Annotated in this window: 51 protein-coding genes and 1 pseudogene (1 of these 52 running past the window's edge); 41 read left to right on the forward strand and 11 right to left on the reverse strand. The window is 72.3% G+C overall.

All coding sequences use genetic code 11. The annotated features are described in order from the left end of the window. Positions 1–369: the beginning of a serine protease gene (locus C9F11_RS24145; protein ID WP_138961226.1), read on the reverse strand. The gene continues 525 nt to the left of window position 1, outside the view; 369 of the gene's 894 nt are visible here — the first part of the coding sequence; it begins with the start codon at positions 367–369; its stop codon lies beyond the left edge, outside the window. A 589-nt stretch (positions 370–958) separates the two neighbouring features. Between C9F11_RS24145 and C9F11_RS24150 the strand changes: the two genes are divergently transcribed. The 16 genes and pseudogenes from C9F11_RS24150 (at position 959) to C9F11_RS24220 (ending at position 17,071) form a co-directional block, all read left to right on the forward strand. After that, positions 959–1,690, forward strand: coding sequence for a hypothetical protein (locus C9F11_RS24150; RefSeq protein WP_138961227.1), 732 nt, complete (start codon positions 959–961; stop codon positions 1,688–1,690). 19 nt (positions 1,691–1,709) lie between these two features. Beyond that, the gene (locus C9F11_RS24155; RefSeq protein WP_138961228.1) at positions 1,710–2,543 is read left to right on the forward strand and encodes a hypothetical protein; all 834 of its coding nucleotides are present in this window, start codon (positions 1,710–1,712) and stop codon (positions 2,541–2,543) included. Continuing rightward, entirely contained in the window at positions 2,540–3,847 is a 1,308-nt protein-coding gene (locus C9F11_RS24160; RefSeq protein WP_138961229.1) for an ATPase, T2SS/T4P/T4SS family, read from the forward strand. The genes C9F11_RS24155 and C9F11_RS24160 overlap by 4 nt, the downstream gene beginning before the upstream one ends. Positions 3,848–3,851: 4 nt before the next feature. Then, positions 3,852–4,847: a type II secretion system F family protein gene (locus tag C9F11_RS24165; protein ID WP_138961230.1), complete on the forward strand. Its 996-nt coding sequence runs from the start codon at positions 3,852–3,854 to the stop codon at positions 4,845–4,847. Then, entirely contained in the window at positions 4,844–5,773 is a 930-nt protein-coding gene (locus tag C9F11_RS24170) for a type II secretion system F family protein (RefSeq protein WP_138961231.1), read from the forward strand. The genes C9F11_RS24165 and C9F11_RS24170 overlap by 4 nt, the downstream gene beginning before the upstream one ends. 76 nt (positions 5,774–5,849) lie before the next feature. Further along, positions 5,850–6,101 carry a hypothetical protein gene (locus C9F11_RS24175; RefSeq protein WP_138961232.1) on the forward strand — a complete coding sequence of 84 codons (252 nt, stop codon included), beginning with the start codon at positions 5,850–5,852 and terminating at the stop codon, positions 6,099–6,101. Between the two features lie 68 nt (positions 6,102–6,169). After that, a complete protein-coding gene (locus C9F11_RS24180; RefSeq protein ID WP_171075828.1) occupies positions 6,170–6,604 on the forward strand; it encodes a TadE family protein in 435 nt (144 codons plus the stop codon). Next, positions 6,601–7,089 carry a TadE/TadG family type IV pilus assembly protein gene (locus C9F11_RS24185; protein ID WP_138961234.1) on the forward strand — a complete coding sequence of 163 codons (489 nt, stop codon included), beginning with the start codon at positions 6,601–6,603 and terminating at the stop codon, positions 7,087–7,089. Before C9F11_RS24180 ends, C9F11_RS24185 begins: the two co-directional genes overlap by 4 nt. Then, positions 7,086–7,565, forward strand: coding sequence for a pilus assembly protein TadG-related protein (locus tag C9F11_RS24190; protein WP_138961235.1), 480 nt, complete (start codon positions 7,086–7,088; stop codon positions 7,563–7,565). The genes C9F11_RS24185 and C9F11_RS24190 overlap by 4 nt, the downstream gene beginning before the upstream one ends. A gap of 283 nt (positions 7,566–7,848) precedes the next feature. After that, positions 7,849–10,917 carry a bacterial transcriptional activator domain-containing protein gene (locus C9F11_RS24195; protein ID WP_138961236.1) on the forward strand — a complete coding sequence of 1,023 codons (3,069 nt, stop codon included), beginning with the start codon at positions 7,849–7,851 and terminating at the stop codon, positions 10,915–10,917. After that, complete coding sequence (locus tag C9F11_RS24200) at positions 10,887–11,642, forward strand: A24 family peptidase (RefSeq protein WP_249401865.1); 756 nt, start codon at positions 10,887–10,889, stop codon at positions 11,640–11,642. Before C9F11_RS24195 ends, C9F11_RS24200 begins: the two co-directional genes overlap by 31 nt. A 95-nt stretch (positions 11,643–11,737) precedes the next feature. Then, on the forward strand, positions 11,738–12,952 hold the full coding sequence (gene mqnC, locus C9F11_RS24205) for a cyclic dehypoxanthinyl futalosine synthase (protein ID WP_138961237.1): 1,215 nt from the start codon (positions 11,738–11,740) through the stop codon (positions 12,950–12,952). Between the two features lie 17 nt (positions 12,953–12,969). Beyond that, complete coding sequence (locus tag C9F11_RS24210; RefSeq protein ID WP_138961238.1) at positions 12,970–13,509, forward strand: hypothetical protein; 540 nt, start codon at positions 12,970–12,972, stop codon at positions 13,507–13,509. 169 nt (positions 13,510–13,678) lie between these two features. Then, complete coding sequence (locus tag C9F11_RS24215) at positions 13,679–14,374, forward strand: demethylmenaquinone methyltransferase (RefSeq protein ID WP_138961239.1); 696 nt, start codon at positions 13,679–13,681, stop codon at positions 14,372–14,374. Between the two features lie 174 nt (positions 14,375–14,548). Continuing rightward, positions 14,549–14,616 (forward strand): annotated as a pseudogene (locus tag C9F11_RS49680) (zinc-ribbon domain-containing protein); the annotation flags it as partial. A 211-nt stretch (positions 14,617–14,827) separates the two neighbouring features. Next, complete coding sequence (locus C9F11_RS24220) at positions 14,828–17,071, forward strand: hypothetical protein (protein ID WP_249402291.1); 2,244 nt, start codon at positions 14,828–14,830, stop codon at positions 17,069–17,071. 61 nt (positions 17,072–17,132) lie between these two features. Here C9F11_RS24220 and C9F11_RS24225 read toward each other — a convergent pair whose 3' ends face one another. Further along, positions 17,133–17,486, reverse strand: coding sequence for a PASTA domain-containing protein (locus C9F11_RS24225; protein WP_138961241.1), 354 nt, complete (start codon positions 17,484–17,486; stop codon positions 17,133–17,135). Between the two features lie 88 nt (positions 17,487–17,574). Then, positions 17,575–18,120 (reverse strand): GNAT family N-acetyltransferase, encoded by a 546-nt coding sequence (locus C9F11_RS24230; protein ID WP_249401866.1) that lies wholly within the window; start codon positions 18,118–18,120, stop codon positions 17,575–17,577. 97 nt (positions 18,121–18,217) lie between these two features. On the opposite strand from C9F11_RS24230, the gene C9F11_RS24235 reads away from it, so the two are divergent. Next, positions 18,218–19,510: a geranylgeranyl reductase family protein gene (locus tag C9F11_RS24235; protein WP_138961242.1), complete on the forward strand. Its 1,293-nt coding sequence runs from the start codon at positions 18,218–18,220 to the stop codon at positions 19,508–19,510. Positions 19,511–19,583: 73 nt separating this feature from the next. Here C9F11_RS24235 and C9F11_RS24240 read toward each other — a convergent pair whose 3' ends face one another. After that, on the reverse strand, positions 19,584–20,444 hold the full coding sequence (locus C9F11_RS24240) for a C40 family peptidase (RefSeq protein ID WP_249401867.1): 861 nt from the start codon (positions 20,442–20,444) through the stop codon (positions 19,584–19,586). A gap of 973 nt (positions 20,445–21,417) precedes the next feature. Here C9F11_RS24240 and C9F11_RS24245 point away from each other — a divergent pair. The 14 genes from C9F11_RS24245 to nuoN all read left to right on the forward strand — a co-directional run bounded on the left by C9F11_RS24245 (position 21,418) and on the right by nuoN (position 37,586). After that, on the forward strand, positions 21,418–21,777 hold the full coding sequence (locus C9F11_RS24245) for an NADH-quinone oxidoreductase subunit A (RefSeq protein ID WP_138961244.1): 360 nt from the start codon (positions 21,418–21,420) through the stop codon (positions 21,775–21,777). A gap of 66 nt (positions 21,778–21,843) precedes the next feature. Next, complete coding sequence (locus C9F11_RS24250; protein ID WP_030678080.1) at positions 21,844–22,398, forward strand: NADH-quinone oxidoreductase subunit B; 555 nt, start codon at positions 21,844–21,846, stop codon at positions 22,396–22,398. Then, a complete protein-coding gene (locus C9F11_RS24255) occupies positions 22,395–23,144 on the forward strand; it encodes an NADH-quinone oxidoreductase subunit C (protein ID WP_138961245.1) in 750 nt (249 codons plus the stop codon). Before C9F11_RS24250 ends, C9F11_RS24255 begins: the two co-directional genes overlap by 4 nt. Then, the gene (locus tag C9F11_RS24260) at positions 23,144–24,481 is read left to right on the forward strand and encodes an NADH-quinone oxidoreductase subunit D (RefSeq protein ID WP_138961246.1); all 1,338 of its coding nucleotides are present in this window, start codon (positions 23,144–23,146) and stop codon (positions 24,479–24,481) included. Before C9F11_RS24255 ends, C9F11_RS24260 begins: the two co-directional genes overlap by 1 nt. A gap of 26 nt (positions 24,482–24,507) precedes the next feature. Next, positions 24,508–25,338 (forward strand): NADH-quinone oxidoreductase subunit NuoE, encoded by an 831-nt coding sequence (gene nuoE, locus C9F11_RS24265; RefSeq protein ID WP_138961247.1) that lies wholly within the window; start codon positions 24,508–24,510, stop codon positions 25,336–25,338. Next, positions 25,335–26,696 (forward strand): NADH-quinone oxidoreductase subunit NuoF, encoded by a 1,362-nt coding sequence (nuoF, locus tag C9F11_RS24270; RefSeq protein ID WP_171075829.1) that lies wholly within the window; start codon positions 25,335–25,337, stop codon positions 26,694–26,696. Before nuoE ends, nuoF begins: the two co-directional genes overlap by 4 nt. Beyond that, entirely contained in the window at positions 26,693–29,206 is a 2,514-nt protein-coding gene (locus tag C9F11_RS24275) for an NADH-quinone oxidoreductase subunit G (RefSeq protein WP_138961249.1), read from the forward strand. Before nuoF ends, C9F11_RS24275 begins: the two co-directional genes overlap by 4 nt. Before the next feature lie 5 nt (positions 29,207–29,211). Next, positions 29,212–30,570, forward strand: coding sequence for an NADH-quinone oxidoreductase subunit NuoH (gene nuoH / locus C9F11_RS24280; RefSeq protein ID WP_171076115.1), 1,359 nt, complete (start codon positions 29,212–29,214; stop codon positions 30,568–30,570). After that, positions 30,563–31,243: an NADH-quinone oxidoreductase subunit NuoI gene (gene nuoI, locus C9F11_RS24285; protein WP_249401868.1), complete on the forward strand. Its 681-nt coding sequence runs from the start codon at positions 30,563–30,565 to the stop codon at positions 31,241–31,243. The genes nuoH and nuoI overlap by 8 nt, the downstream gene beginning before the upstream one ends. Then, positions 31,240–32,106: an NADH-quinone oxidoreductase subunit J gene (locus C9F11_RS24290; protein ID WP_138961252.1), complete on the forward strand. Its 867-nt coding sequence runs from the start codon at positions 31,240–31,242 to the stop codon at positions 32,104–32,106. The genes nuoI and C9F11_RS24290 overlap by 4 nt, the downstream gene beginning before the upstream one ends. Beyond that, entirely contained in the window at positions 32,103–32,402 is a 300-nt protein-coding gene (gene nuoK / locus C9F11_RS24295; RefSeq protein WP_030678055.1) for an NADH-quinone oxidoreductase subunit NuoK, read from the forward strand. The genes C9F11_RS24290 and nuoK overlap by 4 nt, the downstream gene beginning before the upstream one ends. Positions 32,403–32,416: 14 nt before the next feature. Further along, positions 32,417–34,363, forward strand: coding sequence for an NADH-quinone oxidoreductase subunit L (gene nuoL / locus C9F11_RS24300; protein WP_138961253.1), 1,947 nt, complete (start codon positions 32,417–32,419; stop codon positions 34,361–34,363). A gap of 5 nt (positions 34,364–34,368) precedes the next feature. Beyond that, a complete protein-coding gene (locus C9F11_RS24305; protein ID WP_138961254.1) occupies positions 34,369–35,940 on the forward strand; it encodes an NADH-quinone oxidoreductase subunit M in 1,572 nt (523 codons plus the stop codon). Next, positions 35,937–37,586, forward strand: a complete 1,650-nt coding sequence (gene nuoN, locus C9F11_RS24310) for an NADH-quinone oxidoreductase subunit NuoN (protein ID WP_138961255.1) — start codon at positions 35,937–35,939, stop codon at positions 37,584–37,586. Before C9F11_RS24305 ends, nuoN begins: the two co-directional genes overlap by 4 nt. Positions 37,587–37,656: 70 nt before the next feature. Here the strand turns inward: nuoN and C9F11_RS24315 are convergent, their stop codons facing one another. Further along, the gene (locus C9F11_RS24315; protein ID WP_138961256.1) at positions 37,657–38,205 is read right to left on the reverse strand and encodes a hypothetical protein; all 549 of its coding nucleotides are present in this window, start codon (positions 38,203–38,205) and stop codon (positions 37,657–37,659) included. 258 nt (positions 38,206–38,463) lie between these two features. On the opposite strand from C9F11_RS24315, the gene recQ reads away from it, so the two are divergent. Next, entirely contained in the window at positions 38,464–40,320 is a 1,857-nt protein-coding gene (gene recQ, locus C9F11_RS24320) for a DNA helicase RecQ (protein WP_249401869.1), read from the forward strand. Positions 40,321–40,362: 42 nt separating this feature from the next. Here the strand turns inward: recQ and fahA are convergent, their stop codons facing one another. Continuing rightward, positions 40,363–41,682, reverse strand: a complete 1,320-nt coding sequence (gene fahA / locus C9F11_RS24325; protein ID WP_138961257.1) for a fumarylacetoacetase — start codon at positions 41,680–41,682, stop codon at positions 40,363–40,365. Positions 41,683–41,894: 212 nt separating this feature from the next. On the opposite strand from fahA, the gene C9F11_RS24330 reads away from it, so the two are divergent. Both C9F11_RS24330 and C9F11_RS24335 read left to right on the forward strand, forming a co-directional pair. Continuing rightward, positions 41,895–43,175 carry an ATP-grasp domain-containing protein gene (locus tag C9F11_RS24330; protein ID WP_138966943.1) on the forward strand — a complete coding sequence of 427 codons (1,281 nt, stop codon included), beginning with the start codon at positions 41,895–41,897 and terminating at the stop codon, positions 43,173–43,175. 201 nt (positions 43,176–43,376) lie between these two features. Beyond that, on the forward strand, positions 43,377–44,579 hold the full coding sequence (locus C9F11_RS24335; RefSeq protein ID WP_138961258.1) for an FAD-dependent oxidoreductase: 1,203 nt from the start codon (positions 43,377–43,379) through the stop codon (positions 44,577–44,579). Positions 44,580–44,673: 94 nt separating this feature from the next. Here the strand turns inward: C9F11_RS24335 and C9F11_RS24340 are convergent, their stop codons facing one another. Next, the gene (locus C9F11_RS24340) at positions 44,674–44,928 is read right to left on the reverse strand and encodes a hypothetical protein (protein ID WP_138961259.1); all 255 of its coding nucleotides are present in this window, start codon (positions 44,926–44,928) and stop codon (positions 44,674–44,676) included. Between the two features lie 496 nt (positions 44,929–45,424). Between C9F11_RS24340 and C9F11_RS24345 the strand changes: the two genes are divergently transcribed. The 6 genes from C9F11_RS24345 to C9F11_RS24370 all read left to right on the forward strand — a co-directional run bounded on the left by C9F11_RS24345 (position 45,425) and on the right by C9F11_RS24370 (position 52,410). After that, on the forward strand, positions 45,425–46,270 hold the full coding sequence (locus C9F11_RS24345) for an HAD family hydrolase (RefSeq protein WP_138961260.1): 846 nt from the start codon (positions 45,425–45,427) through the stop codon (positions 46,268–46,270). Positions 46,271–46,599: 329 nt separating this feature from the next. Next, positions 46,600–47,610: a polyprenyl synthetase family protein gene (locus C9F11_RS24350; protein WP_138961261.1), complete on the forward strand. Its 1,011-nt coding sequence runs from the start codon at positions 46,600–46,602 to the stop codon at positions 47,608–47,610. Between the two features lie 152 nt (positions 47,611–47,762). Next, the gene (locus C9F11_RS24355) at positions 47,763–48,722 is read left to right on the forward strand and encodes a CHRD domain-containing protein (protein WP_138961262.1); all 960 of its coding nucleotides are present in this window, start codon (positions 47,763–47,765) and stop codon (positions 48,720–48,722) included. Positions 48,723–49,067: 345 nt separating this feature from the next. Next, positions 49,068–50,276 (forward strand): sigma-E factor regulatory protein RseB domain-containing protein, encoded by a 1,209-nt coding sequence (locus tag C9F11_RS24360; protein WP_138961263.1) that lies wholly within the window; start codon positions 49,068–49,070, stop codon positions 50,274–50,276. A gap of 234 nt (positions 50,277–50,510) precedes the next feature. Continuing rightward, positions 50,511–51,473: an ABC transporter ATP-binding protein gene (locus C9F11_RS24365; RefSeq protein ID WP_138961264.1), complete on the forward strand. Its 963-nt coding sequence runs from the start codon at positions 50,511–50,513 to the stop codon at positions 51,471–51,473. Between the two features lie 19 nt (positions 51,474–51,492). After that, positions 51,493–52,410 carry an ABC transporter permease gene (locus tag C9F11_RS24370; protein WP_138961265.1) on the forward strand — a complete coding sequence of 306 codons (918 nt, stop codon included), beginning with the start codon at positions 51,493–51,495 and terminating at the stop codon, positions 52,408–52,410. 40 nt (positions 52,411–52,450) lie between these two features. On the opposite strand, the gene C9F11_RS24375 is transcribed toward C9F11_RS24370, so the two are convergent. The 4 genes from C9F11_RS24375 to C9F11_RS24390 all read right to left on the reverse strand — a co-directional run bounded on the left by C9F11_RS24375 (position 52,451) and on the right by C9F11_RS24390 (position 56,575). Then, complete coding sequence (locus tag C9F11_RS24375) at positions 52,451–53,047, reverse strand: NAD(P)H-dependent oxidoreductase (RefSeq protein ID WP_138961266.1); 597 nt, start codon at positions 53,045–53,047, stop codon at positions 52,451–52,453. A 114-nt stretch (positions 53,048–53,161) separates the two neighbouring features. Next, positions 53,162–54,115: a M28 family metallopeptidase gene (locus tag C9F11_RS24380; protein WP_138961267.1), complete on the reverse strand. Its 954-nt coding sequence runs from the start codon at positions 54,113–54,115 to the stop codon at positions 53,162–53,164. A 209-nt stretch (positions 54,116–54,324) separates the two neighbouring features. Then, positions 54,325–55,770: a hypothetical protein gene (locus C9F11_RS24385; protein WP_249401870.1), complete on the reverse strand. Its 1,446-nt coding sequence runs from the start codon at positions 55,768–55,770 to the stop codon at positions 54,325–54,327. 94 nt (positions 55,771–55,864) lie between these two features. Next, positions 55,865–56,575, reverse strand: a complete 711-nt coding sequence (locus C9F11_RS24390; protein ID WP_138961268.1) for a hemerythrin domain-containing protein — start codon at positions 56,573–56,575, stop codon at positions 55,865–55,867. A gap of 180 nt (positions 56,576–56,755) precedes the next feature. On the opposite strand from C9F11_RS24390, the gene C9F11_RS24395 reads away from it, so the two are divergent. Continuing rightward, positions 56,756–57,643, forward strand: a complete 888-nt coding sequence (locus C9F11_RS24395) for a TIGR03619 family F420-dependent LLM class oxidoreductase (protein ID WP_138961269.1) — start codon at positions 56,756–56,758, stop codon at positions 57,641–57,643. Positions 57,644–57,671: the final 28 nt, after the last annotated feature.

Below are 57,671 nucleotides of genomic sequence, written 5' to 3' on the forward strand. Positions count from 1 at the left end.
CACGTTGCGTATCTGGCCCTGCCGGGAGTTGGAGAGGACCGTGCGGCCGATGGCCGTCTGGATGCTCTTCGGCTTGACCGGCTTGCGGGAGTCGTCGACCAGGCAGTGCGCGGCCGTCATCACGGTGTCCGGCGCGATCAGGCTGCCGCCGCAGAACTGGCGGTCCTTGACGGGGCCGGGGCCCTTGTCGAGGACCGCGACCATGAACGGGTACGCGTCGTTGGAGACCTCGGTGCCGCCGACGATGGCGTGGGCGGCGGGGGCGCCGGTGGCGACCATCGCGAGGGCGGCGGCACCGGCGAGACCGGCGGCCGCGGCGCGCTTCGGGCGGGAGAGCCGGGCGGCGCGGGAGGGAAAGGAAAGTCTCATGGGGGTCGAATTTCTCTTTCGTTGAACTATGGAACCGTTGAACTATTGACGTGTTGAGCCGTGGAGCATCGGCGCACGGAAGCCGCGCGCCGATCTGTCAGATGACGTACGGCCACCCGGGGTTCACTCTCCGACCAGCGGCTTCTCGCTCAACACCCGCCCCAATACGGACACTTCTGACATCCCTGGCCCGGGGGAGCGGGATTCCCGTGCGCATCAGGGGAACCGCCGCCCTTGCGCGCCGCGTCCCCCGTGTGGCTGGCGGCGCATGGGGCGCCCCTGTCGCCCCGGTGTGAACTCCCGCCCCCATGGTGGGGTTTGGTTCGCATATGCACATTCAAGGGGTGTTGCAAGGTGTGGCCCCGAAAGGGGAACCGCGCACCTCGTATTGCGCGTGAATAACGGTGGATCGCATGGGCTTCGCGATTCAAAACGCGCCTTGAGGGGCTTATGTGCTGCTGATACGGTGCGGTGGCTTGACACTGCGCCTGTGGCTGACGGGCCAAGGGAACCCCGGCCGAGGTGGGGCCGAAGTGCCTCGATGGTGTCCAAATGACGGTTTTTTCTTGGGTGTACGGGGAGCGGTTGCGTGAAGATCCAAGAGCGTACGGGGGCGGGCGGAAACCGTACCGGCGTAGCGGCTCAGGCCGGGGTCGGCGAGCGACTTCCCACCGCACCTCGCGAGCGCAAACCGGCGCTGGCCGCGCTGGCGGTCCTGCTGATCCTCGTGGGCGCGCTCGGCGCCACCGTGCTCGTGCTGCGCGCCGGTGACCGGATCGAGGTCGTGAAGGTCACCAAGGAGATCCCCGCGGGGGAGTCCCCGAAGGAGGGCGTGAACATCTCGCCCGTCCTGGTCGCCGAGGACACCGGCATCAAGTACGTGAAGTGGTCGCAGCGCAAGACGCTCGAGGACTACAAGGCCAAGAGCACCATCCCGGCGGGCTCCGTCGCCGTGGGCCAGATGTTCGCCGTGGACGGCGGCGTGCCGTCGGGCAAGTCCACGGTCGGCCTCTCCCTCAAGGAGGGGCAGTACCCCTCGACCCTGAAGCAGGGCGACACCGTCGCCGCGTACCGCGTGACCGCCAATGGCTCCGGCGGCAAGGGCACGGAGCGCGGCGGCGCGGGCGGCAGCACGCCGATCGTCGCCGACGCGCGCGTGAACACGGTCGCCAGCAAGAACGACTCGACCATCAGCACCGGCAACCTCAGCGTCACCCTCCTCGTGGACGCCGACGACGCCGCGTCCCTCACCGCCGCCGCGTCCGCGGGCGAGGTCTCCCTGGTCGTCGTGCCCGGCCGCGCCGGCGCCTCCGAGAACTAGAAGGGCGAGAAGACCACCCATGGCTCTCATCGCCCTCGCCGCCGACAAGGGGTCGCCCGGCGTCACCACCGCGTCCGTCGCGCTCGCCGCCGTCTGGCCGCGGCGCGTGCTCGTCGCGGAGACCGACCCCGCGGGCGGCGACCTGGTCTACCGCAGCGCCGCCGCGCACGGCGGGCCCCTCAACCCGAACACCGGCATGCTGTCGATCGCCGCGACCGCGCGCCGCGGCCTCGTCCCCGACCAGCTGTGGGACCACACCCAGCCGCTCTCGGGCGGCCTCGACGTCCTCGTGGGCCTCGGCGTCTCCGAGCAGGCCGCCGGGCTCGCCGGGATCTGGCCGACGCTCGGCCGGGCCTTCGCCCAGCTCGCCGACTCGCCGCAGGCGCCCGCCGACGTCATCGCCGACTGCGGCCGGATCAGCGGCGACAGCCCGGTGGTCGAGATGTTCCCGCAGGCCGCGCTCGTGCTCCTGGTGGCGCGCGCGGAGCCGGAGTCGCTCGCCCGCGTGCGGGACCGCGCCGCCGCCCTGGCCGCCAGGCTGCACGGCGGGCCGCGCGGGGCCGCCCCGCTCGCGACGCCGCTCATCGGCGTCGTCCTCGTCGCCGACCCCGCGCACTCCGCCAAGCTCGTGCACCAGGTCAACGACATGCTGGTGGCGGCGCAGACCGGCGCCCGCGTCGTCGGCACGCTCGCCGACGACCCCGCGGGCGCCGCACAGCTGGCCGGACGCCGCCGCGGGCGGCTCGACAAGTCGATGCTCATCCGCTCCGCGCGCAAGGTGACCGCCGACCTCTACCAGAGCTACGGCGCCGCCTGGTCGGGCCCCGCCGCAGGGGCGGGGGCCGGGCGGTGAGCGCGGTCGACCACCAGCTGGTCAAGCGGTTCCGGCAGGACGCGGGCGACCGCATCGCCGAACAGCGCCGCCTCGACCAGGTCTCCGGCGTCACCCCGATGTCGAACGAGGACGAGCGGCACTACGCCCGCGCCGTCATCGCGCAGATACTGGAGGAGCACGCCCGCACGGAGATCAACGCCGGGCGCACCCCCCTGGACGCGGAGACCGAGGAGCAGTACGCGGCCGCCGTGCACGCCGCGCTCTTCGGCGTCGGCCGGCTCCAGCCGCTGCTCGACGACCCCGAGGTCGAGAACATCGACATCAACGGCTGCGACCAGGTCTTCGTCGGATACGCCGACGGGCGCGAGGTCACCGCGGAGCCGGTCGCCGAGACCGACGAGGAGCTGGTCGAGCTCATCCAGGTGCTCGGCGCCTACTCCGGCCTGTCGTCGCGCCCCTTCGACTCGGCCAATCCCCAGCTCGACCTGCGCCTGCCCGACGGGTCCCGGCTCTCGGCCGTCATGGACGTGGCCCGCCGGCCCGCCCTGTCCATCCGCCGCGCCCGCATGGGCAAGGTGTTCCTGTCCGACCTCGTCGGCAACGGCACGCTCACGCCCGACGTCGCGCACTTCCTGGCCTGTGCCGTGCGGGCGCGCAAGAACATCATGATCGCGGGCGCCACCAACGCAGGGAAGACCACGCTCCTGCGCGCCCTCGCCAACGAGATCCCGCCGCACGAGCGCCTCATCACCGTCGAACGCGCCCTGGAGCTCGGCCTCGACACCTTCGCCGATCTGCACCCGAACGTCGTGGCCTTCGAGGAGCGCCTGCCCAACTCCGAGGGCCAGGGCGCCATCGGCATGGCCGAGCTGGTGCGGCGCTCGCTGCGCATGAACCCCTCGCGCGTCATCGTCGGCGAGGTCCTCGGCGACGAGATCGTCACCATGCTCAACGCCATGTCGCAGGGCAACGACGGCTCGCTGTCCACGATCCACGCCAACAGCTCCAGCGAGGTCTTCAACAGGATCTCCACGTACGCGCTCCAGGCCACCGAGCGGCTGCCGATCGAGGCGAGCCAGATGCTCGTCGCGGGCGCGGTGAACTTCGTCGTCTTCATCCAGCGGCGCAACACCTACCAGACCGGCGGCAAGCTGCAGCGCGTGGTGACCTCCGTCCGCGAGGTCAACGGCGTCGACGGCCGGGTCCTGTCCAGCGAGGTGTTCGCCCGGGCCCCGGACGGGCGCGTCCTCGCCCACGCCCCGATCGCCTGCCTGGACGACCTCGTCGCGTACGGCTACCGGCCCGCGGGCCAATGGGGGTGAGCACATGAACGCGCTGGGATCCTCGGGCGGTCTGTTCTCGCTGAACGTGCTCTACGGCCTCGCCTGCGGCGTCGCCGTCGGCGGCGGGCTCGCCCTGCTGGCCGTCGCACTGCGCGGGCTGCCCGCCAAGCCGGAGCACGAGCGGCAGCGGGCCAGCCGGCGGATGAGCGAGCTCGTCCGGTTCGCCGGGCGGCGCGGCTCGCTCGCGGTCGGCGTCGGCCTCGTCGTGCTGCTGCTCACCCGGTGGGCGGTCGCGGGCATCGCCTCCGGTGTCCTCGTCTTCTTCTGGGACAAGCTGTTCGGCGGGGCCGCCGAGGAGCGGACGCAGATGAAGCGGGTCGAGGCGCTCGCCGCCTGGACCGAGTCGCTGCGCGACACCATCGCGGGCGCGGTCGGCCTGGAGCAGGCCATTCCGGCCTCCGCGCGGGCCGCGGCGCCGGTGCTCAGGCCGCATCTGGACGCGCTCGTGGACCGGTTGCGCGCGCGGACGCCGCTGCCGGACGCGCTCCAGGTGCTCGCCGACGAGATCGACGACGCCTCCGCCGACATCATCGTCGCCGCGCTGATCCTCAACGCCCGACTGCGCGGCCCCGGTCTGCGCCAGGTCCTCGGCGCGCTCGCCAAGTCGGCGCGCGAGGAGGTCGACATGCGCCAGCGCGTGATGGCGCAGCGCGCGTCCACGCGCCGCTCCGTACAGATCGTCGTCGCCGTCTCGATCGCCTTCGTCCTGGGCCTTTCGATCTTCAACCGCGAGTTCGTCTCGCCGTACGGCACGGCCGTCGGCCAGCTCGTCCTCGCCTGTGTCTGCGGCCTGTTCGCGCTCGGCTTCTGGTGGCTGCGCAAGCTGTCGACGGTCGAGACGCCGGACCGGTTCCTCGTCCGCGACGAGCCGGGCGTGCAGTTCGTACGCCCCCGGACGGCGGGCGGCGAGGGCACCCCGGGCCAGGCCCAGACCCTGCCGCCGCACACGAACACGCCCACCGAGGGGGTACGCCGATGAGCCTGACCTGGCCGATCCTCATCGGCGCCACGCTCGGCCTCGGCGTCTTCGCCCTGGTCCGGGCGCTGCTGCCGAGCAGACGCAGCGCCGTCGCCACGGTCGCCCGGATCGACGCGCTGCGGGCCCGCGGCGCCGCGTACGAGTCCGCGCACCGCACGGCGGACGCGGACGCCACGGGGCGCTTCGGCACGCTGCGCGCGCGGGTGGGCGCCCGGGTCGCGGAGTTCTACGTCCAGCAGGGCTGGGAACTGCGGTCCCTGCGGGCCGACCTCGCGGTGCTCGACCGCGGCTGGGAGAGGTTCCTCGCGACGAAGGTGCTGCTCGCGGTGGCGGGCGTGTTCTTCGGCCCCTTCCTCTTCGCCGTCGTGTGGACGCTCGGCTTCGGCCGCAGCCCGATCATCCCGGTCTGGCTGGCCCTGATGTTCGGGGTGCTGTTCTTCTTCCTGCCGGACCTGGAGGTGCGGCGGGACGCGCAGGAGAAGCGCCGCGACCTGCGCCGTGTGATCGGCGCCTATCTGGACCTGGTGGCCATGAGCCTGGCGGGCGGCCGCGGCCTGCCCGAGGCGCTCATGGCCGCCGCCGAGGTCTCCGACGGATGGGCGACCCAACGCATCAGGAACGCCCTGGCGGACGCCCGCATCACCGGCATCAGCCAGTGGCAGGCGCTCGGTTCGCTCGGCGAGGAACTGGGCGTCGAGGAGCTCAAGGACCTCTCCGCGTCCCTGGCGCTCGTGGCCGACGACGGCGCGAAGGTGCGCGAGTCGCTCGCCTCCCGCGCCGAGACGATGCGCCACCGCGAACTCGCCGAGATCGAGGGCAGCGCGGGCGAGAAGTCCCAGTCGATGCTGGTGGCCCAGCTGCTGCTGTGCGCGGGGTTCCTGGTCTTCCTCATCTTCCCGGCGGCGATGCGCGTGTTCCAGGTCTGAACCCCACCCTCCGCTCCCACTCCAAGGGCGGGCCCCTACGAGCCCCCCCATCCTGCTTCCTGAGAGGACCCTCACCATGAACGGACGGAACGTCAGCACCGGCATCCCGGCGGTCGACTTCCTCGTGACCTTCCTGCGGACCCGGGTGCGCCGCGCGCGCTCCGGCGAGCTGGACCGGGGCGCGTCGGCGGTCGAGTGGGTGATCATCTCGGCGGTCGTCGTGGCGATCGTCGGCGTGGTCGCCGCGATCATCAACAACGCCCTCAAGGGCGGTGCCGACAAGGTCGGCGACTGCATCGAGGGCGCCGACGCGGGCAAGACCTGCTGAGCGACGGAACACCGACGACCATGTGGGGCCACGGGGGCCGGGGCGCAGCCGCGCCGCACCGCGACCGGATGCCCGGATGCGTACGCCGACGCGTGGAGGCCGCCTCCACCCGCGGCGAGTCCGGCATGACCGCGATCGAGTTCGTGCTGCTCACCCCGGTGCTGTTCTTCATGATCTTCGCGACGGTGCAGTTCGCGCTGTACTTCTTCGCCGACCACGTCGCCCAGGCCGCGGCCCAGGCGGGCGCGCGCAAGGCCCGCGCCACGGCCGACGAGAACCCGGGCGGCTGGCGCGGCGAGGCGAACGACGTCGTCGAGGACTACATCAGCCAATTGGGGCCCGAGCTGGTGCTCGGCCCGCGAGTCAAGACGATCCAGCCCGAACAGAACACCGTCGGCGTGGAGATCACCGCCAACGTGCCGTCGGTGTTCCCGGGCCTCGACCTGACCGTGCACGCGCGGTCGGCGGGCCCGGTGGAGCGGTTCGTGGAGGAGGACGGATGAGACGGCCCGCACCAGGCCGTCGACTCCGGCGGCGCCCGCCGGGCACGGAGGGGCCCGCGGGCCAGGCCGGGCCACCGGCCGCGCACCGGTCCGGGGACGGCGGCCTGTCCACGGTCGAAGTCGTCATCCTCGCGCCCGTGATGATCCTGTTCATCCTCGTCCTGGTGGCCTTCGGGCAGCTCGTGGACGGGCGCGGCGCCGTCGACGGGGCCGCGCGGGACGCGGCCCGCGCGGGCTCCATCCAGAAGGACCTGGGCACGGCGATGACCGAGGCGCGCAGGGCCGCGGCGGCGAACCTGGAGGACGTCTGCTCCGGCCCCGTGAACGTCGTGCGGAAGAGCGCCGGGTTCCGGCCCGACTCCCTCTTCACGGTCGAGGTGAGCTGTCGGGTGCGGGGCCTCGGGATGCTCGGCCTCGACGTGCCGACCACGCTGAAGTCCACGTTCAGCTCGCCGCTCGATCCGCTGCGGAGGGCCGGGACATGAGGACGGGAGCGGCACGCGCGTACGCGGCACGGGCCCGGCCCTGGCTCGACGCCCGCCGCGCCCGCCTGGACGACCGGGGGTCGGGCGCGGGCGCGGTCATCGTCTTCGCGCTCGTCTTCCTGACCCTGGCCGCGTTCGTGATCGACGGCGGCATGTCCATCTCGAAGCGGGAACGCGCCGCGGACATCGCCGAGCAGGCGGCGCGCTACGCGGCACAGGACATCGACCGGGAGGGGCTGTACGCGGGCCAGGAGGCGCCCATCCGCTACGAGAACTGCGGTGCCCGCGTGCGGAAGTTCGCCCGGGAGCTGGGCCTGCGCGGCGCGGACGTGGCGGCCACCCACTGTGTGAGCGCCGACGCCCAACAGGTGGAGGTCGAGGTTCAGATGACGTACAGCCCGGTCTTCACCGGCCTCTTCTACGGCGGGGACGTCGTGGTGCACGGGCGGGCGAGGGCGGAGAACCAGGTGGGGTGAGGCGGGGTCGGCAGGGCGGGAGTTGTCCACAGGCCGGGAGTTGTCCACAGGGCGCTCCCGGCCGGAGACGCCTTCCGTACGATCGCGTTCATACGGCCAGCAGTACGTTCATCCGACACCGCAGGCATCTGACACCGCAGGCATCCGAACCGCAGGCACCCGACACCGCAGGCATCCGAACCGCAGGCATCCGGCCTCACCGGCATCCAGGCACCGCACCATCCAGACACCCCACCATCCGGACACCACAGGCATCTACAGGACCAGGACCAGGACACCCGCCATGGCCCGACGCAACACCCGCTCCTCGAACGGCTCGCCGGACGGCCCGGCCGCGCCGCGGAACAGGACGCCGCAGCCGCTGCCGGCGCGTCGGCGTTCGGCCGGGGACTTCGTCAAGGCGTTCCTCGCCTTCGTCGCCCTCGCCGTGCTGCTCGTCGGCGTTCCCGGCGCGCTCGCGTACTTCGTGGGCTGGCCGCTGCCGGACGGGGCGCCGTCCCTCGACTGGCTCCAGCAGGAGGTCACGGTCGGCACGTTCGTCAATGTGCTGACGGTGGTCGTGTGGCTGGCCTGGGCCCAGTTCACCGCCTGCGTGCTCGTCGAGGTGAAGGCCGCCCTCTCCGGGGTCGGGATGCCGGGGCGGGTGCCGGGCGCGGGTCCGAGCCAGGTGCTCGCGCGGCAGTTGGTCGCCGCGCTGCTGCTCATCGGCGCCACGGCGGCGGGCTTCGCGCCGGGGCTCTCGCAGTTCGGGCAGTCCCCCGAGGGGAACCAGCAGCCCGCCGCCGCGGCGGCCCAGCGGACGCCGGGGCTCTTCGCACCGGAGCAGCGGGGCGCGGCGGCCGCGGCGGACGCCGTCGCGGACCAGGCCGCGCGGGCCGCCGACCGCGCGGGCACCGCCAGGGACGGCGACACGAAGTTCTACCGCATCCAGCCGCCCGAGGGCCGCCACCACGACTCGCTGTGGGAGATAGCGGAGCGGCACCTGGGCGACGGCCGCAGGTACAAGGAGATCTACCAGCTCAACAAGGACCGCGAGCAGCCCGACGGCTCCCGCCTCTCCGAGGCCAGCCTGATCCGGCCCGGCTGGATCATGGAGATGCCCGCCGACGCCCACGGCGGCGAGCTCGTCGAGATGCCCGACGAGGCGCCCAAGGTGCCCGAGAAGGTCCGCGAGCAGATCTCCGACTACGCGAAGACCGGGGACGCGCACCGGGGCGGCGGCGCGCGGCAGGGCGGCGACCGCAAGAGCGACGACCGCAAGGGCGGCGGATCCGTCGACCGGGACACGGCGCACATCACGCTCCCCGAGCAGCGCCCGGGGAGCGGCGAGGAGCGGGACGGCGGCCGGGGCGACGGCCAGGGCCATGGCCGGGGAGACGGCCGGGGCAGCGGTGAACCGGCCGCGCCCGCCGCGCCCGAGAGGGGCACCGAGGCCGCGTCCGACGGCTTCTCCTTCGGCCTGCCCGAGGCGCTCGTCGGGGCGCCGCTGCTCGCCGCCGGGCTGCTCGGCGCGCTCGGCAGGCGCCGTCGGCACGCCCTGTGGCAGTCGGCGATGGGCGCTGTCGGCGGGCGCCGCTGCATGGAGCCGCCCACGCCGACCGGCACCGCGGCCGACGCGCAGGACGCGCTGCTCGTCGGCGCCGACCCCGAGGGCGTCCGGCTCCTGGACCGCGCCCTGCGCGGCCTGGCCGCCGCGCTCACCGCGGAGTCCCGCGCCCTGCCGACGGTGTACGCGGCCTGGCTGAGCAACGGCGATCTGCACCTCCAGCTCGCCCAGCCCGCGGGACGGCCGCCCGCGCCCTGGCAGTTGGGACAGGACCAGACGTTCTGGATGCTGACCCGCGCCGACGCCGAGGCGTACGAGGACGTGGACGCGGCGGCGCCCTACCCCGGCCTGGTCTGCCTCGGCACGATGGACGACTCGCGGCTGCTGCTCAACCTGGAAGCGGTGCCGGGCATCGTCTCGCTGAGCGGCGCCGCCGCCGACCGGGCCGCCGTGTTCGCCTCCGTCGCCGCCGAACTGGCCACCAACGGCTGGTCGGACCGCATGACGATCACGCTCGTCGGCTTCGGCCGCGACCTCACTCCGCTCGCGCCGAACAGGCTGCGGCACCTGGAGGACGTCGAAGCGCTCATCGAGACCATGACGGCCGAGACGCGGCAGCGGCGCGGCGCGCTCGGCGCCGCCGGACACGACTCGGTCCTCACCGGCCGCACCGGCCCCGCCCGGCACACCCGCTGGGCGCCGCACCTGGTGCTGCTCGCGGCCGGGCCCACCGCGGACGAGGCGGCCGATCTTGCCGAGCTCGCCGCCGACGCGAGCCGCCTCGGCATCGGCTATCTCGTCGGCACGGACTCCGGCGAACTGCCCGGTGCCGCCTGGGAGATGGAGATCACCGCCGACGGCAGGCTGCTGGCCCCGCTGCTCGGCCTCCAGCTGGCGGCGCAGCAGCTGCCGGACGCGCTCCAGCAGGCGGTGGTCGAGCTGTTCACCGCGGCCGACCCCGACGGCGGGGACGGCGATGACGACTCCACCGGCGGCGCGGCCGCGCCCCCCTTCCTCGTCGACGTCAGCGAGCAGGGCCGCCCCGCGGTGTACGCGCGCCTGGTCGGGACGTACGAGATCATCGGCCTGGAGACGCCCGACGGCGAGCGCAGCCCGCTGATGCACGAGGCGCTCGCGCTGCTGCTGCTCCACCGCGAAGGGGTGCACCCGCGCGTGCTCGCCTCCGCGCTGTGGCCGCGCGGCGTGACCGAGGACGTGCGGGACGCGCTCGTCGACCGGGTCCGCGCGTGGCTCGGCAGCGACCAGGACGGCACGCCCCGGCTGCGCGCCGACGCGTCGGGCCGGCTCACGCTCGCCCCGTCCGTGGTCTGTGACCTGGACGTGCTGCGCTCGCTGTACCACGAGGCGACGCAGGGGCGCGGGGCGGCCAACCGCGCGGTGCGCGGCCGCCTGCTCACGGACGCGCTCGTCCTGGTCCGCGGCCCGCTGCTCGCGGACCGCCCCCAGGGGCGCTACGGCTGGCTGACGCACGAGATCGTCGACGCGCGGCTGCCGCTGCTCGTGGCGGACATCGGGCTCGCCCTCAGCGAGTTCCACCTGGAGAAGGGCCGGGCCGAGCAGGCCATCGAGGCGCTGACCGCCGCCCGCGCCTCGGCCCCCGCCGACGAGCGCCTGTGGAACGAACTGCTGCGGGCCACGCACGCCACCGGCGACCAGGACCGGCTCCGGGCCCTGGCCGCCGACCTGGTCGCCCGCAGCGGCGCGCGCGGCCTGCCGCCGCGCACGGAGGCGCTGCTCGACGAGTTGCTCCCGGCGTGGCGCGACGGACTGACGGCGGTGGGGTGACCGTGGAGCTGCCGCTCGTGCTCGGCGGTGCCCTGTGGGGCGCCCTGGCAGGGCTCGCGCTGCCGCGCGCGGTGTACCGCTTCTCGGCCCCGGCCGGTGAGCCCTGGCGCGACCGCTGCCCGAGCGACGCGCACGGGGTGCGGGGCTGGCTGGGCCCGGGCCGCTGCCCCGACGGGGAGCGGTACGGCCCCGGCGCGGCCGCCCTCGCCGCCGTCGCCGCGGTGGTCTGCGCCCTGCTCGGCCTGGCGACGGGCCCGCGCCCCGAGCTCGTGGTGTGGCTGCTGTGCGTGCCGCCCGCCCTCGTCCTCGCCTGCGTCGACCGTGCCGTCATGCGCCTGCCGGACGTGCTGACGCTGCCGCTCGCGGCGGCCGCGCTCGGGCTCCTCGGCGTGGCGGCCGCGCTGCCCGGACACGGCGGCGACTGGACGCAGGCGGCCCTCGGCGCGCTCATGCTCAGCGGCGGCTATTTCGTACTGTTCCTGATCAATCCGAACGGGATGGCGTTCGGCGACGTGAAGCTCGCGCTCGCGCTCGGCGCGGTCCTGGGCTGGTACGGCTGGGGCGCGCTGGTGCTCGGCACGTTCACCGGGTTCGTGTGCGCCGCGCTGTACGGCGGGTGGCTCGTCGTGGTGCGCGGGGCGGGCCGCAGGACGGCGATAGCCTTCGGCCCGTTCCTGCTGGCCGGGGGGCTCGCGGGCGTCCTGCTCGGCGCGTACGCGGCCTGACGCCGGGGCGCGGCCCACCGGACGCCGGGGGCCCCGGAGCCCTGGCGTACGCTGAAGAGCGATCTGTCCAACCCCCTTACGGAAGGGACGCCCCGGTGACCGAGAAGGCCGACCTCACGTCCTCTGATGTCACAGCCGTCCTCGACCGTGCCGCGGCAGGCGGACGGATCAGCGCCGAAGAGGCGCTCGCCCTGTACCGGGACGCCCCGCTGCACGCGCTCGGCGCGGCCGCCGACGCCGTGCGCCGCCGCCGGTACGCGGGCACCGAGCACATCGCGACGTACATCATCGAGCGGAACATCAACTACACGAACGTCTGCGTGACGGCGTGCAAGTTCTGCGCGTTCTACGCCGCCCCGAAGGACACCAAGAAGGGCTGGACCCGGGACCTCGACGACATCCTGCGCCGCTGCGCGGAGACCGTGGAGCTCGGCGGCACGCAGATCATGTTCCAGGGCGGCCACCACCCGGACTTCGGCGTGGAGTACTACGAGAAGCACTTCGCGGCCATCAAGAAGGAGTTCCCGCAGCTCGTCATCCACAGCCTGGGGGCGAGCGAGGTCGAGCACATGGCCCGGATCTCGAAGGTCTCCGTCGAGGAGGCCATCCAGCGGATCAACGCCGCCGGGCTCGACTCCTTCGCGGGCGCGGGCGCCGAGCTGCTCCCGGAGCGGCCGCGCAAGGCCATCGCCCCGCTGAAGGAGTCCGGCGAGCGCTGGCTGGAGATCATGGAGGCCGCCCACAAGCTGGGCGTGGAGTCCACCTCCACGATGCTCATGGGCACCGGCGAGACGAACGCCGAGCGCATCGAGCACCTGCGCATGATCCGCGACGTACAGGACCGGACGGGCGGCTTCCGGGCCTTCATCCCGTACACGTACCAGCCGGAGAACAACCACCTCAAGGGCCGCACGCAGGCCTCGATCTTCGAGTACGTCCGCATGATCGCGATCGCGCGGATCTTCCTGGACAACGTGGCGCACATCCAGGGCTCCTGGCTGACCACCGGCAAGGAGGCCGGTCAGCTCACGCTGCACTACGGCGCGGACGACCTCGGCTCGGTGATGCTGGAGGAGAACGTGGTCTCCTCCGCGGGCGCCAAGCACCGCTCCAACCTGCGCGAGATGATCGACATGATCCGCTCCGCCGACCGCGTGCCCGCGCAGCGCGCCACGACGTACGAGCACCTGGTCGTGCACGACGACCCGGCGAACGACCCGGTCGACGAGCGCGTCGCCTCGCACATCTCCTCCACCGCCATCGAGGGCGGCACGGCCCACCCGGAGCTGAAGCTCCTCACCTCCAACTAGGGCCGCGCGAGGGCCAGTTGCTGACACTGCACCAGGTGGGCGCGGTCCGGCCCGCCCCCGAGGGGGCGGACGCCGTCGTCGTCGACGGCGCCCGGATCGCGGCCGTCGGCCCGTACGCGGAGCTGCACGCGGCGTACGGGCGCGCCCGGGTCCGGCGCTGGGACGGCGTCCTGACCCCCGGCCGCTACGAGCCCGACGCCGTGGCCCTCCTGGAAGCCGCGTACTGGCCCGACCCGCGCGAGGCCGACGAGCTCGGCACGGACCCGCTGACCGGGGCGGCCCTGGCGCGGCTCGGCATGACCGACACCCGCTGGGGCGCCAGCGCCCGCCGCGGCCTGCAACGCCTCCTGGCCACCGGCACCACGGCCCTGGCGGGCCCCTTCACCCACCCTTCGGTCCGCACGGCCGTCACCCGTTCAGGCATCAAGGTCGTCGCCGCGGCCCCGCCCGAAGCGCCCTTGGCCCCGGCGGCCTCCGCGGACTTCGCGATCTTCACCGAGGGCGGAACCTGCGTGGCGACAGCCATCGAGGGCCGCCTCCTCTTCCGCCGCCGTTGAGGGGGCGCCCCTGAAAGGGGCGCGGGGAACTGCGCGAGCAACCACGGTGACGCCGCACCCGCCGGACAAGGGGAGAGGGCAGACGCGAGGGCGCCCGGCCCGCCGCAGGCGCGACGCGGGCGAAGAGCCCCCGGCCGAGGGAGAAGACCGGCCTGACACAATAGGCCGGGTGACCCGCGCATCCCTGGACAAGCAGCCGCACGAAGTCGCCTCGATGTTCGACGACGTCGCGGAACGGTACGACCTCACGAATGACGTGATCTCGCTCGGCCAGGCCCGGCTGTGGCGCAAGGAGGTCGCCAGGGCCGTCGACGCGCGGCCCGCGCAGAAGATCCTCGACCTCGCCGCCGGGACGGCCACGTCCTCGCAGCCCTTCGCGCAGGCGGGCGCGTACGTGGTGCCGTGCGACTTCTCGCTCGGCATGCTGCGGGTCGGCAAGCAGCGCCACCCGTGGATGCCGTTCACGGCGGGGGACGCCACGAAGCTGCCGTTCAAGGACGACACCTTCGACGCCGTCACGATCTCCTTCGGCCTGCGCAACGTGCAGGACACCGACGCCGCGCTGCGCGAGATGTTCCGCGTGACCCGGCCCGGCGGGCGCGTGGTGATCTGCGAGTTCTCCGAGCCGACGTGGGGCCCCTTCCGCACGGTCTACATCGAGTACCTGATGCGCGCGCTCCCGCCGGTCGCCCGCACGGTGTGCTCGAACCCGGACGCGTACGTCTACCTCGCCGAGTCCATCCGCTCCTGGCCGAACCAGCCGCAGCTCGCGGCGCGCCTGGCCGACGCGGGCTGGTCCAAGGTGGCGTACCGGAACCTGACGGGTGGCGTGGTGGCGCTCCACCGGGGTTTCAAGAAGGACTGAACGGGCGTTTCGACAAGGGGCGAACGGTCGTTCAGGGCGGGGCGGTTGACGGGAACCGCGCGCCGGGGAAGATGTGTCAGTTGATATGTACCGGCCACTCCACGTGGCCGGAGCATAACGGTCGGCGCTCACCGACCCGTCCCCCTGACGATCTCCTCAAGACGGAGCGTTCCGATGTCGTCGTATTGCCCGCACTGCGGGGCGCCATCCCCGGACGAGGCCCGTTTCTGCATGAAGTGCGGGCGCGAACGCCTCCCGGAGCCGACGGGGGAGGCCTCGGACGCCGCGCCCCAGGACGCCCCTGAGAGCGCCCCCGCCGCCCCCGCAGCAGCCCCAAGTCACCCCGAGACCCTGGTGGTTCCCCCCGCCCCGGTGGCCGCACCGCCCCCGACAGCACCGCCGACCCCACCGGCACCGCCCGCCCCGGCAGCCCCGGCGGCCCCACCCGCCCCCGTGGCGGCCCCGGCCGCAGCGGCGCTCCCGCACCCCGCCGCGCCCGCGTACGCCCCGGCCCCCGCCGCGCCCTCGCCCGTCGGTGCCTTCCTCGGGCGGACCGCGCGCGGTGACTGGGCCGGATCCCTGCAGGCCGCGCTGTGGCCGCTCGCGGCGCTGCTGCTCTCCGCGCTCGTGTGCGCCGTACCGACGTACGGACAGGACGACGAGGACGTCGTCGGCTTCGCCGACCGGCTGCGGATCGCCCTCGCCTTCGTCCTCCAGGCGGTGGGCGGCCGTCTGGAGTTCTCGGGCACCGAGGAGAGCACCGGCCTCGACGGCTCGGCCTCGGAGCGGGTGGTCGAGGGCACCTTCGGCGTGCACCTGGTGCCGCTCACGGCGACGGCCCTGTTCATCGGCGGGCTCGTCATCGGCGCCCGCATCCTCAGGAGCCGCCTCCGGCTGCGCGGGCAGAGCCTGCCGGGGAGCACGGCGGGCCTCGAAGCGGCCGTCCGCGTCGGGCTGCTCACCGCGCTCGGCGTCCTGGTGCTCGCCCTCTTCGGGCAGCCCGAGATCCAGCGCGTCGAGGTGTCGTCCGGGCCGCTCCTCGCGATGCTCGGCGCGCTCGCGCTCGCCCTCGGGGTCTCGGCCGCCGTGCTGCACCGCGACGGCGCGGCTCCCTGGCTCGCCACCCGCCCCGGCGCGCAGTTCTTCACCCGCGCCCTGGGCGCGTCCCTGCGCGCCCTCGCTCTCGTGCTCGTCCTCAGCTCCGTCACCGCGTACTTCAGCGTCACGCAGATCGACGCCTTCAACGGCGACTCCGAGGTGCCGGGCTCCGACGTCTCGGACGACCGGGTCTCGCCCTACCTCGTCGCCCTGGTGCTCCTGCCGAACCTCGGTCTGCACGCGCTCGGCCTCGGCTGGGGCGCGCCCCTGAAGTCCGAGGCGAGCAGGGGCTCGCGGTACGGCGGCTACGGCGCCAGCGGCGAGAGCGAGTCGTTCGGCCTGTCGAAACTCGGCGACCTGGTCAACTCGGGGGCCGTCGTGGGCGCGTTGGCGCTCGGCCTGGTGTGCGCCCTCGTGATCGCGTTCGTGGGCGCCCGCCGCTGCGCCCGGCGCGGCGAGCAGATCCTGGCCGCGGGGCTCTCCTTCGGGCTGATCCTGCTGCTCGCCGCCGTCGGCGGCCTCGGCGTGGAGACCTCCGCCCGGCAGCGCGGGCTCGGCGGCGAGACGTCGAGCGGCTCGTTCGACGCGGGCGTGAGCATGCCGGACCTCCTGCTGTTCGGGCTGCTGTGGGTGGCCGGAGCGGTGCTCGTGGCGGCGGTGTTCACCGCGCGCGGCAGTGGGGTGCCACCGGTTCCGCCAGGGACGCCGCCGGGACAGCTGCCGCCGCCCGCGCCCGGCGCGATGGGTCCCGGCGCGCCCGCGGCGTACGCCGTCCCCGGCCCGTACGACCCCAGCGCGGCCCCCACCCAGGGCGTCCTGGCGTCGCCGCCCGCCCCGGCGCGGCCGCGCGGCCGCGCCGGGGTCTGGGCGCTCACGCTGGCCGTCGCCCTCCTCGTCGGCGGCGGCACGACGGCGGGCATCGTCGTCTGGCAGGAGAACCAGAGCACGTCCGACGACGCGGGCTCGTCCGACAAGGCGGGCCAGGACACGGCCGGGGCCGGCACCGGCTCCGACGACGACGGCAAGAACGACGGCCCGGCCGTCAGCCGCACCGACGAGCCGAGCCAGACCCCGCCGACCGAACCCGCGCGGCCCTCCGGCGCGGAGAGCGGTGGCGGCGAGACCGCGGGGGACGCCGCGGTGCCGCCGGGCTCCGAGCGCGTCACCGACCCGAAGGGGTTCTCGTTCGCGGCGCCCGAGGGCTGGAGCAGCCGGGCCGGGGACAACCCCACGCAGTCCATGTACGCGGGCGCGAGCGGGACGGAGAACTTCCTCGTCGGCGTGATCCCGGACGCGGGCTACACCTCGTACGAGAACCTCACGAACATGGAGGAGCACGCCGAGAAGGACCCCGACAAGTCCGACTACCGGCGCATCCGCCTGGAGGACAACACCTTCCAGGGGCGCGCGGGCGCGGTGTGGGAGTACACGTACACCGACAAGTCGGGGCGCAAGATCCACGCGATCGACCAGAGCTACGTCACCGCCGACGGCACCGAGTACGCGATCCAGCTGTCCTGGCGCGCGAAGGTGTGGTCGACGGCGCGCGGCACGCGGACGCACCGGACGGCCCTTGACACCTGGCGGACCACGGGCTGACGGCGGCGGGCCGACGACGGGCCGGGGCCCCGAGCCCGGGGTCCCGGGCCCCGGCGGGGTCTCAGCCCCCGACGCCGACCTCCGGCTGTCCCGGCGGCTCGGCCAGTTCCCGTTGGAGGCCGCCGTCCGCCGGGCCGGGCAGCCGCGGCTCGCGCACCCCGGCGCCGCCCTCGCCCTCGCCGGGGCCGAGGTCGAACCACACGGTCACGACGGCACCGCGCGGAACCTCGACCTCCGGCAGCGGGTACTGGCGCACGACGTACTCGAGGACCACGTCGTCGAGTTCGGAACGGTCACCCGCCACCAGGCGCACGCCGCGCTCGACGGCCCTCTTGCGCGCGTCCATCGCCATCAGGCCCACGAAGCGCGGCACGCGCACTTCCAGCGGCCCGGCGTCCCCCGGCGTCCTCGGCACAGGCGTCACCCCTCAGCGGCAGGGGCGCGAACCCCCAGCGGTAGGGGAGGCCCCGGCGGTAGGGGAAGGGTAGCCCGGCCGGGCCGGACTACAACCCCACGCGGTAGCAGCAGGCGCGGCGGTTCGCGCCGGGCACGTCGTACGTCTCCTGGCGCTCCATGCCGAGGCGCGCGGCCACCGCCATGGACCGTTCGTTGCGCACGTCGATCACGGCGACCACCGACGGCACGCCCGCCGCCCGCAGCCGGTCCAGGGACGCGCGGGCCGCCGCGGTCGCGTAGCCGTTCCCCCACGCCGAGCGGGCGATCCGCCAGCCGATCTCGATCTCACCCGTGGGCCCCCACTCCCGTGGCCACGGCTGGGCCCCGGCGAGGCCGACGGGCTCGCCGTCCGGGGCCAGCAACGTCCACAGGCAGAAGCCCAGTTCCGCGTCGTGGCGGCGCTGGCGCGCGGTCAGCTCCTCGTACACGGAGAGCTCGCTGGACACACCGCCGCCCACGTACTCCATGACCTGCGGGTCGTCGAAGAGCCGGTGCCAGACGAAGGCGTCCTCGTGGGTCGGCACGCGCAGGCCGACGGCGGGGGCGGTGCGGGTCCGGTGGGGGGCGTCGTCCAGCTCGCTCACGTCGCTCACAAGTGGCCCTTCGGGTGATTGATCAGTACCGCCTCATAGACTGCCCCTATCCCGTGCCGGTCGGCACACCGATTTCGAGCCTTGGGGAGAACCCTCCGTGACCGAGCCGCTCTCCGACACCACCGCCAACTCCGCGGACGTCATCGTCGTCGGCGCAGGTCCGGCCGGTTCGACCACCGCGTACTACCTGGCGAAGGCCGGGCTCGACGTGCTGCTCCTGGAGAAGACCGCGTTCCCCAGGGAGAAGGTCTGCGGCGACGGCCTGACCCCACGCGCCACGAAGCAGTTGGTGTCCATGGGCATCGACATCTCCGAAGAGGCCGGCTGGCTGCGGAACAAGGGCCTCCGCATCATCGGGGGCGGTGTACGCCTGCAGCTGGATTGGCCGGATCTCGCCTCTTACCCCGACTACGGACTCGTCCGGAAGCGCGACGACTTCGACGAGCAGCTCGCCCGCCAGGCCCAGAAGGCGGGCGCGCGCCTGTACGAGCGGTGCAACGTGGGCGCCCCCGTCATCGACGACCGCACCGGCCGCATCACCGGCGTGGAGGCCAGGCTCGGCGAGGACAAGACGCCGGTCACCTTCCACGCGCCGCTGGTGGTCGCCGCCGACGGCAACTCCACGCGCCTGTCCCTCGCGATGGGCCTGCACCGCCGCGAGGACCGCCCGATGGGCGTCGCGGTGCGCACGTACTTCACGTCGCCGCGCCACGACGACGACTACCTGGAGTCCTGGCTGGAGCTGTGGGACCGCCGCGGCGCCCAGGACCGGCTGCTCCCCGGCTACGGCTGGATCTTCGGCATGGGCGACGGCACGTCGAACGTCGGCCTCGGCGTCCTGAACACCTCCGCCGCCTTCAAGGAGCTCGACTGGCGCGAGGTCCTCAAGGCCTGGTGCGCCTCCATGCCCGAGGACTGGGGCTACACCCCGGAGAACATGACGGGCCCGATCCGCGGCGCCGCCCTGCCGATGGCCTTCAACCGCCAGCCGCACTACACCCGCGGCCTGCTGCTCGTCGGCGACGCGGGCGGCCTCGTCAACCCGTTCAACGGCGAGGGCATCGCCTACGCCATGGAGTCGGGGCAGATCGCCGCCGACGTCATCGTGCAGGCCGTCGCCCGCGCCACGCCCGCCCAGCGCGAACTGGCCCTCCAGCGCTACCCGAAGGTCCTCAAGGACACCTACGGCGGCTACTACACGCTCGGCCGCGCCTTCGTGAAGCTCATCGGCAACCCCAAGGTCATGCAGATCGCCGCCCAGCGCGGCCTCACGCACCCGATGCTGATGAGGTTCACCCTGAAGATGCTCGCCAACCTGACGGACCCGACGGGCGGCGACGCGATGGACCGCATCATCAACGGCCTGAGCCGGGTGGCTCCCAAGGCCTGACGCCTCGGCGCACGACCAAGGGCCGGAACCCTCCAGGAGGGTTCCGGCCCTTAGGCGTGGCTGAGAGAGGCCGTCAGAGGACGCGCACGGCCCCGGAGGCCGGGTAGCCCGACAGGTCCTGGATCACGACGCCCTTGCTCGGGTTCGCGGCGTCCAGGTACTGGCCGTTGCCGATGTAGACACCGACGTGGTACGCGGAGCCCGCGCCGCCCCAGTACAGGATGTCGCCCGGCTGGATGTTGGAGAGCGAGACCGGGGTGCCGGCCGTCGACTGCGCCTGCGAGACGCGCGGCAGGTCCACGTTGACCTGCTTGAAGGCGGCCTGCACGAGGCTGGAGCAGTCCCACGCGTTGGGGCCGGAGGCGCCCATCACATACGCGTCGCCCAGCTGGGCCTTGAGGAAGCCGATGACGGTCGCCACGCTGCCGCCGGAGGGCGCGGAGACGTTCGAGGAGTCGGAGGCGGAGGAGCCGCCGCCGGAGCCGCCGGAGCCGCCCGCGGGGGCGGAGTTGGTGCTGAGCTGCGTGCGCTCGGTGGCCCGCGCCGCGCGCTCCTGGGCCTCCTTCTCGCGCTTGGCCTCGGCCGCGGCCTTGGCCTTCTTCTCGGCCTCCGCCTTCTTCTCGGCGGCCTTCTGGTCCTTGCTGGCCTGCTTGGCGGCCTTGACGGCGGCGGCCTCCTGCTGGGCACGCGCCTCGTAGCCGTCGGCGGTCTGCTGGGTGGCGTCCGCCGACTGCGCGATCTGAGCGGACAGATCGGCGGTCAGAGTGGGCAGCTCGATCGTCTCGGTCACCGGCTCGGCGGCGTTCGCCGTGCCGGCGGCGCCGGCCACGGCCAGGGTGCTGAGGACGCCACCGGCAACTCCGGCGCGCAGAGCCATCTTCGACGCGCTGCGACGGGGCTTCCGGTGGCTGGGTATGTGAGCGGTGTGGGACATGGGAACAACCGCTATCAAGGAGTAGGGGTTCCCTTCAAGAAACGTGTGCTGCGCCACAGTTGTCCCGCGGGGCCGTGAATCCCGGGCGTGTCGCATCTTATTGGCGCCGTAAAGGGCAATGCGGACAGTGGTGATCACGCCTGTGATCATGGGTTTTCCGAGTTACGTCCGAATTGCCCGTGGTCTAACACGTGTTCAGGCCGTTGGCCAAGCCCGGTTGTTCGACCCGGGGTTCGAGTGTGGCGCAGGTCACGTTCCGGGGCTCATGGGTGCCGCCCGAGACCTGGCTGAGATCTGGCCGATACCTCCCGGGTATCTCGCGGGTTCCCGCCGAGCCCCTCCCTACTCCTCCTGTCTCCTTCTATCCCTCCCGCGTCGCCCCCCGGCGGACGTTTCGCGCGCGACGCCTCCCGACTTCGACGGGGGAGCGCGTGGTCGGCGGGCGGAATGCGTGACTGGCGGAGGGAATGCCCCGCTTTCGCGAGGGGACTCGTGAACGCGTGCACACGACGGAGTCGCCCGCCCCTCCCGACACCTCCGCGCGGACGCGTCCACCGCCGTCCACACCCCTGCCGCCAAAGTGTGAACGCGCCCCTCTATCAAGTGATCACGTCCAGCGCCAATTTGCCTGTAGTGGCCACCTCTTGATAATGCAACACCGCTCCGACCTGCCCCGACAGGTCAAGATGTCACCTCTGGTGATCACTCAGGTGCTTCGCGTACGAAGATCACCGCTCATCCGACTTCATGATCCTTCGTCAGGTGGTGGAGATCACAAAGCCGTTGTCGTACCCCGTGTCGCAGATCACAGACCGGCGGGCATAAGATGCGGGGCAGTTGGGCTTGTGACCTGCTTCACATGTAAGCGATCTTCGAGGAGCTCCGAAGGCCCGGGGATCGCATACGGGCGGGGCGGCGAGCGGGTCCGACGCAACCGCCAGCAGTCAGTGCCGACTGAGAGGAGCGAGGAGCGGTGAACGCGTATGCGCCCATCCTCGTACTGGGAGCCCTCGGGGCAGGCTTTGCGATTTTCTCCGTGGTCATGGCCACGCTTGTCGGCCCCAAGCGCTACAACCGCGCGAAGCTCGAGGCCTACGAGTGCGGAATCGAGCCGACCCCCACGCCGGCCGGCGGCGGGCGCTTTCCCATCAAGTACTACCTGACGGCGATGCTCTTCATCGTCTTCGACATCGAGATCGTCTTTCTCTACCCCTGGGCCGTGAGCTTCGACGCCCTGGGGATTTTCGGGCTCGTGGAGATGCTGCTCTTCGTGCTCACCGTCTTCGTCGCCTACGCGTACGTATGGCGGCGCGGCGGCCTGGAATGGGACTGACCCCGGCAAGGGACTGACCCCCGATATGGGACTGAGCCCCGGAAGGGGACAGAGGAGCCACTGAGCATGGGACTCGAAGAGAAACTGCCGAGCGGATTCCTGCTGACCACCGTCGAGCAGGCCGCCGGGTGGGTGCGCAAGGCATCCGTCTTTCCCGCCACGTTCGGCCTCGCGTGCTGCGCCATCGAAATGATGACGACCGGCGCCGGGCGCTACGACCTGGCGCGCTTCGGCATGGAGGTCTTCCGCGGCTCACCGCGGCAGGCGGACCTGATGATCGTGGCCGGGCGCGTGAGCCAGAAGATGGCGCCCGTCCTGCGGCAGGTCTATGACCAGATGCCCAACCCCAAGTGGGTGATCTCCATGGGGGTTTGCGCGTCTTCCGGCGGAATGTTCAACAACTACGCGATCGTCCAGGGCGTTGATCATGTCGTCCCGGTCGACATCTATCTGCCCGGCTGCCCGCCCCGGCCCGAGATGCTGCTGGACGCGATCCTCAAGCTGCACCACAAGATCCAGAACACCAAGCTCGGTGTGAACGCGGAGGAAGCGGCCCGCGAGGCGGAGGAAGCGGCCCTCAAGGCCCTCCCCACCATCGAGATGAAGGGGCTGCTGCGGTGACCGACCCCCACGACAGCGCGAGCAACGGGGTCAACCCCGAGAAGGACCTCAGCGCCTCCAACCTCCCCGGCCAGCGCGGTGAGCGCGGCGAGGAGGTCCGCGTCCAGCGCGGCATGTTCGGCGCGAACAACGGCGGCGACACCTCCGGCTACGGCGGCCTGGTCCGCTCCATCCGGCTCCCGGGCGCCGCCAACCGGCCCTACGGCGGCTGGTTCGACGAGGTGGCCGACGAGCTCGAAGGCGCCTTGGAGGAACAGGGCCTCGTCCCGGAGAACGCCATCGAGAAGACGGTCGTCGACCGCGACGAGCTCACCTTCCACATCGCGCGCGAGCATCTCGTCCGGGTGGCCCGGACCCTGCGGGACGACCCGGCGCTGCGCTTCGAGCTGTGCACCGGCGTGTCCGGCGTGCACTTTCCCGGCGACAAGGGCCGTGAGCTGCACGCCGTCTACCACCTGCGCTCGCTCACCCACAACCGGCTGCTCCGCCTGGAGGTCAGCGCCCCGGACGCCGATCCGCACGTGCCGTCCCTCGTCGCGGTCTACCCGACGAACGACTGGCACGAGCGCGAGACCTATGACTTCTTCGGCCTCGTCTTCGACGGTCACCCCGCGCTCACGCGCATCATGATGCCGGACGACTGGCAGGGCTTCCCGCAGCGGAAGGACTACCCGCTCGGAGGCATTCCCGTCGAGTACAAGGGCGCCCAGATCCCGGCTCCGGACCAGCGGAGGTCGTACAGCTGATGAGCACTCCTTCTGCATCCGCTTCCTCCGCCTCCGCGCGCGAGACCACCGAGGGCACCGTCTACACGGTCACCGGTGGCGACTGGGACGAGGTCGCCAAGTCCGCCGTCGAGGCCGACGACGAGCGCATCGTCGTGAACATGGGCCCGCAGCACCCCTCCACGCACGGCGTGCTCCGGCTCATCCTGGAGATCGAGGGCGAGACGGTCTCCGAGGCCCGCTGCGGCATCGGCTACCTCCACACGGGCATCGAGAAGAACCTCGAGTACCGCACCTGGACCCAGGGCACCACGTTCGTCACGCGCATGGACTATCTGACGCCGTTCTTCAACGAGACGGCGTACTGCCTGGGCGTCGAGAAGCTCCTCGGCATCGAGGACCAGATCCCCGACCGCGCCACCCTCATCCGCGTGCTCCTGATGGAGCTGAACCGGATGTCCTCGCACCTGGTGTGCATCGCCACCGGCGGCATGGAGCTGGGCGCCACCACGATCATGATCTACGGCTTCCGTGACCGTGAGCTCATCCTCGACATCTACGAGCTGATCACCGGCCTGCGCATGAACCACGCGTACATCCGGCCCGGCGGACTCGCCCAGGACCTGCCGCCCGGCGCGGTGGACCAGATCCGCGAGTTCGTGAAGAAGATGAAGAAGAACCTCCCCGAGTACGACAAGCTCGCCACCGGGAACCCCATCTTCAAGGCCCGCATGCAGGACGTCGGCTACCTCGATCTGACCGGCTGCATGGCCCTCGGCGCCACCGGCCCCATCCTGCGCTCCGCCGGGCTCCCGCACGACCTGCGCAAGAGCCAGCCGTACTGCGGCTACGAGACCTACGACTTCGAGGTCCCGACGGCCGACACGTGCGACTCCTACGGGCGCTTCCTCATCCGCCTGGAGGAGATGCGCCAGTCGCTGCGGATCATCGAGCAGTGCCTGGACCGGCTGCGGCCCGGCCCGGTCATGGTCGCCGACAAGAAGATCGCCTGGCCCGCCCAGCTCTCGCTCGGCCCCGACGGCCTCGGCAACTCGCTCGACCACATCAAGAAGATCATGGGCACCTCCATGGAGGCCCTGATCCACCACTTCAAGCTGGTGACGGAGGGCTTCCGGGTGCCGCCCGGCCAGGTCTACACCGCCGTGGAGTCGCCCAAGGGCGAACTCGGCGTGCACGTCGTCTCCGACGGCGGCACCCGCCCCTACCGGGTGCACTTCCGCGATCCGTCCTTCACCAACCTGCAGGCCATGGCGGCGATGTGCGAGGGCGGCCAGGTCGCCGACGTCATCGTCGCCGTCGCGTCCATCGACCCCGTGATGGGAGGCGTCGACCGGTGACAGACGCATCGCCGACGAGCCTGGGGATGCCCCGACTCCCCGCCCCCGACTACCCGGCCGACGTACGGGCCCGGCTCGAAGCGGACGCCAAGGAGGTCATCGCCCGCTATCCGGACTCCCGCTCCGCCCTGCTGCCGTTGCTGCACCTCGTGCAGTCGGAAGAGGGGTACGTGACGCGCACCGGGATGCGGTTCTGCGCGGAGGTGCTCGACCTGACCACCGCCGAGGTCACGGCCGTCGCGACCTTCTACACCATGTACCGGCGCAAGCCGTCCGGTGACTACCAGGTCGGCGTGTGCACCAACACGCTCTGCGCCGTCATGGGCGGCGACGCCATCTTCGAGGCCCTCCAGGAGCACCTGGGCGTCGGCAACGGCGGGACCACCGAGGACGGCAAGGTGACGCTCGAACACATCGAGTGCAACGCCGCCTGCGACTTCGCGCCCGTGGTGATGGTCAACTGGGAGTTCTTCGACAACCAGACCCCGCAGAGCGCCAAGCGCCTCGTCGACGACCTGCGCGCGGGCGTCCAGGCCGAGCCGACCCGCGGCGCCCCGCTGTGCACCTTCAAGGAGACGGCCCGCATCCTCGCGGGCTTCCCCGACGAGCGCCCCGGAGCCGTCGAGGCCACCGGCGGCGCGGGCCCGGCCTCGCTGATCGGCCTTCGCCTGGCCAAGGGCGAGGCACCCCCCGCGCGCGTGGTGCATCCGCGCACGGGCAAACCGGAGGGCGCACAGCCGCACGACCCGTCGCCCAGCGAGCACCTCAGCTCGCACGACGCGCCGCAGAGGACCTCGGCATCCGACCCCTCGCACCCCGCGGGCCCGGTCGGCGAGGGCCGCGAGGAGGGAGAGTGATGACCTTGGCCGCCGAGATCAACGAGACCAGCCCGGAGAAGCTGCTCGCCCCGGTCCTCTCGGCCTTCTGGGACCAGGAGAAGTCCTGGACCCTCGACGTCTACCGGCGCCACGAAGGCTACGAGGGGCTGCGCAAGGCCCTCGCGATGGAGCCGGACGACCTCATCGCCTATGTGAAGGCCTCCGGGCTCCGCGGCCGCGGTGGCGCGGGCTTCCCCACCGGGATGAAGTGGCAGTTCATTCCGCAGGGCGACGGCAAGCCGCACTATCTAGTTGTCAACGCCGACGAGTCGGAGCCCGGGACCTGCAAGGACATCCCGCTCCTCTTCGCGAACCCGCATTCCCTCATCGAGGGCATCGTGATCGCCTGCTACGCGATCCGTTCGTCGCATGCCTTCATCTATCTGCGTGGTGAGGTCGTCCCCGTACTCCGGCGGCTGCACGAGGCCGTGCGCGAGGCGTACGCGGCGGGCTACCTCGGCAAGAACGTCCTGGGCAGTGGACTCGACCTTGAACTCACCGTGCACGCGGGCGCGGGCGCGTACATCTGCGGTGAGGAGACCGCGCTGCTCGACTCGCTCGAAGGCCGCCGTGGCCAGCCGCGACTGCGTCCCCCCTTCCCTGCGGTCGCGGGTCTCTACGCGTGCCCCACTGTGGTCAATAACGTCGAGTCCATCGCATCGGTTCCCGCGATCCTGCACCGCGGCAAGGACTGGTTCACCTCGATGGGCAGCGAGAAGTCACCCGGCTTCACGCTGTACTCGCTCAGCGGGCACGTCGCGTCGCCCGGCCAGTACGAGGGGCCCCTCGGCATCACGCTGCGCCAGCTGCTCGACATGAGCGGCGGCATGCGGCCCGGGCACCGCCTCAAGTTCTGGACGCCGGGCGGCTCTTCGACGCCGATGTTCACCGACGAGCACCTCGACGTGCCGCTCGACTACGAGGGCGTCAGCGCCGCCGGGTCCATGCTCGGCACCAAGGCGCTGCAGTGCTTCGACGAGACCACGTGCGTCGTCCGCGCGGTGACGCGCTGGACCGAGTTCTACGCCCACGAGTCCTGCGGCAAGTGCACGCCCTGCCGCGAAGGGACGTACTGGCTCGTCCAGTTGCTGCGCGACATCGAGGCGGGCAAGGGCGTGATGGCCGACCTCGACAAGCTGAACGACATCGCCGACAACATCAACGGCAAGTCCTTCTGCGCCCTCGGCGACGGCGCCGCCTCGCCGATCTTCTCCTCGCTCCAGTACTTCCGCGCGGAGTACGAGGAGCACATCACGGGCAGGGGCTGCCCCTTCGACCCCGCCAAGTCGACGCTCTGGGCCGACAGGCCCCTGGAGAGCACGGAGGTGAACGCATGACAGTGACCACTAGCGCTCCCTCCGGGGGCGGAGAGGCGGCGGTGCCGCCGGAAGACCTGGTCACGCTGACGATCGACGGCATCGAGATCAGCGTCCCCAAGGGGACCCTGGTCATCCGGGCCGCCGAGCTCCTCGGCATCGAGATCCCGCGCTTCTGCGACCACCCGCTGCTCGACCCCGCGGGCGCCTGCCGCCAGTGCATCGTCGAGGTCGAGGGCCAGCGCAAGCCGATGGCGTCCTGCACGATCACCTGCACCGACGGCATGGTCGTCAAGTCGCAGCTGACGTCGCCGGTCGCCGAGAAGGCCCAGCACGGCGTGATGGAACTGCTGCTCATCAACCACCCGCTGGACTGCCCGGTCTGCGACAAGGGCGGCGAGTGCCCGCTGCAGAACCAGGCCATGTCGCACGGCAACGCCGAGTCCCGCTTCGAGGGCAGCAAGCGCACCTACGAGAAGCCGGTGCCGATCTCCACCCAGGTGCTGCTCGACCGCGAGCGGTGCGTGCTGTGCGCCCGCTGCACCCGCTTCTCCAACCAGATCGCGGGCGATCCCATGATCGAACTGGTCGAGCGGGGCGCGCTCCAGCAAGTGGGCACCGGGGAGGGCGACCCCTTCGAGTCGTACTTCTCCGGGAACACCATCCAGATCTGCCCGGTGGGAGCGCTCACCTCGCACGCCTACCGCTTCCGGTCGCGCCCCTTCGACCTGGTGTCGTCGCCGTCGGTGTGCGAGCACTGCGCGGGCGGCTGCGCGACCCGCACCGACCACCGGCGCGGCAAGGTCATGCGGCGGCTCGCCCAGGACGACCCCGAGGTCAACGAGGAGTGGATCTGCGACAAGGGCCGCTTCGGCTTCCGGTACGCGCAGAAGCCCGACCGCCTGACCACGCCGCTGGTGCGCAGCGCGTCCTCGGGCGAGCTCGAACCGGCCAGCTGGCCCGAGGCGTTGGCGGCGGCCGCACACGGCCTGGCCGCGGCGCGCGGGCGGGCCGGCGTCCTGACCGGCGGCCGCCTCACCGTGGAGGACGCCTACGCGTACAGCAAGTACGCGCGCGTGGCGCTCGACACAAACGACATCGACTTCCGCGCGCGGGTGCACTCCAGCGAGGAGGCCGACTTCCTGGCGGCACGGGTCGCCGGGCGCGGCCGGGACCTCGACGGCAGCGGCGTCACGTACACCACGCTGGAGAAGGCGCCCGCCGTCCTGCTCGTCGGCATCGAGGCCGAGGAGGAGGCGCCCGGCGTCTTCCTGCGGCTGCGCAAGGCGTGGCGCAAGCACGGCCAGCGCACGTACGCCGTCGCCACGCACGCCACGCGGGGCCTGGAGAAGGCGGGCGGCACGCTCCTCGCCGCGGCGCCCGGCACGGAGACCGAGTGGCTGGACGCGCTCGCCGCCGGGGTCGGCCTGGAGGACGACGGCGCGAAGGCCGCCGAGGCGCTGCGCGCCGAGGGCGCGGTCATCGTCGTGGGCGAGCGGCTCGCGGCCGTGCCGGGGGCGCTCACCGCCGCCGTACGGGCCGCGTCCGCGACCGGCGCGGCCCTGGCGTGGATCCCGCGCCGCGCGGGCGAGCGCGGCGCCGTCGAGGCCGGCGCGGTGCCGTCCCTGCTTCCTGGAGGCCGCCCGGCCACCGACCCGCGCGCGCGGGACGAGGTCGCGGCCGCCTGGGGCGTGGGTGAACTCCCGCACCGCTACGGCCGCGACACCGGCCAGATCGTCGAGGCCGCGGCGACCGGCGAGCTGAGCGCCCTCCTGGTGGGCGGCGTCGAGGTCGCCGACCTGCCCGATCCGTCACGCGCGCGTGAGGCGCTCGACGCGGTCGGCTTCCTGGTGTCGCTGGAGCAGCGGCCGAGCGAGGTGACCGAGCGCGCCGACGTGGTCCTGCCGGTGGCCGCCGTCGCCGAGAAGCCGGGCACCTTCCTCAACTGGGAAGGCAGGGCCCGGCTTTTCGAGGCCGCGCTCAAGCCGGACCAGATGACGCGCCGCCTGGCACCCACCGACGCCCGTGTCCTGCACATGCTGGCCGACGCGGGCGACGTGCACCTCGGCCTGCCCGACCTGCTGACCGTCCGGCGCGAGCTCGACCGGCTCGGCGGCTGGGACGGGCCGCGCGCGACCGAACCCCTGGAGACCGCGGTCCAGCTGCCGCGGCCCGCCGCGGGGGAGGCCGTGCTCGCCGGGCACCGGCTCCTGCTCGACCGGGGCCGCCTCCAGGAGGGCGACGACGCGCTCGCCGGGACGCGGCACGCGGCGGTGGCCCGGCTCTCGGCGGCCACCGCGGCCGAGGCCGGGGTCAAGGACGGCGACACGCTCGCCGTCACTGGCACCGCGGGCCGGGTCGAACTCCCCCTCGCGGTCACGGAGATGCCCGACCGCGTGGTGTGGCTGCCGCTGAACTCCGTGGGCGGCGGCGTCGCCTCCGACACGGGGGCGCGGCCGGGCGCGCTGGTCAGGATCGGCCCCGCTGTCCGCGTCGAGCCCGCCCAGGGCGCCCAGGAGGTGCAGTCGTGAGCCCCATGACCCAGCTCGCCGCCGAAGACCTCTCCATGTTCGGCCGCGACCCCTGGTGGCTGGTCGCCATCAAGGCGGTCTTCTGCTTCGCGTTCCTCGTGGTGTCCGTGCTCTTCGCCATCGTGTGGGAGCGCAAGGTCGTGGCCTGGATGCAGCTGCGCATCGGCCCCAACCGCAACGGCCCCTGGGGCTTCCTGCAGTCCCTCGCGGACGGCATCAAGCTGATGCTCAAGGAAGACCTGATCGTCAAGCGCGCCGACAAGGTGGTCTACATCCTGGCGCCGGTCGTCGCGGCCATCCCCGCCTTCATGGCGATCGCGGTGATCCCCTTCGGGCCCGCGGGCAACGAGGTCTCGATCTTCGGGCACCGCACCACGATGCAGCTCACCGACCTGCCGATCGCGATGCTCTACATCCTCGCGGTCGCCTCGGTCGGCATCTACGGCATCGTGCTCGCGGGCTGGAGCTCCGGTTCCACCTATCCGCTCCTGGGCGGTCTGCGCTCGTGCGCGCAGATGATCTCGTACGAGATCGCGATGGGCGCCGCGTTCGCGTCGGTCTTCCTGTACTCCGGGTCGATGTCCACGTCGGCGATCGTGGAGGCGCAGCAGGAGCGCTGGTACATCGTGCTCCTGCCGGTGTCGTTCCTGATCTACATCGTGACGATGGTCGGCGAGACCAACCGCGCGCCGTTCGACATGCCGGAGTCCGAGGGCGACCTCGTCGGCGGCTTCAACACCGAGTACTCGTCCATCAAGTTCGCGATCTTCATGCTCGCCGAGTACATCAACATGATCACCGTCTCGGCCGTGTCCGCGACGCTCTTCCTCGGCGGCTGGCGGGCCCCTTGGCCCATCAGCGGCTTCTGGGAGGGCGCCAACCACGGCTGGTGGCCGATGGCCTGGTTCACGCTCAAGGTGCAGCTGCTGCTGTTCTTCTTCATCTGGCTGCGCGGCACGCTGCCCCGCGTCCGCTACGACCAGCTGATGAAGCTGGGCTGGAAGGTCCTCATCCCGGTGTCGGTGGTGTGGCTGATGCTCGTCGCCACCGTCCGCGCGCTGCGCAACGAGGACTACGACTTCAGCGAGATCGCCCTCTACGTAGGGGGCGGAGTCATCGCGCTGCTCCTGCTCTCCGTCCTGGTCGACCTGTTCCGGGACAAGCGCGAGAAGGAGGCCGCGGTCGCCGCCGAGCCCGCCGAGGCGGGCGCCTTCGACCCGATGGCGGGCGGCTTCCCGGTGCCGCCGCTGCCCGGCCAGACCCTGCCACCCGTGCCGCGCCGACGCCCGCGCCACGAGCGGGAGTTGATTGTCAGTGGTGGCCCGGATACTCAAAGTGACGGAAAGGAGGCGTCCGATGGCTGAGCAGTCGAACACGCCGGACCGGCCGCGGCGCGGGCAGCCGCCCGAGCGGCCGGGGGGCCAGGAAGCAGCGCAGGCGAACCAGTCGGATCAGGGGTTCCAGAACCCCGTCGCGGGCTTCGCCGTGACCTTCAAGGCCATGTTCAAGAAGCGGCTGACCGAGCAGTATCCGGAGCAGCAGAAGACCACCGCTCCCCGCTTCCACGGCAGGCACCAGCTCAACCGCCATCCGGACGGCCTGGAGAAGTGCGTCGGCTGCGAGCTGTGCGCCTGGGCCTGCCCGGCGGACGCCATCTACGTGGAGGGCGCGGACAACACCGAGGAGGAGCGCTACTCCCCGGGCGAGCGCTACGGCCGCGTCTACCAGATCAACTACGCCCGCTGCATCTTCTGCGGCCTGTGCATCGAGGCGTGCCCCACGCGCGCGTTGACGATGACGAACGAGTTCGAACTCGCCGACAGCAGCCGCCAGAACCTGATCTTCACCAAGGAGCAGCTGCTCGCGGGCCTCGACGAGGGCATGGTCGAAGCGCCCCACGCGATCTACCCCGGCACGGACGAGGGGGACTACTACCGCGGTCTGGTGACGCGGGCCGCGCCCGGCACGGAGCGCCAGGTCGCCGTCTCCAAGGGCGAGCGGGAGCCGGAGCCCCGGGCCGAGGGGGTGGACGCGTGACCTCCGTCGCGGCCTACACCACCTCCACGGGCGAGGCCTTCCAGTTCTGGGTGCTCGGCACGGTCGCCGTGATCGGCGCGCTGAGCACGATCCTCATGAAGAGGGCGGTGCACAGCGCCCTCTGCCTGGCCGGGACCATGATCATCCTGGCGGTCTTCTACCTGGCCAACGGCGCGTACTTCCTGGGCATCGTCCAGATCGTCGTCTACACCGGCGCGATCATGATGCTCTTCCTGTTCGTCGTGATGCTCGTCGGCGTCACCGCCGCGGACTCCTTGACGGAGACCATCAAGGGGCAGCGCTGGCTGGCCGCCCTGTGCGGCGTCGGCTTCGCCGTCCTGCTGTTCGCGGGCATCGGCAACGCCTCGGTGAAGGACTTCAACGGCCTGGGCAAGGCCAACGAGGGCGGCAACGTGGAGGGCCTCGCCGCCCTCATCTTCACGAAGTACGTCTTCGCCTTCGAGATCACCGGAGCCCTGCTGATCACGGCGACCGTCGGCGCGATGGTGCTCACCCACCGCGAGCGCACCGAGCGCGCCAAGACCCAGCGCGAGCTCGCCGAGGAGCGGGTGCGCGCGGGCAAGCACCTGCCGCCGCTCCCGGCCCCGGGCGTCTACGCCCGGCACAACGCCGTGGACATCGCGGGCCTGCTGCCCGACGGCACGCCCTCGGAGCTCACGGTCAACAAGACGCTCCGGGAGCGCGGTCAGATCCGTGACGTCTCCAGTGAGGCCCTGGAGGACCTGCGGGCCCTGGAGCAGCGCTCCACCGACCGCCTCGAACGTCCCGACCTGCGCCGCACGGATCCCGGGCGCGGCGCGGGCGGCGAGCGGGCCGGGCAGACCGAGGAGGCGTCGAAGTGAATCCGGTCAACTACCTCTATCTGGCGGCCCTGTTGTTCGCCATCGGCGCCACCGGCGTCCTGATCAGGCGGAACGTGATCGTGGTCTTCATGTGCATCGAGCTGATGCTCAACGCCTGCAACCTGGCGTTCGTCGCGTTCTCCCGGCTGCACGGCAATCTCGACGGCCAGATCATCGCCTTCTTCACGATGGTCGTCGCCGCGGCCGAGGTCGTGGTCGGGCTCGCGATCATCGTGTCGCTGTTCCGCTCCCGCCACTCGGCCTCGGTCGACGACGCCAGTCTGATGAAGCTGTAAGGGGTCGCTGAATCGTGGAGAAACTGATTGCGCTGCTCGTCGCGGCGCCTCTGCTCGGAGCGGCCGTCCTGCTGTGCGGCGGGCGTCTGCTCGACCGCGTCGGCCACTGGCTCGGCACCTTGCTGTCGGCCGTCTCCTTCGTCTTCGCCGTGGTGCTCTTCACCGACATGCTCGGCAAGGACGCGGAGGACCGTGGCCTGCACCAGCACCTGTTCAGCTGGATCCCGGTCGAGGGCTTCAAGGCCGACGTCGCCTTCCAGCTCGACCAGCTGTCGATGACGTTCGTCCTGCTGATCACCAGCGTCGGCACGCTGATCCATCTGTACTCGGTGGGGTACATGGAGCACGACGAGCGCCGCCGCCGCTTCTTCGGCTATCTGAACCTGTTCCTCGCGGCGATGCTGCTCCTCGTCCTCGCCGACAACTACCTGCTCCTGTACGTCGGCTGGGAGGGCGTCGGCCTCGCCTCGTACCTCCTGATCGGGTTCTGGCAGCACAAGCCCAGCGCGGCCACCGCGGCGAAGAAGGCCTTCCTGGTCAACCGCGTCGGCGACATGGGCCTCTCGATCGCGATCATGCTGATGTTCACCACGTTCGGGACGTTCGCCTTCGGCTCCGTCCTGGAGTCCACGGACCAGACGAGCGAGGGCAAGCTCACGGCCATCGGCCTGATGCTGCTGCTCGCGGCGTGCGGCAAGTCCGCGCAGGTGCCGCTGCAGTCCTGGCTCGGGGACGCGATGGAGGGCCCGACCCCGGTCTCCGCCCTGATCCACGCGGCGACGATGGTCACCGCGGGCGTGTATCTGATCGTGCGCTCCGGGGAGATCTTCAACGCCGCGCCGGACGCGCAGCTGGCCGTCGCGGTGGTCGGCGCGGTCACGCTGATCTTCGGTGCGATCGTCGGTTGCGCGAAGGACGACATCAAGAAGGCCCTCGCCGGGTCCACGATGTCGCAGATCGGCTACATGATCCTGGCCGCGGGCCTCGGCCCGATCGGCTACGTCTTCGCGATCATGCACCTGGTGACGCACGGCTTCTTCAAGGCCGGGCTCTTCCTCGGCGCCGGTTCGGTCATGCACGGCATGAACGACGAGGTGGACATGCGGAAGTACGGCGGCCTCAGGAAGTACATGCCGGTGACGTTCGTGACCTTCGGGCTCGGCTACCTCGCGATCATCGGCTTCCCGGGTCTTTCCGGCTTCTTCTCCAAGGACAAGATCATCGAGGCGGCGTTCGCCAAGGGCGGCACGGAGGGCTGGATCCTCGGCTCGGTGGCCCTGCTCGGCGCGGCCATCACGGCGTACTACATGACGCGTGTGATGCTCCTGACCTTCTTCGGTGAGGAGCGCTGGCGCCACCGGAAGACGGCCTCGCCGCAGGAGCCGAGTGCGGAGCCCGCCGCACAGACGCAGGGCGAGCACGCCGAGCCGCACCCGCACGAGTCCCCGAAGACCATGACGATCCCGATGATCCTGCTGGCCTTCGGGTCGGTGTTCGCCGGCGGCTTCTTCAGCATCGGCGACCGCTTCCTGAACTGGCTGGAGCCGGTCACGCACCACGACCACGGCGACTCCCCGCTGAGCGCCGCCACGGTCACCGGCGCCACCGTGGCCGTCCTGGTCGTCGGCGTGGCCCTGGCCTGGGCGCAGTACGGGCGCAGGCCGGTCCCGGTCGTCGCCCCGCGCGGTTCCCTGCTCACCCGCGCGGCCCGCCGCGACCTGCTCCAGGACGACTTCAACCACGTCGTCCTGGTGCGCGGCGGCGAGCACCTCACGCGCTCCCTGGTGTACGTCGACCACACCCTGGTCGACGGCGTGGTCAACGGCACGGCGGCCTCGGTCGGCGGGCTCTCCGGGCGCCTGCGCAAGCTCCAGAACGGCTACGCCCGCAGCTACGCGGTCTCGATGTTCGGCGGCGCGGCGGTCCTCATCGCCGCGACGCTGCTGATGAGGGCGGTCTGATACCGATGTCCTTTCCTCTGCTGACAGCGACGGCCGTGGTGCCCGCGGTGGGCGCGATCGCCACGGCGGCCGTCCCGGCCGCCCGGCGCACCGCCGCCAAGTGGCTCGCGCTGCTCTTCTCACTGGCGACGCTCGCCCTCGCCATCACGGCGGTCGTCCGGTTCGACCCGGACGGCGACCGGTACCAACTGACCGAGTCGCACTCCTGGATCAAGGACTTCGGGGTGCGGTACGAACTGGGCGTGGACGGCATCGCGGTCTCCCTGATCGCGCTGACCGCCCTGCTGCTGCCCTTCATCATCCTGGCGGGCTGGCACGACGCCGATCCGCTGGAGACCAAGTCGTCGCGCTGGCGCCCGACCCAGGGCTTCTTCGCCCTCATCCTCGCCGTCGAGGCGATGGTGATCATCTCCTTCGAGGCCACCGACGTCTTCCTGTTCTACATCTTCTTCGAAGCCATGCTCATCCCGATGTACTTCCTCATCGGCGGCTTCGGGGACCGTGCCCACGCGGGCAGCGACGAGAACGCCTCGGCGCAGCGCTCGTACGCGGCCGTGAAGTTCCTGCTCTACAACCTGGTCGGCGGGCTGATCATGCTCGCCGCCGTGATCGGCCTCTACGTGGTCGCGGGCAACTTCTCCGTCCAGGAGATCGCCGCCGCGCGGGCCGACGGCTCGCTGGACATGGCGACCAACACCGAGCGGCTGCTCTTCCTCGGCTTCTTCTTCGCCTTCGCGGTGAAGGCCCCGCTGTGGCCGCTGCACACCTGGCTGCCGAACGCGATGGGGGAGGCCACCGCCCCGGTCGCCGTGCTGATCACGGCGGTGGTCGACAAGGTCGGCACCTTCGCGATGCTGCGCTTCTGCCTCCAGCTGTTCCCGGAGGCCTCGAAGTGGGCGACGCCGGTCATCCTGGTCCTCGCCCTGATCAGCATCATCTACGGCGCGCTGCTCGCCGTCGGCCAGCGCGACATCAAGCGCCTGGTGGCCTACGCGTCGATCTCGCACTTCGGGTTCATCGTCCTCGGCATCTTCGCGATGACCTCCCAGGGGCAGTCCGGCGCGACGCTCTACATGGTCAACCACGGCCTGTCGACGGCCGCCCTGATGCTGGTCGCGGGCTTCCTGATCTCGCGCCGCGGCTCGCGTCTGATCGCGGACTACGGAGGGGTGCAGAAGGTCGCCCCGGTGCTCGCGGGCACCTTCCTGGTCGGCGGTCTCGCCACGCTCTCGCTGCCGGGGCTCGCGCCGTTCGTCAGTGAGTTCCTGGTCCTGGTCGGCGCGTTCGCGCGCTATCCGGCGGTCGGGATCATCGCGACGCTCGGCATCGTGCTCGCCGCGCTCTACACCCTCGTCCTCTACCAGCGGACGATGACGGGCCCGGTGAAGCCCGAGCTCGCGAAGATGCCCGACCTGCGGGCCCGCGAGCTGGTCGTGGTGGCCCCGCTGATCGTGCTCCTCATCGGCCTCGGGGTGTACCCGAAGCCGGTGGCCGACCTGGTGAACCCGGCGGTGGAGCACACCATGTCCGACGTACAGAAGAAAGATCCCGAGCCCGAGGTGGAGGCCGCCAAGTGAGTGCGACAGCCGTCCACAGCCTGTGGACAGTGGCGGCCGAGCCGATCGACAAGATCGACGCGCCGAAGATCGAGTACGGCCAGCTCGCGCCGACGCTCATCGTCATCGGTGCCGCCGTCATCGGAGTGCTCATCGAAGCCTTCGTACCGCGCAAGTCCCGTTACTACGCCCAGCTGTTCGTGTCGGTCGTGGCGCTCGCCGCCGCCTTCGCCGCGGTCGTCGCGCTCGCCTCCGGCGGGTACGGCACCACGAAGGCGCGCATCGCCGCGATGGGAGCCATCGCGGTCGACGGGCCCGCGCTGTTCCTCCAGGGCACCATTCTCCTCGCGGGCCTGGTCGCGATCTTCACCTTCGCGGAGCGGCGCCTCGACCCGGAGGCGCACGGCAACCGCGTCGACTCCTTCGTGGCCCAGGCCGGAGCCGTGCCCGGCGGCGCGGGCGAACAGGCCGCGGTGAAGGCCGGTTTCACCACCACGGAGGTGTTCCCGCTCGCGCTCTTCGCGATCGGCGGCATGCTCGTCTTCCCGGCGGCGAACGACCTCCTGACGTTGTTCATCGCCCTGGAGGTCTTCTCGCTCCCGCTCTACCTGCTGTGCGCGCTCGCCCGCCGCAAGCGCCTCATGTCGCAGGAAGCGGCCGTGAAGTACTTCCTGCTCGGCGCCTTCGCGTCCGCGTTCACCCTCTTCGGCATCGCGCTGATCTACGGCTACGCGGGCTCGGTGTCGTACGGCACCATCGCCGACGTCGTCGACGGCACGGTCAAGACGGTCGACCCGGCGCTCGCGAACACCATGGGCAACGACGCGCTGCTCCTGATCGGCGCCGCGATGATCCTCATGGGCCTGCTGTTCAAGGTGGGCGCGGTGCCGTTCCACATGTGGACGCCGGACGTCTACCAGGGCGCGCCCACGCCGGTCACGGGCTTCATGGCCGCGGCGACGAAGGTGGCCGCGTTCGGCGCGCTCCTGCGGCTGCTGTACGTGGTCCTTCCGGGCCTGCGCTGGGACTGGCGGCCGGTGATGTGGGGCGTCGCGATCATCACGATGCTGGGCGGCGCGATCGTCGCGATCACGCAGACCGACATCAAGCGGCTCCTCGCGTACTCGTCGATCGCCCACGCGGGCTTCATCCTCGCGGGTGTCATCGCCACCACGGAGGAGGGCGTCTCGTCGGTGCTCTTCTACCTGGGCGCGTACTCGTTCGTGACCATCGGGGCGTTCGCCGTCGTGACGCTGGTGCGGGACGCGGGCGGCGAGGCGACGCACCTGTCGAAGTGGGCGGGGCTCGGGCGCCGCTCGCCGCTGGTCGCCGCGGTCTTCGCGGTGTTCCTGCTCGCCTTCGCGGGCATCCCGCTGACCTCCGGGTTCTCCGGGAAGTTCGCCGTGTTCAAGGCGGCGGCCGAGGGCGGCGCGGGCGCGCTCGTGGTGGTCGGTGTGATCTCGTCGGCGATCGCGGCGTTCTTCTACATCCGGGTGATCGTGCTGATGTTCTTCAGCGAGCCCAAGGCGGACGGCCCGTCCGTCGCCGTGCCGTCGCCGCTGACGACGGCGGCCATCGGCATCGGCGTCGCCGTGACGCTGGTGCTCGGTGTGGCGCCGCAGTACTTCCTGGACCTGGCGAACCAGGCAGGCGTGTTCGTGCGCTGACCCGGTCGTCCGCTGTCGCGCGCGGGGCCCCGGCCCTCCTTCGGGAGGCCGGGGCCCTTCGCGTGCGCGGTCAGGGCTGCGCGGGGCAGTGGACGGTCGGGTTCCAGGGGGAGAGCCTGCCGCTCGGGTTGTCCTTGTAGAGCCAGGCGTGCAGGTCGTAGTGGATCGGCATGCCCGGGACGTGCCCGTCCATCGGCCCGTCGAAGGGCCGCCCGAACAGCGACGGGCGGTCGTCGTCGGTGCTCTTGTCCTGGTCGGCGTCGACGACGATCCACTCGACGGCTATGAGCTTGCGCTTGCCGTCGGCCGTGTCCTCGTAGAGCAGCGCGGCGGGCTTCGCCGGATCGACGGAGCCGAAGTTCGCCGGGTTGACGTAGTGGTAACCCATCCCGCCGAGGTCCGGGTCGGCGACGCACTCGTCGGTGCGGGCGAAGCCCGCCTCGATCGCGAGCGGCTCGTACGCGTACTTGGCGGTCGCCGCGTAGACCTTGGCGAAGGCGGCCTGCTGCGGGGGCGGCGGAGGCGCCGGGGCGGCCGCTCCCGCGGGCGCGGTGGACAGGGCGAGACCGGCGGCCGCCGCAAGCGTGAGGGCGGCCTGGACGGTACGGGACAGGGACATGGAGGGGCTCCTCGCGAGGGTGGGGCGCGCTCGGGCGCCATGACCTGGGGCGGGCTCAGCCCCCGGGCCGCCGCCAGGAGCAGGATCACCCGGCGGGGGCCGCGCGGCCAGAACGCCTCGGCCATTGGACTGACCGAGAAGCGTCCGACCGGCCTGTGGATAACTTCCCGGGGTGTCGGCGCGGGCGCCTATCGTGGAGGCAGTGGTCGAGGTGCGACAGGCGGGGGCACGGCGATGAGCGGGAGCAGTGGGGTCGGCATGACAGAGGTGGTGGAGAGCGACGCGCTGCGGACGCTCCACCGGGTGTTCGGGTACGACGCTTTCCGGGGCGAGCAAGAGTCGATCATCGAGCACGTGGTGGCGGGCGGCGACGCGGTCGTCCTGATGCCGACCGGCGGCGGAAAGTCCCTGTGCTATCAGATCCCGGCCCTGGTCAGACCCGGTACGGGCGTCGTGGTGTCGCCCCTGATCGCACTCATGCAGGACCAGGTCGACGCGCTGCGGGCCCTCGGCGTGCGCGCCGGGTTCATGAACTCGACGCAGGACTTCGACGAGCGCCGCCTCGTCGAGGCCGAGCTGCTCTCGGGCGAGCTCGACGTGCTGTATCTGGCACCGGAGCGGCTGCGCCTGGACACCACGCTCCATCTGCTCTCCCGGGCGAAGATCTCCGTCTTCGCGATCGACGAGGCGCACTGCGTGGCCCAGTGGGGCCACGACTTCCGGCCGGACTACCTGGCCCTGTCCGTCCTCGGCGAGCGCTGGCCGGACGTCCCGCGCATCGCGCTGACGGCCACGGCGACGGACGCCACGCACCGCGAGATCACCGAGCGCCTGGCCATGCCGGACGCCAAGCACTTCGTCGCCAGCTTCGACCGGCCGAACATCCAGTACCGGATCGTGCCGAAGTCCGACCCGAAGAAGCAGCTCCTCACCTTCCTGAAGGAGGAGCACGACGGCGACGCGGGCATCGTCTACTGCCTCTCGCGCAAGTCGGTCGAGCAGATCGCCGACTTCCTCAGCGCCCACGGAGTCGAGGCGGTGCCGTACCACGCGGGTCTGGACGGCGGCACCCGCGCCCGGCACCAGTCGCGCTTCCTGCGCGAGGACGGCCTGGTCGTGGTCGCCACGATCGCCTTCGGCATGGGCATCGACAAGCCGGACGTCCGCTTCGTCGCCCACCTCGACCTGCCCAAGTCGGTGGAGGGGTACTACCAGGAAACGGGCCGGGCGGGCCGTGACGGCCTCCCCTCGACGGCCTGGATGGCGTACGGCCTCCAGGACGTCGTGCAGCAGCGCAAGCTCATCCAGTCCGGCGAGGGCGACGAGGCGTTCCGGCGCCGCTCGGCGGCCCATCTGGACGCGATGCTGGCGCTGTGCGAGGCGGCCTCCTGCCGCCGCGCCCAGCTCCTGCGGTACTTCGGCCAGGACCCGACGGCCACCGGCTGCGGGAACTGCGACACGTGTCTGACGCCCCCGGAGACCTGGGACGGCACGGTCGCCGCGCAGAAGGTCCTCTCCGCGGTGGTGCGCCTGAAGCGGGAGCGCGGCCAGAAGTTCGGCACGGGCCAGATCGTCGACATCCTGCTCGGCCGGAAGACCGCCAAGGTCATCCAGTTCGACCACGACCAGCTGTCCGTCTTCGGCATCGGTGACGAGCTGAGCGAGGCCGAATGGCGGGGCGTGGTGCGGCAGTTGCTGGCGCAGGGCCTCCTCGCCGTCGAGGGGGAGTACGGCACGCTGGTGCTGACCGAGGAGAGCGCCGCCGTCCTCGGCCGGCAGCGGGAGGTGCCGCTGCGCAAGGAGCCGAAGAAGCCCGCGGGGTCGGCGCGGTCCGCGCCGCGGGGGGAGCGCAAGGCCAAGGCCGCGGCGGCCGTGGCCGAGCTGCCGGAGGAGGCCGTGCCGGTCTTCGAGGCGCTGCGGGCCTGGCGGGCGGCGCAGGCGCGGGAGCAGGGCGTGCCCGCGTATGTGATCTTCCACGACGCGACGCTGCGGGAGATCGCCGCGGCGCGGCCCGCGTCCGTCGCGGACCTCGGCGGGATCAGCGGGGTCGGCGAGAAGAAGCTCGCGACGTATGGGGAAGGGGTGCTTGAGGTCCTGGCGGAGGCCGGGGCGTAGCCCTCGCGGGCGGCGCCCCGGCCCTCGCGCCGGGGAGCCGCGTCAGCGCGGCGGGGCCACCCGGCCCGTCACCTCGCCCAGGCCCACCCGGGTGCCGCCCGGACCCGGCGCCCAGGCCGAGAGGGTCACCACGTCGCCGTCCTCCAGGAACGTCCGCTTGCCGGAGGGGAGTTCGAGGGGGTCGCGGCCGTTCCAGGTGAGCTCGATCAGGGAGCCGAACTGGTCGGGCGAGGGCCCGCTGACGGTGCCGGAGCCGTAGAAGTCGCCGGTGCGCAGGGAGGCCCCGTTGACCGTCATATGGGCGAGCTGCTGGGCGGCGGTCCAGTAGACGGTGGAGAAGGGCGGGTTGGAGATGACCTCGCCGTTCAGGGTGACGGTGATGCGGAGGTCGTAGCCGCCGGGCCCCTCGGACGCGGACCCGGCGGACCCGGCCGCGTCGGCCGCGTCGGCCGTGTCGTCCAGGTACGGCAGGAGCGGCTCGGTGCGCTCCGGCGGGGCGACCCGCGCCGCGTCCAGGGCTTCGAGCGGCGTGACCCACGCCGAGACGGAGGTCGCGAAGGACTTGCCGAGGAACGGGCCGAGCGGCACGTACTCCCAGGCCTGGATGTCACGGGCCGACCAGTCGTTGAGGAGGCACAGGCCGAAGACGTGCTCGCGGAAGTCGGCAAGCGGCACCGGCGTGCCGAGCGTGGAGGGCTTGCCGACGACGAAGCCGACCTCCGCCTCGATGTCGAGCTTGGCGGACGGGCCGAAGACCGGGGCGGCGTCGGCGGGCGCCTTGCGCTGCCCGGCGGGGCGGATCACCTCCGTGCCGGAGACCACGACGGTGCCCGAGCGGCCGTGGTAGCCGATGGGCAGGTGCTTCCAGTTCGGGGTGAGCGGGGCCGGCGCGTCGGGGCGGAACATGCGGCCCAGGTTCGACGCGTGGTGCTCGGAGGCGTAGAAGTCCACGTAGTCGGCGACGTCGAAGGGCAGGTGCAGGGTGACGTCGGAGAGGGGGTGGAGCAGCGGGCGGATCGCGTCGCGGTGCGCGGGCTCCGTCACCCAGGCGGTCAGCGCGCGGCGGACGTCGCTCCACGTGCGGCGGCCCGCGGCGAGCAGCGGGTTCAGCGTGGGCTGGGCGAGCAGGGACACATGGGGCGAGCCCAGGGCGGCCGCGGCGGCGCCCGCGTCCAGGACGTAGGAGCCGAGCCGGACACCGACGCGACGGCCCTCGGTGACGGGCGCCGACCCAGGCGCGGAGCCGGAAGCGGAACCGGACCCGGGGTCGGCGGATCCGGCCGGGGAGAAGACTCCGTACGGAAGATTGTGCGGGCCGAAGGGGTCGCCCTCGGGGAGGTCGAGCGGATTCTGCTCGGACATGCGTTCCTGCCTCGCTTTCCAATCTGGGTGCCCCACACGTTACGTGGAAGCCCTGTATTCGGGCAGTGCCTAAAGAGTTAGCAATGTCCGGATAAACCACGCATGGAGTGTTCAGTTCCGGCTTAGGTTCCTCGGGGGGACGCGGACGGGGTGGGTCCGGGTCGGTGCGAAGGGGACGCGTGGGGGGACCCGTGACCAATTCCAGCGGTGGTGTGCCATGCACGCCCGACCGCGAAGTACCCGGACTCATCGTGAAGTTCGGCGACTATCCACTGCACCACGGCGGCGTGGGGGCGATCCGGAGCCTCGGCCGCGTCGGCGTACCGATGTACGCGATCACGGAGGACCGGCGCACACCCGCCGCCGCGTCCCGCTATCTCACCGGCGCCTTTCCCTGGCGGACCACCGGGGCGGAGGACCCGGGATATCTGATCGACGGGCTGCTGCGGATCGGACGGCGCATCGGCAGGCCCGCGGTGCTCATACCGACCGACGAGGAAGCGGCCGTGCTCATCGCCGAGCACCAGCGGGAGCTGGCCGACACGGACTTCGGGGGCTTCCTCTTCCCGCGCGTCGACGCCGCCCTGCCGCGCCGCCTCGCCAGCAAGGAGGGCCTGCACGAGCTGTGCGTGGAGCACGGCCTCAGCTCGCCCGCGTCGGCGTGCCCGCAGAGCCAGGACGACATCGAGAAGTTCGCGGCGACGGCGGCCTTCCCGGTGGTCGCGAAGAACCGCGAGGCGTTCCAGCGCCGCGAGCGGCCCGCGGTCAACGGCACCACCCGCATCGACACCGCCCAGGGCCTGCGCGAGCTGGCCCGGGACTGGGGCGAGCGGCCCGGGGTGATCCTCCAGGAGTACCTGCCGCGCGAGGACGCCGAGGACTGGGTGGTGCACGCCTATTTCGACGACAACTCCTCGCCCCTCGCGCTGTTCACCGGGGTGAAGGTCCGCTCCTGGCCGCCGCACGCGGGCATGACGGCCCACGCGTACGTCGTCGACAATCCGGAACTCGCCGACCTCGCCGCGCGTTTCATCAAAGAGATCGGCTTCACCGGAATCATCGACCTGGACCTCCGTTACGACCGCCGCGACGGTCAGTACAAACTGCTCGACTTCAACCCGCGCATGGGCGCCCAGTTCCGTCTCTTCGAAAGCGAGACGGGCATCGACGTCGTGCGGGCCATGCATCTGCACCTGACGGGCCGCGTGGTCCCGGAGGGCGACCAGCGCGCAGGCCACCGCTATGTGGTGGAGAACATCGACCTGCCCGCCCTCATCGCCTACCGCCGCAGTGGATACGTCACGCCGCACGCCCCCGCCCGAGCCAGCGGCACGGAACTCGCCTGGCTCGCCGCCGACGACCTGAAGCCGTTCTTCACGATGCTGGCGCGCCTCATCCGACCGGGGGCGATCCACCTGTATCAGCTGTGGCGGACCGGCCGCCGCCGCAGCAGGCCTGCCACCGGCCCACGGAGCGGCACGACCGCGAGATGACCACCGCCCGCCCGACCAGGGGCGCGGCAGGGGGGACGCGGTGACAGGGGACGCGTTGTCCGGGGACGCGGCGGCGGGGGCGCGGTGTCCGGGGCACGCAGCAACGGGGGACGCAGTACGGGGGACAAGCGGAAGATCCGCGAAGTAAGACAGTGTGCCGTGCGACGGCACGGTGCACGCGATGTCCTGGGGAGGGACTTCGTGAAGCAACCAGTAGCAGTCATCGGGGCAGGCCCCTACGGCCTGTCCACCGCAGCACATCTCCGCGCGCGTGGCGTCCGCGTCCGCGTCTTCGGCGACCCCATGGTCAGCTGGCGTTCCCACATGCCCGCGGGAATGCTCCTGAAGTCGACCCCGGCGGCGTCGAACATCGACGCCCCGCAGCCGGGCCACACCCTCACCGACTACTGCGCGGCGGCGGGCATCCCGCGCCTGGTCACGGACGAGGACATCATCCCGGCCGACACGTTCGTCCGGTACGGACAGTGGTTCCAGGAGAGGCTCGTGCCCGGACTGGAGCGGGTGCGGGTGGTGTCCGTCGAGCGCGGCGAGCGCGGCGGCTTCGAGCTCAAGCTCGACTCGGGGGAGCAGTTCACGGCCCCCGCGGTCGTCGTCGCCAGCGGTCTGACGGGCCTCGCGCAGCTCCCGCCCGCCCTGGCCACCGCCGTGCCCGACGGGCCCTCGCCCGCGAGCCCCTTCTCGCACAGCTCCCAGCACCACGACCTGTCGCGGTACGCGGACACCGACCTGCTCGTCGTCGGCGCGGGCCAGTCCGCCCTGGAGACGGCCGTGCTCGCCGCCGAGGCGGGTGCCCGGGTCCGGCTCGTGGCCCGCGGCAGGGGCGCCATCGGCTTCGGCGCGCCCCCGTGGCAGCAGCCCAGGCTGCGCCCGGAGTCGCCCTTCGGCCGCGCCTGGTCGCTGTACGCGCTGAGCTACCACGCCGAGCTGTACCGCCATCTCCCGCCGCACGCCCGGCACTTCCTCGTCCGCCGGGTCCTCGGCCCGCTCGGCGCCTGGTGGCTGCGCGAGCGGTTCCAGGAGCGCGTCGACGCCCGGGAGATACGGCGCGTGGTGCGGGCCGAGGTCAACGACGGCCGCCCCCTCCTCACCGTGGAGTCGCTCGGCGGCCGGACGCGGGAGCTCACCGCCGACCACGTCATCGCCGCCACGGGCTACCGCGTCGACCTCGCCGCCCTCAGCTTCCTCGGGCACGGCCTGCGCGCCCGCATGGCGGTCAGCCGCGGCACGCCCAGGCTCGGCGAGGGCTACGCCTCCTCGGTCCCGGGCCTGTACTTCACGGGCATGCTGGCCGGGTCGTCGTACGGGCCTGTGATGCGGTTCGTGTGCGGCACGGAGTTCGCGTCACCGCGATTGGCCCGGCACCTGGCGGCTGCGTACGGCTGAGCGCCGGGCTCGGGCGCGGTGCTGGGCCGCTGTTGTCCGCGGGGCCTCCGTGGCTGGTCGCGCAGTTCCCCGCGCCCCTTCGGGGCGCTGCCGATCACTCGCCAGGAACCACCGGCATCGGGGCCGGTTCGGCGGCGCGCATGCGCTCCGGCGTCCAGTAGTCCCCGGCCGCGCCAGGACCGTGCTCGACGCGCTCGCTGCTCACGGTGCCCGACTTCGCCCCCGCCCCGGGCGAGGCCGGGTGCCCGCCGCCGTCCGCGGCCGCGGCCTGCCAGGCGAGGCCCGCGGTGAGCAGGGCGAGGGCGGTCGCCGTGGCGAGGGCGAGCTTGCGGTGCTGCGGGAGGGACATGTCGTTCCTTGCTTCTCGGGTCGGGCCAGTGCTTTTCGGGTCGTGCGGTGCGTCTCGGGCCGTGCCGGTGCTTCTCGGCCGTGCCGGTCTCGTCCTGTGACGTGGCCGGGCGCCGAGAGGTTCCGTCACCCGCGCGAGCTCCGGAGGAGCGCTCGCGGGGTGCGGCGAAGCCCCCGCGTTCACAGGGGAGTTCGAGGGCAGGGCGCGCGGGTGTGCGCACGGGCGTCCGGCGGCGGCCCGGGGCGCCCGGGACGGACGGCGGGACGCGGGGCGAACCGGCACCCCCGTCGCCCCGGCCGCCGCACGGCCCGCCTCGTTCCGGTGAACCGGGAGCGGGCGGTCACGCCCGGCGCGCTTCTGCGCCCCCGGCGCGTACGGGCAGGGGACGTTGGCCGCACGACCTGGTGCATGCCGGGAGTGCGCCGGGCGCACCCAAAGCGTCACAGGTCCTGTCACACGGCTTACCGGCCGGGCTCAGATCCGTATTCTTCGGATCATGGCCGCTCCCCTCGCATATTCCCTCATCGCTACCGACCTGGACGGAACGCTGCTGCGCGGCGACGACACGGTCTCCGACCGCTCCCGCCGGGCGCTGGCCGCCGCGAGCGAGGGCGGAGCGCGGCACCTCGTCGTCACCGGACGCCCCGCGCCCCGCGTGCGCCCGCTCTTCGACGACCTCGGGTACGACGGGCTCGCCGTGTGCGGGCAGGGCGCGCAGCTGTACGACGCCGGGGCCGACCGCATGGTGTGGTCGGTGACCCTGGACCGGGAGCTCGCGGAGGTGGCGCTCGGCAAGATCGAGGCGGAGGTCGGCCAGGTCTTCGCGGCGGTCGACCAGGACGGGGCCGAGGGCCTGACCCTGATCGAGCCCGGGTACGAGATGCCGCACCCGACGCTGCCCGCGATGCGGGTGCCCGGCCGTGACGTGCTCTGGGAGGAGCCGATCAGCAAGGTGCTCCTGCGGCACCCCACGCTGGCGGACGACGAGTTGGCGCAGGTCGCCCGGGGCGTCGTGGGCTCGCTCGCCACGGTGACGATGTCCGGGCCCGGCACGGTGGAGCTCCAGCCCTGCGGGGTCACCAAGGCGACCGGGCTCGCCCTCGCGGCGGAGCGGCTCGGCCTGCGGGCGGCCGACACGATCGCGTTCGGGGACATGCCGAACGACATCCCGATGTTCGCCTGGGCGGCGCACGGCGTGGCGATGGCCAACGCCCACCACGAACTGAAGGCGGTGGCGGACGAATTGACGCTGTCCAACGAGGAGGACGGGATCGCCGTGGTCCTGGAGCGGATGCTGAGCGCCGATGGCCGGAAAGCGGTGGGTGGCGGACACCGCACGTGAGGGCGCCCGGCAGGGTGCTGTGTGGCCGCCGGATCACTCAGCGTGGCCCGGCGGCGCGGGCCGCAGCGGGCCGTCCCGCCGGGCGGCGGCGACGGCCCCGCGGAGGGTGCTCGGCATGTGGGGCGCATCGCCCGTCGGGCGGCAAAGCGGTCATTTCATGTCTATCGGGCAGGCTGGTCCCCTCTGGTCGGGCAGGTGCTCGCTGTGATCGAAAGGCGACCGGATACGCTGACTTGAGTGATGGCAGCGACACATCGACAAACCGTGTCATCGACGAGTGATCGACCGAGTGATCGACTTGTGATCGTCAGCAGACAGGAGAACCCCTCGTGACCGTCGTCGGGCCCTTCGGGCTGAGCGTGCGGGACCAGGCTCTCGAAGCCGATGTCCAGGCAGGATTGGCGGCTGTCGAGGAGGGCCTGCTCGAGGCCACCAAGAGCGAAGTGCCGTTCATCACCGAGGCGGCACAGCACCTCGTCCGCGCGGGGGGCAAACGTTTTCGGCCACTCCTGGTGATGCTGGCGGCCCAGTTCGGCGACCCCTACGCGCCCGGCATCGTGCCGTCCGCCGTGGTCGTGGAGCTCACGCACCTCGCGACGCTCTACCACGACGACGTGATGGACGAGGCCGATGTGCGCCGTGGCGTGCCCAGCGCCAACCAGCGCTGGGGCAACTCCGTGGCCGTCCTCACCGGCGACTTCCTCTTCGCGCGCGCCTCGCACATCCTGGCCGACCTCGGCCCCGAGGCCGTACGCATCCAGGCCGAGGCCTTCGAGCGCCTCGTCACCGGGCAGATCCTGGAGACGGCGGGGCCGCGCGACGGACGCGACCCGGTCGAGCACTATCTGGACGTCATCGGCGGCAAGACCGGCTCGCTGATCGCCGTGGCGGGCCGCTTCGGCGCGATGATGTCCGGCGCGGACGAGACGGTCGTGGACGTCCTGACCCAGTACGGGGAGCGGCTCGGAGTCGCCTTCCAGCTCGCCGACGACGTGCTCGACATCGCGTCCGACTCCACCGAGTCCGGCAAGACCCCCGGCACGGACCTGCGCGAGGGCATTCCCACGCTGCCGGTCCTTCGGCTGCGCGAGCGGGTGGAGCGGCTCGGGCTCGCGGAGGACATCGCGCTGAGCGAGCTGCTCGACTCCGACCTCACGGACGACGCCCGGCACGCCGAGGCGCTCTCGCTGCTGCGGGCCCATCCCGCCCTTGAGCAGGCGCGACGGGACACCGTGCGGTACGCGGAGGAGGCGCGCGCCACGCTGGCGCCGCTGGCGGAGGGGGACGCCAAGGCCGCCCTCGTCGAGCTCTGCGACCTGGTGGTGCACCGGGCGGGGTGATCCCGGGGGCCCGGCGCCACACGCACGAGCGTGTGGCGCGCGTCACAGAGAAATGCTGAGCCTGGATTGAGTCCAGGCTCAGATCCGTTCCGTACTCATGCCCGGAAGCCGACGCAGGGGGCGTTGGCTACGGAACGGGGAGATTTCACATCATGGGCGCTCTCACCACATCTGCGAAGAACCGCCGTCGGGCACTGCTCGCCTCCGGGATCGCGGTGGCCGCCGCGGGCGCCCTGGCCGCGGCCGTGCTCCCGGCGACGGCCGCGACGGCGGAGACCGCGCCGGTGGCGACCGCGGAAGCCACCGGCACCCGTGCCGCCCTCCTCGTGGCGAGCCTGAACGGCGCCAACGAGGTGCCCGTCCCCGGCGGCCCCGCCGTCGGCGACAAGGACGGCGCCGCCCTCCAGTTCGTACGGATCAAGGGCGACAAGGTCACCGTCACCGCCACCTGGCGCGGCACGGCCCGGCCCACCGCCCTCCACATCCACCAGGGCGGGAAGGGAACGAACGGCGGCGTCAAGGTCGACTTCACCGGGCTCCTGGCCCGCGCCGAGCACCGGCGGGTCACCGGCACGGTCACGGTGCGCGACGCGGCCCTGCTCAAGCACCTGAAGACGAAGCCGACGGCCTTCTACGCCAACCTGCACACCGCCCAGTTCCCCGGCGGGGCCGTCCGCGGCCAGCTCCACCAGGTCACCGCCGGTGCCGCCCGCGGCTTCCAGGCCTCGGTCGTCAAGGGCGAGCAGATCTACCAGTGCGCCAAGCGCCCGGACGGGACGTACGCCTTCGCGCAGCGCGACGTGCGCGCGACGCTCGGCGGCCGCATCGCGCACGACTTCGTCGCCCCGAACTCCGGCACGCCGCGCTGGCGGGCCCCGGACCGCAGCGCCGTCACCGGCAAGCTGATCTCCAAGACGCCGAACGGCGCGAAGAACATCCCCGAGCTCGACCTCAGGGCCGAGCAGGCAGGGCGGCACACCGGCCTCCTCGCGCACACCGTCGAGATCCTGCGCCTGAACACGGTGGGCGGCGTCCAGCCCGCGGGCGCGTGCAGGCCCGGCGCGATCGCCTCCGTGCCGTACGCGGCGGACTACGTGTTCGTCCAGCGCTGACCGAACAGGCCCGCGCGCCCGCCGCGGCGGGCGCGCGCGGCCCACCGAGCCACTGTGCGGACGACCGACCCGGCAGACCCCCGGCGGGCCGGTCGTCACCTCAGGGGCGGCGCCTCCCCTTACGGGACGGGGGAGGCGCCGCCCCCTTTTGTCATCCCGTAGCAGTACGCGGAGTTGCTCCCGGGGTCTGACGCTTCCCGCTGGCCGATTTGGTCGGATGGAGACAGTCGAAAGGCGAACACTGACCACCACTCCTGACCAATTCGGGTGAGAATGGCGGCGCGGGGTGGACGAGCGCGTGTACGAAACGGAAAGCCGCCGCCGACCACGGAGGTAAGGCACACAATGGCACCGTACGAACCGGAGCAGGGCACGACCGACGCCGAGGAGCTGAGCGCGGGCCGCCGCAAGGCGGCGCGCTACCTCGTCCCGGTCGCGGTGGCGGGGGTGGCGGCGGCGACCATCGGGCTGGTCCCGGCGCTCGCGTCCGGCGGCGACCCGGACCTGCCCAAGCTGACCGCACAGGAACTCATCGAGAAGATCGCCGCGTCGGACACCGAGCAGCTGTCCGGCACCGTGAAGATCAACACGGATCTGGGCCTGCCGTCGTTCGGCGGTGGCGCCGGCGCCTTCGCGCCGGGCGGCGCCGGTGGCGGCGAGGACGACAAGGGCTCGGCCGCCGACCCGGCGGCCAAGCTGTTGGAGCTGGCGTCCGGCTCGCACACACTGCGCGTCGCGGCGGACGGCCCCGACAAGCAGAAGGTCTCCGTCCTGGACGACGCCGCCGAGTACAGCGTGATCCACAACGGCGACGACGTATGGGCGTACGACAGCGCGACGAACGAGGCGTACCACACCAAGGACACCGGCAAGTCCGGTGACAGGTCCGGCAAGAAGGGCGATCTGCCGAAGGACGTCCCGGCCACGCCCGAGGAGTTCGCGCGCCAGGCCTTGAAGGCGGCCGACGAGACGACGTCGGTGAAGGTCGACGGCAGCGCGAAGGTCGCGGGCCGCGACGCGTACCGCCTGGTGCTCAAGCCGAAGGACGCGGGCACCACGGTCGGCCAGATCACCATCGCGGTCGACGCGAAGACGGGCACGCCGCTGAAGTTCACGCTCACCCCGGCGAGCGGCGGCGCGGCGGTCGTCGACGTCGGCTTCACGAAGGTCGACTTCGCCGCGCCGTCCGCGTCCACCTTCGACTTCAAGCCCGCGAAGGGCACGAAGGTCACCGAGGAGGACGGCGGGTCCGCCAAGGACGGGTCCGGCGGCTTCAAGGGCGCGGAGCCCGCGGTCAACGTGATCGGCGAGGGCTGGACGTCCGTCGCCGAGCTGGAACTGCCCGGCGGCCAGGGCCTGCCCGCGTCCGGCTCCGCCGACGTACCGGCGGACGCCCAGCGGTTCCTGGACTCCCTCGGGGACAAGGTCAGCGGCAAGTTCGGCTCGGGCACGGTCTTCAAGACCCGGCTGATCAACGCCCTGATCACCGACGACGGCAAGGTGTACGTGGGCGCGGTCACGAAGGACGCGCTGGTCGAGGCGGCGAACCGCTAGCGCGGGGCGCCGACGGGCGTCCGTCGCGGCGGACCGGGGGAGCACCCCCGGTCCGCCGCGACGGCGCTCGGCCCCGGCCCCTACCGGCGACGGCGGGACCAGCACGACCACCGGCCGCCGGCCGGACGACAGGAGGAACGGGTGCCGAGCACCGACGGGGACCCGCGCGGCAGCGCACGCGGTGACCGTGCACACGGAGATGGGGCGCGCGAGGGCCGTGCACGTGGAGGCGGCGTGCGCGGTGATCTTGGGCGTGGAGACAGTGTGATCGAGACCTCCGCGCTGACGAAGCGGTACGGCAAACACGTCGCCGTGGACGGGCTGAGCCTCGTCGTGCCCCGCGGCAGCGTCTTCGGTTTCCTCGGGCCCAACGGCTCGGGCAAGACCACGACCATCCGCATGCTGATGGGCCTGATCGAGCCGACGTCCGGCCGGGCGTCGGTGCTCGGCCGCCCCATGCCGCGCGCACAGCGCACCGTGCTCCCGCGCGTGGGCGCGCTCATCGAGGGCCCCGCCCTCTACGGCTTCCTCTCCGGCCGCGAGAACCTCCGCCGGTACGACGCCGCCGACCCGACGGCCGACCCCCGCACCCGCCGCGCCCGCGCCGAGGCCGCGCTCGACCGGGTCGGCCTGACCGCCGCCGCGGGCAAGAAGGCCAAGGCGTACTCGCTCGGGATGAAGCAGCGCCTGGGCCTGGCCACGGCGCTGCTCCAGCCGCGCGAGCTGCTCGTGCTCGACGAGCCGACGAACGGCCTCGACCCGCAGGGCATGCGGGAGATTCGCTCCCTGGTGCGGGAGCTGGCGTCCGACGGCACGACGGTCTTCCTCTCCTCCCACCTGCTCGACGAGATCGAGCAGGTGTGCACGCACGCCGCGGTGATGGCGCAGGGCCGTCTGATCACCCAGGGCCCGGTGGCCGAGCTCGCCGCGGGCGCGCGGGGGCGGCTCGTCGTGACGACACCGGACACCGCCGACGCCGCCCGGGTCCTGAAGGAGCAGGGCGTCGCGGACGTCGTCGTCGAGGAGGACCGCGTGACGGGCGAGCCGCCGGGCCCGGACCGCGTGCCCGACCTCGCCGACGTGACCGCCGCACTGGTCGGGGCGGGCGTCCGCGTCCGCGGCTTCGGCGTCGAACGGGCCTCCCTGGAGGACGCGTTCGTGGCGCTGACGGGAGAGGGATTCGATGTCGCGGGCTGAAGTGACCCCAGGGACCGGCATGACGGGCGAGACGGGCGTGACGGGCAAGGGCTCCGCGGAGAAGGCGGTCGGCGGCGCGCCCCGCACGCCGAGCCTCCTGTGGAGCCTCGGTCTGTTCCGCAGCGAGCTGTCCGTGACGTTCCGGCGCTGGCGCACCCTCGCGCTGCTCGCCGTCCTGGCCGCCGTGCCGATCCTCGTGGGCATCGCCGTGAAGATCGAGACCAGCGACGGCGGTTCGGTGAGCGCGGGCGGCCCGGACGGCGAGGGCCCCGCGTTCATCGCGCAGGTCACCAACAACGGCCTGTTCCTGGTCTTCACGGCGCTCGCCGCGACGCTGCCGTTCTTCCTGCCGATGGCGGTCGGCGTCGTCGCGGGCGACGCGATCGCGGGCGAGGCCAGCGCGGGCACGCTGCGCTATCTCCTGGTGGCGCCCGCGGGCCGCACCCGCCTGCTGCTCGCCAAGTACGCGACCACGCTGGTCTTCTGCGTGGTCGCGACCCTGGTCGTGGCCGCGTCGGCGCTCGCGGTCGGAGCCCTGCTGTTCCCGCTCGGCGAGGTCACGACGATCTCCGGGACGCGCATCGGCTTCGCCGACGGACTGCTGCGCGCGCTGCTCATCGCGCTCGTCGTCGCCGCCTCACTGATCGGCGTGGCGGCGCTCGGGCTCTTCGTGTCGACGCTGACGGGCAGCGGCATCGCCGCGATGGCGACGACGGTGGGCCTGCTCATCACCGTCCAGATCGTCGACCAGATCCCGCAGCTGCACGCGGTCCACCCGTACTTGTTCCCGCACTACTGGCTGTCCTTCGCCGACCTCATGCGCGACCCGGTCTACTGGGACGACCTGGTGCGGAACCTGGGCCTCCAGGCGCTGTACGCGGGCGTGTTCGGCTCGGCGGCGTGGGCGCGGTTCGGGGCGAAGGACATCGCGAGCTGACGGCCGCCGAGAGGGCGGGCGCCGGGCTGACGGCAGCCGGTCACTCGGTGTCGTACGGGTAGCGCGCGAGCGGCGGCTCCTGGGCGAAGAACGTCTTGGCGCGGGTCAGCGCCTCGGTGTCGTCGAGCACCTGCCCGGGCCGGGTGCCGTTGCCGAGCAGGACGCCGCCGAAGCGCATCGGGAAGTACGCCGCCGAGTAGCGCAGCGTGCCGATCAGCGGCTCCGCCACCTCCTGTTCGCGGTGCGCGAGCGCCGTCACGCCCCACAGGGTGCGGCTCTTCATGGCGTCCTGGAAGCCGAGCTCGGGGACCTCCAGCCAGGCGTCCCAGTAGTCGAGGTAGCGCTTGACGGAGGCCGAGACCGAGTACCAGTACAGCGGCGACACGATGACGATGTCCGTGGCGTCGAGGGTGGCCTCAAGGAGCAGTGCCTCGTTGTTGCCGACGGGCAGCGGGCGGGCGCGGCCGAACGACGGGTGGTGGCGCAGGTCCTCCAGGTCGGGGACCTGGTGGTCGGCCAGGCTGAGCCAGCGCTGCTCGATGTCCGGGGGAAGCTGCTCGGCGGCCTTGCGGGCCAGGATCTCGGTGTTGCCGTCGGGGCGGGCGCTGCCGAGGACGAACAGGAATTTCCGGGTCATGACGCTCCCTGGGCGGTGCTCGGTGGATCCTTGCGCGTGCACTATATGCACGCGCAAGGATCTCCGTCCAGGGTGATCGTCTGCTGCTCCGGTGGTCGCCTGCCGCCCCGGCCGTTACTGCGACAGGCCCCAGACCGCGTAGGTGATCGCGTCGCTGTTGCGGTCGAGCGCCGTGTTGTTGATGTTCGCCGTGGTGTCGCACGACGAGTGGTAGCAGCGGTCGAAGGCCTGGCCCGCGGTGCCGCCCCACTTCTGGGCCTGGGCCGAGGTCTTGGCGGTGCTCGCGCCGGTGAAGATGCCGCCGACCGGGACGCCCGCGTTCTTGAACGGGGTGTGGTCGGAGCGGCCGTCGCCCTCGCGCTCCGGCTCGGTGCCGATGTTCAGGCCCGAGTAGTAGGTCTTGAAGGTCCGCTCGATGGTGGGGTCGTCGTCGTAGACGAAGTAGCCGGGGTTCGGCGAGCCGATCATGTCGAAGTTCAGATAGCCCTTGATCTTCGTGCGCTCCGCGGCGGGCAGGTTCCGCACGTGGTACGAGGAGCCGACGAGGCCCAGCTCCTCCGCGCCCCACCAGGCGAACCGCAGGTGCTTGGTGGGCTTGTACTGCTCACGGGACACGGCGAGCGCCGTCTCCAGGACGGCCGACGAGCCCGAGCCGTTGTCGTTGATGCCCGCGCCGCGGCTGACGCTGTCGAGGTGCGAGCCCGACATGATGACCTGGTTGGGGTCGCCGCCGGGCCAGTCGGCGATCAGGTTGTAGCCGGTCCGGCCGCTGGACGTGAACTGCTGGACGGTCGTGGTGTATCCGGCGGCGTCCAGCTTGCCCTTGATGTAGTCGATCGAGGCCTTGTAGCCCGTGCTGCCGTGCGCGCGGTTGCCGCCGTTGGCGGAGGCGATGGACTGCAGCTGCGAGAGGTGCGCCTTGACGTTGGCCACGGGGATGTCGGGGGCGGCGGCACGCGTCGGCGCCGTCGTCCCGGTGGCCGCGGTGGATATCGCGCTGGTCGTCAGGAGCGCGGCGACGGCGATGGCGGCCGCGGTCGCGGTGCGTCCGGGAGCGGAGAGTCTCATGTGGGGGGCTCCGGCTTCTGTGTGGTGAATTCCGGGTGGATTCCCGGGGCTCACATCCCGAGTTGAACGTCGAATGAGCCTGGAGTGCCCGATGGTGGAGGCGTGTTGAGTTCACGTCAAGAGCGGGATCCGGACGCGTAGTTCCGCATACCGTGCGCTCTTCGTACGCGTGTGGGGGGATCCGCGAGGGGCAGGGCGGGGCGGCCGCGTCAGGGCCGTACGTACACGACCCAGCCCGGCGCATAGGTATCCGGAACCGGCGCCCGGGTCCAGGACCGGGCCCAGGCCGGAGCCGGTGCGTCCCGTATGACCAGGGCGGTGGGGTGCCGTTCGGCGCCGCGGGGCGAGGGCTCGCAGCCCGCGGCATAGGCAAGCGGAATCACCGACGTGTTGCCGCCCAGCAGACAGGGCGCCCGTACGCCCCGCTCGTGCAGGACGGCGGCGACCCGCACCCAGTCGCGCCTCGCGGACTCCTGGACGCGGTAGGTGGAGGAGACCAGGGTGAGCTGCGCGGTCAGATGGGCCGCGAGGGCCAGCGCGAGGGCGCCCACCGCCGCCCTCCGCAGCCGCGCGCGCCGCGCCGCACGGACCGCCGCGAGCACCCCGAAGGCGGCGGGCACGGCGAGCAGCGCGTGCGTGGGCAGCAGGAACCTCGGCGCGGTGTACGGCACCACGAGCACGTACGGCAGCGCGGCCGAGACCGCGACGGCCACGGCCAGCAGGCCCCCGGCGGCCGTGCGCCGGAGCCCGCGCACCGACCACAGACCGAGCGGCACCAGGACGGCGAGCAGCAGCCACCACCCCAGGGCGGTCGGCCGCACCCCGTCGCCGGCGCACGGGCGGCAGAGCAGCGGCCCGTCGACGGCCGTGAACAGGTGCAGCGCGGAGTCGGTGAGCCGAAGGCCGCCCTGCACCTCGCTCGCGGAGCTGAGCCGTTCGCGTACGCCACCGAAGCGAACGTACGCCTCGATCGCCCAGGGCAGGAAACCCGCCGCGAAGCCGGTGACGACCGCGGCCGCGCGGGCGCCCGAGCGCCACCTCGGCACCAGGGCCGTGGCGAGCAGCAGCGGCCCGGCGACGGCGGCCCCGTCGTTGGGCCGCATCAGGGTCGCGAGGGCGAGGCCGCCCGCGACGCCCGCGCAGGCGCGCGCCGTGGGGCGGCGGTGCAGGAAGAGTCCGACGGCACCGGTGGCGCCCATGGCGGTGTAGTGGTTCGGCATCGCGGCGTTCGCGTAGAACAGGGCGATCCACAGGCTGCCGTACAGGCCGGCGGCCACCGGCGCTGCCTCGGGGCGGTCCGGCGCGGCCCGCACCCAGGGGCGGAAGCCGAGGTAGAGCGCGGCGCTCGCCAGGAGCGTCAGCCAGGCGCGCAGCAGCACGGCCGAGTCGCTCCAGGTGGCGACGGGCGCGAGGAGCAGCGGCACGCCCCGGGTGCGGGGCGCGCTGAAGGGCACCCCGGAGCCCGGGCCCGCGAACGGGCCGAAGCGGCTCGCGTAGACGAGCTCGTCCCAGCCGAGCCGCAGACCGAGCGGGACGAGGGCGAGCGAGGTGAGGGCGAACAGCGCGCAGACGGCGAGCAGAAGCCGGTGAGCGCGCTGTTCGCGGTCGCGACGCACGGAGCGTCGCGCTTCCTGGTTCCGCAAGTCGAGCGCCACCCGACAACCGTAAGGAATACGGGCATTACGACGGGAGTACGCCTGCTGCCGGGCGTGGCCCGCGCTGTCGTGAACGCGGTGCCCCCGCCGGGCGTCAGGAGGCCGGGCCGAAGACCTCCACCTCGTGCTCGGCGTAGGCCCGGAACACCGTGTCGGCCACGGGCGACACCCCGCCGGGCGGGGTGAGGACGCGCAGGTCGTCGGCCGTGGCCCACGACATCAGCCAGGCCCGCAGCCACGGCGCGTGCTCGACGGGGGTGGCCGCGCGGATCCTGGCCTCGGCGGCGGCGTAGTCCTCGGCGCCGACGTGCCGCGTGATGACCGGGAACAGCTCCCGCTCCTCCGCCGCGACGTGCCGTACGAGGGCCGCGTGCTGCGCGGCGAGCGCGTCGGCGAGACGGCGGGCGTGCCGCGCGGGGTCCTCGCCGAACAGGGTGGCCGCCCAGTCGCAGGCGTCCTGGAGCGGGTCGAGGGCGGTGTGGTCCTCGGTGAGCGAGGCGAGGTCGGCGACGCCTTCGGGGGAGAGGCCCTCCACGAAGGAGCCGTCCGTCAGGGCCTGTTCGACGGCGGCGGCGATCACCGGCCACAGGACGGCGTCCTCGTTGTCGTGGTGGTGCCGGACGCCGACGTTGTAGCGGTGCACGTACGTGGCGATGGACTCGGCCCACGCGCCGGTCACCGGGCGGCCGGACGTGGCGATGCCCTCGACCAGCGTGGCCAGGCGCTCGACGTCGCCGGTGATCGCGCGGTGGGCGAGGCGGATGCCGGTCAGGTCGGGTGCGGGGGCCAGGGTGTGGTTGGTCATGGAGAGACTGTGAAGGGGGCGGGTACAGAGCCGGTCAACGGCCGTTAAACGGCCGATCTCCCGCCGCGTGCTCACCGGGGTCCCGCCGGGTTGTCTCCGGGGTCCTCTCCGTGCGCGGGTGGCGCGGTTCACACGTGGAGCTACGCGGTCCGGGGCCGTCCCCGCACGCAGGATGGGCCCATGCACATAGGTATCGCCCTGCCGCAGTACGGCACCCACGCCCGGGAAGAGTCCATCGCGCCGTTCGCCCGGGACGCGGAGGCCGCCGGGTTCGACTCGCTGTGGGTCGGGGACCGCTCGCTCACGCCGGTCGCGCCCAGCGATCTGTACCCCGGGCACACCCCGGACAACCCGTACCCGCCCGAGTACAAGACCTTCATGGACCCCCTGACGGTCCTCACCGTCGCCGCCGCGGCGACCACCCGGGTCCGGCTCGGCACCAGCACCCTCAACGCCCCCTGGTACCCGCCGCTGCTGCTCGCCCGCACCCTGACCACCCTCGACCGCGTCAGCGGGGGCCGCCTCGACGCGGGGCTCGGCATCGGCTGGCTGCGCGACGAGTACACGGCGGTGAACGCGGACTTCGGCAAGCGCGGGGCGCGCCTCGACGAGATCCTGGACGTCCTGGAGGGCATCTGGACCGAGGAGACCTTCGAGCACGAGGGGCCGCACTGGCGGATCCCCCGCTCCTACGTCGGCCTGCGGCCGGTCCAGCAGGCCGGTCCGCCGGTGTACCTGGGCGGCTTCAGCCCCGCCGCGATGACGCGCGTCGGCCGCCGCGCCGCGGGCTGGGTCGGCGTCACGCTGCCGCCCGAGGCGCTGGCGGGCCTGTGGTCCGTCGCCCGCGCCGCCGCGGAGGCCGCCGGACGCGACCCCGACGCGCTGCGCCGCGAGATCCGCCACAACCCGAAGCCGGGGGCTTCGGCGGAGGAGATCGCGGGGGTGCTGCGCGGGGTCCGGGGGGCCGGGGTGGAAGGGTGCTTTGTGGATTTGCAGCAGTGTGTACGGGAGCCGGGGGCGGCGCTGGAACTGGGCGCCCGGGTACTGGACCTGCTCCGCAGGGGCTGACCCCCGCTCCGCAGGGGCTTGGCCTCGC

Source organism: Streptomyces sp. YIM 121038, from assembly GCF_006088715.1.
Taxonomy (GTDB): Bacteria; Actinomycetota; Actinomycetes; order Streptomycetales; family Streptomycetaceae; genus Streptomyces.

Bases quoted from the DNA above. Each gene is read 5' to 3' on its own strand.
- C9F11_RS24155 (WP_138961228.1), top strand. From the start codon at position 1,710: ATGGCTCTCATCGCCCTCGCCGCCGACAAGGGGTCGCCCGGCGTCACC.
- C9F11_RS24165 (WP_138961230.1), top strand. From the start codon at position 3,852: ATGAACGCGCTGGGATCCTCGGGCGGTCTGTTCTCGCTGAACGTGCTC.
- C9F11_RS24170 (WP_138961231.1), top strand. From the start codon at position 4,844: ATGAGCCTGACCTGGCCGATCCTCATCGGCGCCACGCTCGGCCTCGGC.
- C9F11_RS24175 (WP_138961232.1), top strand. From the start codon at position 5,850: ATGAACGGACGGAACGTCAGCACCGGCATCCCGGCGGTCGACTTCCTC.
- C9F11_RS24180 (WP_171075828.1), top strand. From the start codon at position 6,170: ATGCCCGGATGCGTACGCCGACGCGTGGAGGCCGCCTCCACCCGCGGC.
- C9F11_RS24185 (WP_138961234.1), top strand. From the start codon at position 6,601: ATGAGACGGCCCGCACCAGGCCGTCGACTCCGGCGGCGCCCGCCGGGC.
- C9F11_RS24190 (WP_138961235.1), top strand. From the start codon at position 7,086: ATGAGGACGGGAGCGGCACGCGCGTACGCGGCACGGGCCCGGCCCTGG.
- C9F11_RS24195 (WP_138961236.1), top strand. From the start codon at position 7,849: ATGGCCCGACGCAACACCCGCTCCTCGAACGGCTCGCCGGACGGCCCG.
- C9F11_RS24240 (WP_249401867.1), bottom strand. From the start codon at position 20,444: ATGTCCCACACCGCTCACATACCCAGCCACCGGAAGCCCCGTCGCAGC.
- C9F11_RS24250 (WP_030678080.1), top strand. From the start codon at position 21,844: ATGGGACTCGAAGAGAAACTGCCGAGCGGATTCCTGCTGACCACCGTC.
- C9F11_RS24260 (WP_138961246.1), top strand. From the start codon at position 23,144: ATGAGCACTCCTTCTGCATCCGCTTCCTCCGCCTCCGCGCGCGAGACC.
- nuoE (WP_138961247.1), top strand. From the start codon at position 24,508: ATGCCCCGACTCCCCGCCCCCGACTACCCGGCCGACGTACGGGCCCGG.
- C9F11_RS24275 (WP_138961249.1), top strand. From the start codon at position 26,693: ATGACAGTGACCACTAGCGCTCCCTCCGGGGGCGGAGAGGCGGCGGTG.
- nuoH (WP_171076115.1), top strand. From the start codon at position 29,212: ATGACCCAGCTCGCCGCCGAAGACCTCTCCATGTTCGGCCGCGACCCC.
- nuoI (WP_249401868.1), top strand. From the start codon at position 30,563: ATGGCTGAGCAGTCGAACACGCCGGACCGGCCGCGGCGCGGGCAGCCG.
- C9F11_RS24305 (WP_138961254.1), top strand. From the start codon at position 34,369: ATGTCCTTTCCTCTGCTGACAGCGACGGCCGTGGTGCCCGCGGTGGGC.
- C9F11_RS24315 (WP_138961256.1), bottom strand. From the start codon at position 38,205: ATGTCCCTGTCCCGTACCGTCCAGGCCGCCCTCACGCTTGCGGCGGCC.
- recQ (WP_249401869.1), top strand. From the start codon at position 38,464: ATGACAGAGGTGGTGGAGAGCGACGCGCTGCGGACGCTCCACCGGGTG.
- fahA (WP_138961257.1), bottom strand. From the start codon at position 41,682: ATGTCCGAGCAGAATCCGCTCGACCTCCCCGAGGGCGACCCCTTCGGC.
- C9F11_RS24340 (WP_138961259.1), bottom strand. From the start codon at position 44,928: ATGTCCCTCCCGCAGCACCGCAAGCTCGCCCTCGCCACGGCGACCGCC.
- C9F11_RS24345 (WP_138961260.1), top strand. From the start codon at position 45,425: ATGGCCGCTCCCCTCGCATATTCCCTCATCGCTACCGACCTGGACGGA.
- C9F11_RS24355 (WP_138961262.1), top strand. From the start codon at position 47,763: ATGGGCGCTCTCACCACATCTGCGAAGAACCGCCGTCGGGCACTGCTC.
- C9F11_RS24360 (WP_138961263.1), top strand. From the start codon at position 49,068: ATGGCACCGTACGAACCGGAGCAGGGCACGACCGACGCCGAGGAGCTG.
- C9F11_RS24370 (WP_138961265.1), top strand. From the start codon at position 51,493: ATGACGGGCGAGACGGGCGTGACGGGCAAGGGCTCCGCGGAGAAGGCG.
- C9F11_RS24375 (WP_138961266.1), bottom strand. From the start codon at position 53,047: ATGACCCGGAAATTCCTGTTCGTCCTCGGCAGCGCCCGCCCCGACGGC.
- C9F11_RS24380 (WP_138961267.1), bottom strand. From the start codon at position 54,115: ATGAGACTCTCCGCTCCCGGACGCACCGCGACCGCGGCCGCCATCGCC.
- C9F11_RS24390 (WP_138961268.1), bottom strand. From the start codon at position 56,575: ATGACCAACCACACCCTGGCCCCCGCACCCGACCTGACCGGCATCCGC.
- C9F11_RS24395 (WP_138961269.1), top strand. From the start codon at position 56,756: ATGCACATAGGTATCGCCCTGCCGCAGTACGGCACCCACGCCCGGGAA.